The organism is Tunturiibacter lichenicola (assembly GCF_051013355.1).
Taxonomy (GTDB): domain Bacteria; phylum Acidobacteriota; class Terriglobia; order Terriglobales; family Acidobacteriaceae; genus Edaphobacter; species Edaphobacter lichenicola_F.
Window position 1 is genome coordinate 2,131,758 of record NZ_CP132944.1, and the last position, 56,189, is coordinate 2,187,946.

The window sequence follows — 56,189 nt, forward strand, 5'->3', positions numbered from 1 at the left end:
GGAGCGAGCATCGTAGAGATAACGCGTGCGCTCTGTGCGGAACTGCTATAGTTATTCACTTCAGTACGCACAGTCAGCGTGGCTCTCCCCGCTTGCACCTGACTCCGCACGAACGTCCCCCACTGCTTTACATGTACTGGGTGCGTCTTCACCAGCCAGACATGCCTGTAAATTCCGGCACCCTCGTAAAACCAGCCATCGCTCAACGTCGCATCCACGCGAACCAGCAGAACGTTCCTGCCACCCGGCCTCGCAAAGTCGGTCACATCGAAGCTGAACGGATCGTATCCGCCGCTATGGGTGCCGATGTAAAAACCGTTGCACACCACCATCGTCTCTCGATACGAACCGTCGAACTCGATCGTGATCCGTTTGTCAGCGTCTGCGGTCGGAAGGTCGAAGACCCGGCGATACCACCCAACACTCGTGGCGGGATAAGCACGCCCGAGCGGGTAGAACCCCTTGCTGGCCAGCGCCGGATCATTCTGAAAAGGCAGCTCGATAGCCCAGTCGTGGGGAAGATTCACACTTCGCCAATCACCATCGTCGAAGGCAATAGCTCCTGCGGGAAGGAAGTTCCCGGTCTTCTGAAAATTCCCTGCCCGCCCACTCCCGAATCCAAAGTCTTTGGATGCGTCGTCCGCATCTCCGAAGTGAAAGCGCCAGCCGAAATCCAGCAGAAGACGTTCGCGTCCAGCGCCAGAGGCAGCATTTTGACTTGAAGATTCGCGCATTGCCGTTGCTGGCGGCGGGCTCCAGACTTCCGCGGCAGCCTCGGTCGTGCCCAACGAACCTATCCCTTGGACTGCGGCCGCCGCAGGTACCAGCAGGCCAGTCTTCAACACATCGCGACGTGAAACCGTTTTCATTTTTGCCTCGCTACGAAACCCGTGAGCGCGACATATCGGCGCCCGTGTAAAAATCACTGTCGAGAGTTTTATCCGACATTCAAGCCACGCCAGTATAACCGTCCATCGATTTGCTCAGCGAGCCACCACAAAAACCGCTCAAAGCCACTCACCTGCTGCTGTCACCCAAAGATGCTATATCGTTCGGCCCTGTTCTCTCCTAGTCTGACGCCATCGATCTAGAAGGGTCCAAAAACATAAATGTCAAATCAACGTGTCAATGCCATATCTCCTTTGGCTCAGGAACCATCCCTCCAGCCGCGATCTTCCAATGCATCCAACCCAGCGTCCCTTGAGCTTTCAGTCCACGAGTTGGCGACGATCGGTAAATCGCTCCTGATTCGCGGAGAGATTACCGGCTCAGAATCTTTATCGATCGAAGGCAGAGTGGAAGGATCCATCAATCTCCCTGGCAATCGTGTCACAGTGCGGCGAAACGGTCAGGTTTCCGCTACGATTGCGGCCCGCGAGATAGTAGTGCTTGGCCACGTAGACGGGAGATGTGAGGCAAGTGACAACCTCGACATCGGAAGTGAAGGTTCTTTGAATGGAGATGTGGTCGTCTCGCGTATCTCCGTCGAGGACGGCGCAATCTTCACAGGCAGCATCGACATGCGGTAAGACTTTTCACCTGAAATTAGAACCCGAGTCTGTTCGCCATCGGCAACAGATCGGAACGTCCGAAGAAATTGTTTCGCTTGAATGCTGTGCGTGATGACAACATCTACGAGGGTCTTATGGATCAAGGGCTAATCGATGTATTTGAGCAGGCTCGCAAGATCGTCGCCGACGCAGATCGCAAGATCGCAGAAGAGGAAGAGCGGCGCAGGGAGATCGAGCGAGAGGGATTGCTGCTCCAGCTCGCTGCCCGCATTGAGGACTCGTTCGATTTCACGAGCAAGGAAAAGCTCGAGTTAGAACCGCGTCTGGATGTTCAGGACGGAATCGGAGTCATTGAGTTTGTGGTCAGAAGCCTGCGGGCTATCTTTGTGCTCCTTCCAACCGAGAACAATCTGTGGCAACTTTTGGTAATCGAAGATGGTGCCAAGCCCCAGATGCTGAGTGAGTTTCAAGGCGGACTGAAATCGGAACAGGCGTCCCGTCGTCTGTCGGCAGCACGTCTTGTAACGGCGATAGGGAATTGGGCCCAAAGCAGCAAGGGGCCGCAGACTATCTCGAACGTGAAGCGTCCACCTCGAATTCAAGACAGCGATGAACCAAAGTCGGCGGTCACCTACGGAACCATGGGAAAATTTCTGGGCTACTAGCACTCGCTCCGACAAGCCATCTTCACGGGACTGAAGACTGTGCGAGGAGTGGCTGTTCGCCGACTAACCTGGAGTTGGCAAGTTTACCGACGGGTCGACTCGAACTTCTCAGTAAGTACAACGCTGGCAATCGCTAACTCACAGCACAGCCTAGAGCCAATCATTTAGGCATGAATGAGAGCACTCCGAGTACGGCCCCGCCCAGTACCAGCAGCGCGGGGTTGACCTTGTACTTCAGCAGGATCAGCAGGACGCCAACCGCAATCGCGGCAGTTTCCACACCGAAGATCGCACCTTTTGCCATCGTGAAGGCGCCGGCCAACAGTAGACCGATCGAGACGGGCGCAAGTCCCTGTTGAATTGAAGTCCGCCACGGCCATCGCTCGAGCTTCTTCCACGCACGGCCGACAAGAAACGCGAGCAGCGCAGTCGGCCCGAAGAAGGCAAGCAGCACAGCAACAGCGCCGAGTACTCCACCCGCCCATTGTCCGATGACGACGATCATCATCATGTTGGGGCCGGGGGCCATCTGTCCCACGCTATAGATGTGGATCAACTGTGGAAAGGTCAGCCACTTGTGCACCTCGACGCTCAGCAGTTTCATCTCCGGAAACGCCGCCATGCCGCCACCGACGGTGAGCAGGGACAGATACGCAAACACACGAACCAAAGCTGGGATCTGGTTCATTGGGCCACACCCTCTTTCTGCTGTCTGCGCGGTCGATGGAAGAGAATCGCCAGCACTCCGACCACGATCAGCGTACGTGGCACAGACTGGTGCAGGCGATTGACGGCAATCACTGTCAGCGCGATAAAAATAAAGTCAAATTTGCCTGAGAGCGACTTCTGGCTGAGGCCTACAACGGTAGACAGGATGAGGCCAACCGCTGCCGCCGCCACACCTTTCAGCGCTGCCGTAATCCAGATGTGATCTCCGTGGATGCGGTAGAAGATGCCGACGATGAACATGAGCACTGCACCCGGCAGGCAGATGCCAAGGATCGCGGCGAGTGAACCCAGCGCGCCACGCAGCTTTTCTCCTACCAGAACGGCCATGTTCGTGGCGTTCAGGCCAGGAAGGCTCTGACTGATAGAAAGCATCTCGACGAATTCTTTGTCGTTAATCCAATGCTGCTTGGTTACGAGGCTGCCGCGGAGATAAGGCACGACACCGCCGAAGCTGGTGGCTCCGATGATCAGAAACTCGAGAAATATCTGGCCAATTGACACCTGAGCTACCACCGGAGCGACGCCGGACACAACTTCGACCGAGGGTGTGACAGACCCATCACTCATGGCTTTGGGGCTCGTTCCCCTTGAGCCGATAAACCATGCCCGTCTTGGTTACGCCGAGCGCAAGCCAATCCTCTACCTCTTTCTGCAGCGTTACATAAAACTGCGCGGCAAGCTTCTTCTGCTTTTCTGCTACGGCCTCTCTGCTATCAAACTTGACCTGGAAGGCGAACTCTCCCACCAGCGACTTGTGCTCGCCGCGTGTGCGCCACAGCGAGATATCGCATTTGGCAACCACGCCTTTCCCGAAGTCCAGTTGACCAAGCGCGAGCAGTACCTCCTCAACAATGCCTTCGTTCACCAGGCTTATCTTCTCGCTATCGGACTTCTTGATGACGGCGAGCGCCGGGAACACTCTCACGAGAGTGGCCATCGAGGTCTTGTCTGCGTCATGCATCTGGCTCAACCCGAACTGGCAGTTGTGCGAGTAGAGGATGCGATATCCGCCGACTTGGTCCTTCAAAGGAAGGGCCTCAGCTTTGAACTTGATAGCGTACTTGCCGGCGATCTTGGGCCGCACGTCAATCGCCGTCGCTTGCTCCTCCTCCGGGTGACGGAACTTGAAGACGATCTCCGGATCGCCCACCGGAAATCCATCTACGTAGGAGACGCGCCTGCGCAGGATGAACGCGTTGTTGTAGAGGCGGAAGTCAGGAGTGTCGCCGAAGATGATCTCCCGAACCACTGGTCTTAGCCCAGCTTCACGGTCCTCGATAAAGCCCACACCAACCTTCTTCGCCGTGCGCTGCACGATCTTGCCGAAGTCGCGAAATGCCTGCACGGAAGTGAAGCGGTCTGGCTTCAAGATGAGTTTGGCTTCGAGATATTGCACCCGATCAAGAGCTGTCCCATCGGCATACGTGTCCATTGCAGCAGTCGCAGCCGTGCCCGGTCCAGCGCTGACAATGGCTTTCTTGTTCTTAACCTTCTTGCCGTTCTGCTTCTCTTTCTTGCCGTTCTTCTTCTCTTTGCCTTTCGCCATGAACTCCCCCATAAACCCACTTCATCCTACAGTCGCAATGCAGGAATTAGGCGGGTGCCGGAGACTCTACCCTTGCATCGGGGGTCCAGGCAACTGGCAAAACTGCTAACGAACGAGCTAGCAATTTAGGAGGAGAAACGTTTTGTTGTAAATGTTGGGTGGACTCGTCATCTCGGGTCGGTCCGGAAAACACGAGTAGCGCGCAATCGGAAGCGAAGCGGCGTAAAACGCCATTTCGTACTGGACACCCAATTTCAAGCTGAATCTACAACGATATGCCGTACTGGAGTCAGAGTTATTGGATACCAGATGGAATTCTTCAGCGATAGGGGAGACCGGCTTCCCGGTAGGTAACCGTACGAGAACCCGGTTATACGGACGAGTGGTTCCGGTCAAGAAGATGCAACGACCAGCGAGCTTCTCGCAGGCAGTGAGGTTCGGACGTCAAATCGTGGACGGACGGAAGGATGCGGGACTGTGAATCCCAAAGTGTGGAGACGAACACGCTGACTTGGAGACGTACATGGAACAGCGCGACCAGGCTAGTGAGACAACTTCGGACTAACGCTAGAGTCCGGCAGTAGGTTCTGACCATAACGTTAGAGACGAGTAGACGCTTTCGAAGCTGTCTCCCTTTGATGATTTGAATGACGGTATTGGAGATCATGTACGCGCGGTCCGCGCTTAGTACCGGATTTTTCGCTTGAAACGCCTTTGAGAAGACCATGCGAATACTTCGCTTCGCGGATGCATCGCGGGAAAACTTAAGCGGAGCGGAGATAAGGGCGAGATAGGCCGGGTGTTTTGTGGTGGTGGATTCCAGCTGAGCAAGCAAACGGTCGGAGAATTGATCCGGGGGCATATCTTTTGCCTCGGCGATCAGCTCTGTCCAGTGAGATTGGCTCTGCTCGGCATATCGGAGGAAAAGAGCCTGTGCAACGGCAACCTTGTCCGGGTAATACCTGTAGAGGCCTCCAATGGAAGTGCCGGCGTTCTCGGCAATTGCCGTCATCGTTGCAGCTTCATAACCGCACTCTGCAAATACCGCCTCCGCGGCGTCTAAAAGACGTTCCAGTAGTAACGCTGATCGCTTCTGTTGGGGACGATTCCGCTCTATACTCGCCGAACGCGAAGGCATACTTGTATTTTAGCCTCTCCCTGCCACATTACCTGCCGACAACGACAGCCAACGGGATGACACCAAAACGCTTGCGGAAAGTAACCGTCATACTCAACAAGGTCAGGAGGCCGAACATGTGTTTTTCTCATCCCCAGCCGCCTGAAAATAGCGGCGCATCTGCTAACAATCGCACTGCTCGTTGCTGTGGCAGACCCCTCTGCACACAGCAAAGTCGCTCCTCAAATCACTCAAACTTGACATAAACATGTAATAGATCAAGGGTGCCCAGTGGCATATTGTCTTATTCATAAAGTCGAGTGTATCCTCGACTTTGCAGCTACGTTGAACCTCGTTGGCATCGCGTATGTGGAGCTGCCGCCCGGGCACTAACCAAAACCCCGGGTTCAGCCTAATCGACGAAACATGTTTGCAGGTTGAATCCGGGAAAAGCATTACTAGCCTAGAAACAAAGGCAAGGGTCAAACCGGCATTTGCAGGAAGGGAGAAGTTTGTCATGAAGCGGATCGTTGTTGGCATAAGCGGTGCCACTGGCGCGCCACTGTCAGTCAGGGTGCTTGAATTTCTCCGTGATCTGGATGTCGAGGTCCATCTCGTGGTGTCGCAATGGGCTCGTGCGACATTGCTGCTGGAGTGCGGAATTAAAGCCAAGGACTTAACGCGCTACGCGCACGAGATGCATGACGCATCCGACCAGGCAGCTACGATTTCGAGCGGATCCTTTCACACTGACGGCATGATCATTGTGCCGTGCAGCATGAAGACCGTCGCGGCAATCCGCTGCGGCTATGCTGACAACCTTATTGCCCGTGCAGCCGATGTCACCCTCAAAGAGCGACGACGTCTGGCCTTGGTCCCACGGGAGACCCCGCTGAGCCCGATCCATCTCGAAAACCTCCTGGAGCTTTCGCGCATCGGCACGACCATCTTTCCACCAACACCAGCTTTCTACAATCGGCCGGCCTCCATCGACGACGTGGTCGATCACCTGGCGGTCCGTATCCTCGATCAGTTTGGGCTCGATCACTCCGCTGCCCGTCGTTGGGAAGGAATGAAAGTCGGTAATGTCACCAATCACGAATTCGCAGACATAAAGTAGCGCCTCTTTTCGAACAAAGGAGAATGTTATGACAACACTTCGACATGCAATCAAAGTTGGGGCTTCTCGTGACGCAGCCTACCACGCATTCACTGACCTCGCCGGATTAGCCAGCTGGCAGCTGGGCCGCGTCCAGGGTGAGGTCCGTGTCGGCAAGACGCTCACCATAGATCGACACCCCGGTCTGCACTTCGGCTGGCGGACGGTTGAGCTCGATCCCGGCCATAAGATCGTACAGATTTGCGTCGAAGGCCCTGATTCCTCCGCCGGAAAGATCTTGACCATCACCTTCTCCAATGAAGCCGATAGCAAAACCCTTGTCGAACTGAGAGATGCAGGATGGCATGACAATGACCCGCATCTGCCGCTCTGCAACACCTATTGGGGCGAAGCGCTGACGCGGTTGCGTTTGTATCTGGAAATCGGCAAGCACTAAGCAAAATGAACAATGCAATCAGCAACCTATTTTCACTGTGGAGGTAAGTCCAACGCGGCCTACAAAGATCTTCGAAGTTTTCTGACACTCCTCGCCGAGAACAATCAGCTTTTGCGAATCAGCGAGCCGGTCTTACCTGAACCGGATATTGGAGCAGCCGCATCGGCTGCTAACAAGGGTCTCGGAGAGACCGCACCGGCATTGATTTTCGACAATATCAAGGGATATGGGAAGGCGCAGCTTGCCATTAACGTGCATGGCTCGTGGCCCAATATGGCACTCATGATGGGCCTGCCGAAAGATACGCCACCCAAGGCGCAGTTCCATGAGTTCTGCCGCCGTTATCAGAACTTTTCCAAAGGGGTTATCGAGGAGCGGAAGACGGCACCGTGGCAGGAAGTTCAAATAACGGAAAACATCAATCTTTTTGGGTTAATGCCGCATTTCAGGCTCAATCCTGGCGACGGCGGTCTCTATATCAACAAAGCCTCGGTCGTTTCGCGTCATCCAGATCATCCCGATGACAGGAATGTCGGCATGTATCGGTTGCAGGTGAAAGGCCCGACCCGGTTGAGTGCACAGTTTGTGCCTGAGCACGATATCGCGCTCCATTTTCAAGCTGCAGAACGTGAAAACAAGCCGCTCCCCATCGTGATCGCAGTGGGCAACGACCCAGTACTTAGCATCGTCGCATCCATGCCTCTGTTGTACGGTCAGTATGAGTTTCAGATGGCGAGTGCCCTGCACGAGGAGCCTTATCCAGTGGTAACGCTCGAAAATGGTCTCCAGGCTCCTTGGGGTGCCGAGTATATCCTCGAAGGCCATGTCATTCCTGGAGTCCGCGAACCTGACGGTCCCTACGGTGAATTTACGGGTCACCTGTCCGGGCTGCGAAACATGGTATCGGTCGAAATCACCAAAGTCTGGCATCGAAAGGACCCGATCTATGAATATACGTCGATCGGCATGCCTTGGACCGAGATCGACTACATGTTCCTCAATACCTGCCCGCCGCTTTACGTGCAGCTCAAGGAGAAATTTCCGGAGATACAAGCGGTCAATGCGCTTTATACGCATGGCCTTGTCGTCATCGTTTCTACGAAGACGCGGGTTGGTGGCTTCGGCAAGGCGGTCGGCATGTCCGTCCTGACAACGCCCCATGGTTTGGGTTATGCAAAGGTCGTCATTGTCGTCGATGACTTCGTCGATCCATTTAACCTGCCTCAAGTCATGTGGGCGATATCGACCAAGGTCAATCCGAAATACGACACAGTCGTCATACCGGACCTATCGGTTTTGCCTCTTGATCCGGGTTCGGAGCCTCCTGGGATCACCCACAAGATGATCATCGATGCCACGACCCCGGCGCCGCCTGAAAAGCATGGCGAATACTCGATGCAGGTCATGGATCCGCTGGAAGCAAAGGACTGGCTGCCGAAGCTGCAGGCTTTGATGAAGCACGCATGACGTTAGCAAAGACTAAGAGGAATCATCATGACAGATAAAAGCACTCTGATTTGCCCACGATGTGAGTCTACCTCGACAGGGGTTCGATTCGAGTCTCCTGTTGCAGGCGTATGGACGCTCTACGGATGTGACGACTGCCTGTTTACCTGGCGGTCGACTGAGCCGAAGACGATTACTGACCCGAAGCAGTACCCCGCACGGTTCAAGGTGAAGCTCGAAAAACTCAAAGACATTCCCGTGATGCCGGCTATCGCCCACCCGGATCGCTGAGTGGAAGGGGTCTGCCAATTCCAACTCACTCCGGTCAACCTGGAATGAGTTCGATCGGGATAAGCGCCGACATTTACACCAAGTAGAGCACCCGATAGCAATCGTCGGTGGGCTACTTCACGATCTCGTGAAGACCCGGTACTGCATCGCAACCTGATAGAACTCGAGAGCTAGGTTGAGGGTCTGACATCTGGCGTGTGGTCGGGCAATACAAGAATGTCAGCATCTTCGATGTTGCTGACCACGACACGCTCCACGACATCCTGACGGGGCTGCCGCTGTACCGCTTCATGGAAATCGAGGTGGTACCGCTGTGCCGCCATCCGTCGTCGATCCGGGATAACGACTCTTAAAGCTCCCCGATTCTAGGCTGTGTGTACTCCTACGACCGCGTCAGGCCGATCCGGCGCGGTCGTAGGCCCGTGGGCCTTCGCGAATCGGAGGCCATGGCAACGCATTCATTTTTAACGAACTGCAATGGAAAGGATCTGAACATGCGTATCGCTTCAATCGAGACGATCATTGTTGATCTTCCCACTCGCCGCCCGCATCACCTGGCAATGGCGACCATCAACAGCCAGGGAAGAGTCCTGGCCAGGATTCGCGACGAGAATGGAAATGAAGGGATCGGCGAAGCCCCTGTTATCCCACATTACGGGGCAGAGACCGTCGAAGGCATCAAATTGTTGATCGACGATTATCTGGGTCCGTCCGTCATCGGCCAGAATCCGGCAGCGTTGGAGGCCATCCTGTTAACAATGGACGACATAGTGAAGGATAACGCCTATGCGAAGGGCGTAGTCGAGATGTCCTGCGTCGATCTGACGGCCCGCAGCTTCGGCGTTTCCGCTGCTGCACTCTTCGGGGGCGCCGTGCGTGAACGAATCCCTACGCTATGGGTATTGGGAACCGGAGATGCAGAGAAGGACATCGCGGAGGCTGAGGAGAAAATGGCCGCTGGGCTCTACAAACTGTTTCTGGTCAAAATCGGCAAGGGCGACCCGCGCGATGACGTTGCCCGGGCTGCCGCAGTGAAGCAGGCGCTGGGCGACCGGGCGCGCGTACACGTCGACATCAATCAGAGTTGGAATGAGACCACGGCAGTTTGGTCGATTGAACGGTTGCAGGACGCTGGTATCGCCGTTATCGAACAGCCACTGCCTCGCGCGGATATCGAAGGGATGCGGCGGCTAAGCGAGCGCTTCGCCGTGCCGATCATGGCCGACGAGGCGGTGGACACCATAGACAGTGCAATGGCTTTTGCACGCAATCGCGCCGCCGCTGCATTCTCCCTCAAAGTCGTCAAGCATGGTGGTCTACTGCGCACCCGCAAGGTGGCCACAATTGCCGAGGCCGCCGGACTGTCGCTCTTTGGTGGCACCATGCTCGAGAGCAGTATTGGAACCGCCGCGTCAGCGCAGCTCTTCTCCACGATCTCGCGGCTCGATTGGGGTTGCCAGCTCTTCGCACCGGAATTGTTCAGCGATAGCCTCACAGTTGAGCAGCTTGTCTACCAGGATTTCCACCTTGTCGTCCCGTCCGGTCCTGGCTTCGGCATGACCATTGATCCCGACAAACTTGCTTTTTATCGGCGAGATGGGGGCCGGTACCGCCGCGCCATGTGAACAGTGGCGATGTATTCGCTCGCAGCCAGCCGCGTTGAGAGCGGAGGACTGTGCTGTCGTGTCCTGTTCGTTAGTTGAGACGCGTGCGTAGCCAATGAGCATGGTTGCTGCAACGTATCGCCAATGACTCTATCACCACATACCTTCGTGCGACTCAAAGTGCCGGGGTTTGAGCCTGTCCTGAGAACGTTGAGTAAACATTCAAGCCTGTTACAAAACTCTAAGCTCGGGCACAACTCATCACTGGCCCAATTTCCGAGTTCCCGTGATCGAAGAATTATCGGAAAGCGTTCCACGTTGTGGCCGACTCTGCGACAGCGCTCATTTTTAATCAAAATGCTCAGTGAAAGCGGCGTGCACAGCGGTTAGCTGAGGTGATCGCGCGGAAGAGTTCGATCGAAGATCGTTCCGACGAGAAGAACTACGCTTAGCACCCCCATGACCACGGCGAGGTTATGCAGACCGTGGTCGCTCGCGTGCCGACCGTACATGAGACCGAGAAGACTGGTCGAGGTAATCGCGCCGATATAAGTCGCCGTTCGTTGCAAACCGGAGGCAGTGCCGATCTCGTTCACCGGCGCCTGGATATAGACCGCTGCCTGGGTTGCGGTGGATGCTAGCCCAGTCGGCAGGCCGAAGAGCATGACGGCCGCAGCGATCATCCACACAGGCGTCTCGTGGTTGATCAGCAACAGACACAAGCAGCCGATCAGCGCTGCTGCCGTGCTCACGATGAAGGGGGTTCGGATTCCCTTGGTGCGCGCGCCCGCGAGCGACGCCACAACGGCCAGGACGGACATCGGCAATGTGACGAGGCCCGCTTTGGAACTACTGAAACCAGCTCCGGCTTCAAGCCATTGAGCAAAGCCGTAGAGGATGCAATAGACGATCAGCAGGATCGCGGCGATACGCACATAAGTCACGGTCAGAGGGCGGTTGCGGACCAGCATGCGCACATCGATGAATGGCTGCCTGCGGCGCAAGGAGTGGATGACCAGTGCAACACCGAAAACGGCGGCGATCGGCAATACCAACCACGCAGGGTGATTGAGATTCATGAGGAACAACATCAGGCTCAACAGAAAGGCCGCGAAGAGTGCGATGCCAATCAGATCGAGGTCCTCCAGCAGGAGCACAAAGCTGCCGGCGGGTTGCACATCTTTGGGAACCCACAATAGAACGAGAAGGATGGTGAGCAGCGAGAGGGGAAGGTTCACCGTGAAGATCGCGTGCCACCCGAAGTATCCGGTCAGAACTCCGCCAAGCACAGGCCCAATGGCAGTCGTCGCGGTCCCGGCAAACGACATAAAGCCCATGGCGACACGCGGCGGGTTCGAACCAATACGGTCAGCCTGCGTGCGGAAGATGCGCATCGCCGACGGATAGGCCCCCGAGGTTCCTATTCCGAGCAAAACACGGACAGCGATCAGCGCGCCCAATGACGGGGCGATTGCCCCGGCGATGCCAGCGACCGTTACGACACAGAGCGAGAAAAGATAGACTCGGCGCGGGCCAAACAGGTCCGCCAGGCGCCCCATCGTGGGCTGGGCAATGGCGCTGGTTAGATAGAGGCCCGCGATGAGCCATCCTGTCTGAGCCACGCTGGCATGATAGTCCCTCGCGATCGCTACCAGAGCCGTTGAAATCATCGTCGAATTGATCGGATTCAGCGTCGATCCGAGCGCGAGCGGCGTGACGAAACGAAAGCCGAAGTGTGCATGCTGCCTTGCAGAAGACTCCTTAGCCTGCTCGACGTCGGTAGGCATACGCAAATCGACGCTCACGAGTCCTCGAAACGCCGAATCAATCCGGCGATGAAAACGAGGGATACATGCACTCTTCTGACTTCACAGGCCACCTTAAGCAAGGGCGGAGATGACCTCATCGGTCTTCCTTACCCTCGCCAGACGTGGAAAGGTCTTCTCGAAGGCGAAGCGATGTTGATCAGCGTCTTGAGCAGAGCAGGCGTCCTCGACAACCACAAAGGCGAAGCCGAAGCCGGTGCCCTGGCGGACGGTGGATTCGACGCCGATGTTACTGGAGATGCCGGTGAGGACAACCGTGTCGACACCGCGGCTCTTGAGTTGTTGCTCGAGGTCTGTGCCGGCAAAGGCGCCCCAGTGGCGCTTCGTTATGAGGATGTCGTTGGGTTGGAAACCCGCGGAAGCGGCGATCTCCGACGCCACAGCGGGTATTGGCTTATCACCCATATTGTGCGGCTCGTCGACTGGAAACTTCAGCAAATCATTCAGGTCGACGCGAACATAAACAACCGGTGCGCCCTTAGCGCGGAAGGCTTCGGCGAGTTTTTTTGAGTTTTCAACGATCTGAGCGGCGGGATGGGGCGCAGTATTCATGCCGACGATAGCATTCTGGAGGTCGATGATGACGAGAGCGGTTTTTTTTGAGTCGAGATTCAATGAGTTCAATATGGCTCCAAAAATCGAGGAAATCCTCGATTTAATATTAAAATACGAGGGTGCCCTCGTATTGTCAAATTCTACCTCTGGGTGGAATCGCAACGGATGATTACTATCGCCGAACCAGGAAGATCTCGGCGCTCAACTGTTGGTCAACTTTAGCGGCACGCACTCGTCGCGCGCCGCTCATCTGCGACGGGAAGTTTAACGCTGAACTTGGCTCCATACTCTGGGTTGTTCTCAGCCATAATTGCCCGTCGTGCTCTTCGATAATGGATCGGGAAATGGCCATTCCAACGTAGTCACGTGCCTTCCTGTTTGTGAATGTAAGTTTTCCATCGGGTGCGTTCGAAAACAAGATTGAAGGAGCCGCGTCCATTCTCTTTGCATCTGCTGCTCAGATTGTTGGAGAGCGAGTGCCGCCGCTTGCTGGGCGGCCGTATCGAGCATGATTCCGTGAAACGCGAAGGTCTTTCCGTTGTCGTCGCGGATAGCGGCAACGCAGATGTGAAACCATCGGGATTGTCCGTCGGCCCACATAAAGAGACTGACGGTGTCTTATCCAACACTTTCTGTGAGCAATCGATTCCAAAGGCTTGAAGTTCCCTCAAAATCATCCGGGTGGATCACATCGACCCAACCCCTCTGCTGCATATCCTCAACCGTTCTTCCGCTGTATTCGATCCCTTTTTGATTGATGTAGACGATCGACCCGTCTGGTGCGGCCTTGAACAGAACCGCAGGGAGATTCCCGGCAAGAAGATTCAGTTGCAGCTCACACTCGTTGAGGGCGGTTTTCTTCGGTTCGAGGTCCGATGAGCTTAACGTAGCCTTTAAAATACGATGGTATCCTCGATTTTATGTGGATAAGATACGAGGATGACCTCAACTTCGTTAAATTCTATCCGGGTGAAGCCGCAGCAGGAGCGCGCAACACGGCGACTTGCGAATTTTCTGGATGCTGCAGAGGAACTCTTCGCAGAGATCGGCTATGAGGCCACGACTATGACTTCTATCGCCGAGCGTAGCGGTTCCGGCATTGGCACGCTTTATCACTATTTCCCAGACAAGCAATCCATGGCCTTCGCTCTTTTGAACCAATATGCACAGACGGTCGAAGCACATTGGAAGCCCTTGATCGAACAGGCGGAGACACTGTCCCACGCCGCGTTTGCGGAGACGTTCCTCGAACGCGTCACCGAATTCTTACGGGAGCGCCCCGCCTATCTGAAGTTGCTCGCCGCGCCGATCCGGTTTTCCCGTGACCCAACTGCACGCAGGGCTTTACGCGTCGCTATTGCGAACGCCTTTAGAGCGAAGGACACATCGCTCACCGGCGAAAAGGCCATGTTGGCCGCAAACATCACTCTCCAGATGGCCAAAGGCATGACAACGCTTTATGCGGAAGCAGGTCCGAAGGAGAAGCCTCTGATCATCGCAGAATATAAGAAGGTACTGACGCTATATCTGGGAAGCGTTTTGTCCAAGGACGAGCGGTCTTCAAAAGAGCGGCAACGGTAAGGCAGGCCGCTTCTTCGACACCGCACCGCAAGCGTTGAGGGCCAGCCTCCCCACTCGACTGAAAGCGAATCTTGCTGCATCCACCGGAGGGGCTGTTTACGCGGAGCCGGCTGGCAACGTGAAGTGGAACGTCGCGCCAAGCGCACCGTCGCCGTTAGCCCAGATCCGGCCGCCATGCGATTCTACGATCGACTTGCTGATTGCCAAGCCCATGCCGCTGCCTTGCGGCTTCGTCGTAAAGAATGCGTCGAATATCTGGTTGGCCTTGTCCATGGGTAGCCCGGGGCCTGTGTCATTTACAGAGATCTCTATCTGGCCGTTCTCACGCGATTGCGACTTCACCCTAAGCACGCCGCCCGTATCCTTCATCGCCTCGATACCATTGAGCATGAGGTTCATCAGTACCTGCTGAATTTGCACTCGATCCGCCACGGTCGTGGGAAGATCGTCGGCAAGGTCCGTACGAATCGAAACGGCATTCTCGTTGGCTTTGCCCCGCAGCAGCAGGACCACTTCGCCGATGACCGCATTTACCGCGACCAACTCTCGTTTGGGAGGGGTCTTTTTGTACAACGATCGCAGACGGCCGATAATCTCCGACGCAAGAATACCCGCTTCGATGATACTTCCGTTCCTTTGAGAGCTTCGGTCACTTCGGGCGGGTCGCGCTGAAGCCATCGCAAAGATGCCTTGGCATGAGCGGTTGTGACCCTAATGGGCTGTGCGAGTTCATGCGAGATGGAGGCGACCAGTTCTCCCATCGTGCTGACACGATTGGTGTGGGCAAGGTCTGCTTGTAGCTCTTCCGCACGCTTGCGATCTTGAATGTCGGCCGCCGCACCGTACCATTTCAGGACCTTTCCTCGCTTGTCCCGCAGCGGCACACCACGGTTCAAAAACCACCGATACTCCCGTTGGCGCGACGGACGCGCACCTCATCCTCGAACGGCTCGCCACTGGCGAAGCTCGCGCCCATTCGTCGTACACTTCGATCCAAATCCTCGGGATGAACAACATCTTTTCCGAGTTCCCCCACTGTTCCCAACCGCGACAGGCCGGTGTACTCAACCCAACGTCGATTCATAAATTGAACCATCCCGTCGGTTTCAGCGATCCACGCCATCGCCGGAATGGTCTCGATGGCTTCGCGAAGTTTTCGTTCCGCTTTCCGCAATTGATGCACTCGGAGTTGATACAGCCCCCAAAGGAATGCCAGAAACGCAGCCACGTATAACAAGCGGAACCAAGTCGTCTGGTACCAGGCAGGCGCGATCTTGAAGTCCAGATGCGCTCCATCTTCATTCCAGACTCCGTCGTTGTTGCAGGCGATTACTCGAAAACGGTACTTGCCTGGACCCAGCCTGTCATAGAAAGCTTCGCGACGAGTGCCCGCGTCCTGCCAGTCTTTATCTACGCCTTCCAGCCTGTACCGAAAATTCACCTTCTCCGGCACAGACAGGCTAAACGCCGAATAGCCAATTTGCAGATCGGTTGCACCTGGGGGCAGCACCAGATTCGTCAGCGAACCGGATTGTTTGCCATTCTCACAGACCGAATCAAAACCGGCGGAGGAATTGTATTCGTCGAGATGTGGGCAGGATCGACCCGCACGATTCCGCCCCACGCAAGAAACCAAAGTCCGCCGTCGGTTCCCTGAATCTCCTTTAAAAATGCTCCCGTAGCCGCGAATGGGCCGGGAAGCCCATCGAATGAGTCGAGCAGACGATACTTTACGCGATAGGAGGAGTTGTCCAGGGCATGCTGGACTTCCCAAGCCGGGATGTGAACGACACCCCTGCTTTCAGCCAGCCACAGCCTGCCATCGGGTGTCTCTTCAATGCCCATAACCGAACCAAATCTTTCGGCATCCGCAGGGGCGATCCGCCGGAAACCGTTCCCGTCGAAGAATGCAAGCCCCAGGACTCCGCCAACCCATATATGCCGTCCCCGGCCATTGATCGACCTTACGCTTCCCACGGGAGAAGCATCGGCAGGAAAAACTCTCTGTATCTTTCCTGGCCCAAGACAACCATTGGGCCGCCCTCGTATCCGAACCATGCGCGGCCCATCCAATCCGAGAAGGCTGTTCTGGGAGTCAATTTTGCAAATTCTGACGCGCCTTCCAGTTGCTGCCATTGTCCATTTTCCCGATAGAATGTGCCTTCTCTCAGGGCAGTCAGCCAGAGCGCGCCGGAGCGATCCTCCGTGGCCGCCATCCACTGACTTGTGTAGGTCCTGGGAAACGACGGAGGGAGCGCGATCCTGGTGTATCTTCCCGCGTCAAAGCGATAGATGGCATCCCAGCCTAGCCACCAAATTACGCCAGAGGGTCACGATACGCAGACAGGGCGTTGCCGGGCACCGGATCGCCAAGCTCAGCGCGTGTTCCGCGAACGTGCGTCACGAAACCCAGGTCTGCTACCAGGCGTCTCCGGCCTCTCCCGCAGCCAAAACAACATGCCAGTGCTTAAACTTAAGAGGGAGAATGACCGGGATTAGGTTCGTTTTGCGGAAGCGATCCAGACCGCTGGTGGTCCCGATCCAGATGTTTCCCTCCCGGTCTTGAAGAATGGCGCGGATATAATCGTCGCTTAATCCATCCTTCGCAGTGAACGACTCGACCGCGGTGCTCAATTCCTTGATATGGCCGCTCAGCAGTTCTGGAGCTGGAGCCCGGCGAAGCCCGTCGCCCTGGGTGGCGATCCACAAGGCGCCGTCGTTATCAAAAAGAATTGCCTGGGAACCGGCGTCGATTTCGGTTTTGTCAGTAGTCGAACGCTTATCTGATAGTGGGATGGGACGGACGGACCTCGACGATTCAGCCATCCACAATTTTCCGCTCACCGCTTGCGCAAATTGGTCTACCTCGCCGACTGGAATACCGGTCGAATGAAAACTCCGGGCCCCCGGTGGAAGAAAAACCAGCGTCTCCTCGGTCGCGACCCAAACAGTCCGTAAAGGCCGGAAGGAAGGCTTTTAATAAAAATATCCTTCTCTACTCCAGCCGCCTCTGCAATATGGTTTACGAGCGGATTATAGGGTTCCATCGAATCTATTTCCCGAACCCAATCGTCGGTTCCAAGCCACGCGCAAAGACTTCTGACAGAAATCCCGTTACCGGAGGCAATACTAAGCATCCAGGACGACAGAATCTCATCGTCAAGACGTCGCGGATGCCATGGCAAGAGATTTGACGCGTTCGTCATAACCCTCAATCTGGCTGGCCACGTACAACGCTATTTCGTACTGGTACAAATTAGCGTTGATCAGTACAAATTAGCGTTGATTTTGACAGCCAGCCCCGTAGACTCCGCCTGCTCCTGCGCGTGATAGCTACTCCGCACCAGAGGCCCACTCTCCACATGCCGGAAGCCCATCCCCATCGCCTCATGCTTCAGAAACGAGAACTCCTCCGGCGTGTAGTACCGCGCCATCGGCAGATGATCCCGCGAAGGCCGCAGATACTGCCCGATCGTCAGAATATCCACCTTCCGATCCGCCAGATCGCGAAATACGGCCAGCAGCTCGTGCATCTCTTCGCCCATCCCAACAATAATGCCTGTCTTGGTTACAATTTGGTCGCCATCACGATCTGAAAACATCTCCGCCGCAAGCTCCTTCGCATGCTGCAGAAACCGCAATGACTTCTCATATCGCCCACCCGACTTCGCCACGCGATACAGCCGCGGCACCGTCTCGATATTGTGATTCAGAATCTCCGGCCTCGCTGCCACCACCATCCGCAGCGCTTCCTCGTTTCCCTGAAAGTCCGGCGTCAACACCTCGACCCTGCACCCAGGAGCCTGCATCCGAACCTCTTCGATCACACTCACAAACGCCCGCGCCGCACCGACATTATCGTCATCGCGATTAACACTAGTAATCACAGCATGCGCCAGCCCAAGCTGCGCCACCGCATACGCCACCCGTCGCGGCTCATCAAAATCAATCGGCTCCGGCTTGCCCTTCGGCACCGCGCAAAACCCACATCGCCGCGTGCAGAGATTCCCCAGCATCATGAACGTCGCCGACTTCTGATTCCAGCACTCCCCGATATTCGGGCACTGCGCGCTCTCGCACACCGTATGCAGGTTCAGCTCCCGCGCCATCTTCTTCAGATTGTGAAAGGTCTCCCCCATCGGAGCCTTCGCCTTCAGCCACGCCGGTTTCGGCGCAGGCTTCCTCGGAGAAAGATCAATCTGCACAAGTTCAGCTGTAGAAATCATCCCTTTCATTGTATCGCCCACGCCCAAAACCGCGCCAAAACATCACTCGTCACTCTCCTGTGGCATAACCACATCTCTTGTGGCACACTTATGTGGCCGTCGCACAGGAGCCACCACAGGAGCTTCAATCATGCCGGAATCAAAACTCGACCTGCTCCAGGGCACTCTCGATCTCATGGTCCTCCAGACCCTCACCACCATGAGCACTCTTCACGGCTACGGCATCGCCCGCCGCATCGAGCAGGTCAGTGGCGACGAGCTCATCCTAAACCAAGGCACCATCTACGCCTCACTCGTCCGCCTCCAGCAGCGCGGCTGGATCTCCGCCGCCTGGGGAACCTCCGACAACAATCGCAAGGCCAAGTACTACTCCATCACCAAAGCCGGCCGCAGCCAGCTCGCAAAGGACGCCGCCTACTGGCACCGTCTCTCCAGCGTCATGGGCCGAGTCCTCACCATGTCATCCGAAGGAGAGGCCTGATGACCACCCTCCGCGAAGCATGGAACCGCATTCAGTCTTTCTTCCATAAACAGCAGCGCGATGCCGACCTCGACGCCGAGCTCCAAAGCCATCTCGAACTAGCCATCGAAGAAAACATGCAACAAGGCATGCCACCCGACGAAGCCCGTCGCAAAGCGCTCATCCGCTTCGGCGGCATCCCACAAGCGAAGGAGCAACAGCGCGAAGCCCGCGGCCTCCCATGGCTCGACATCCTCCTTCAAGACCTCCGCTTCACCTTCCGCACCCTTCGTCGCGATCCCACCTTCACCCTCATCGCCGTCATCATCCTCGGCCTCGGCATCGGCGCAAACGTCGTAGTCTTCAGCGTCGTCAACACAGTCCTCCTGCGACCCCTCCCCTTCCGCAACCCTGAGCAGTTAGTGCGCCTCGCCGGCTCAGGCGCACCAGGCGGAGAGTCCAGCGCAACCTACTCCGCCGACGCCATGCAGGAGTTCCAGCAACGCAACCGCTCCTTTCAGGAAGTCACCGGCTACTTCGCCTTCTCCTCCAGCGACAACTACAAACTCATCGGCAACGGCCAGCACCCGCCCGTCACCGGCCTCATGGTCGCCGACAACTTCTTCAAGACCCTCGCCATCCAGCCCACTCTCGGCCGTCTCTTCACACCCGAGGAGTGCCTGAAAAACAGCCGCCCCGTCACCCTCCTAAGCCACGCCTTCTGGAAGCGCCAGTTCCACGCCGATCCAAACATAGTCGGCCAGGCCGTCACCCTCGACAGCAAACCCGTCACCGTCGTCGGCGTCCTGCCCGACACCTTCGACTTCGGTGCCGTCTTCTCTCCGGGCGCCAGAATCGACATCTACACGCCCGCCATCATGGACGAGATCCGTCACTGGGGAAACACCATGGCACTCGTCGGCCGCCTCAAGCCCGGAGTCACCGTCGCGCAGGCGCAATCCGAAGCCGACCTCCTCTTCCCCAAACTCGACGCCGACGTCACCCATCCCGACTGGAAGCCTGAATACACCACCCGATTCTTCGCCCTCAAAGACTACGTCAGCGGCAAGCTCCGCCGTTCTCTCATCGTCCTATGGGCAGCAGTCGGCATGATCCTTCTCATCGTCTGCGTGAACCTCTCGAACCTTCTCCTCGCACGCGCCGCCGCACGCGGCAAAGAGTTCGCCCTCCGCAGCGCCCTCGGTGCAGGCCGCGCCCGCCTCATCCGCCAACTCCTCACCGAAAGCCTCGTCCTCTCCAGCGCAGGCGCTCTCCTCGGTCTCATCACCGCATCAGCGGTCGTCTCCTGGCTCGCCCATCAAGGCTCCATCGCACTTCCACTCTTCAACAGCATCCGCGTCGACGGCACCGCCCTCGCCTGGACCGTACTCATCGCAATACTCACCGCAGCCATCTTCGGCCTGGTCCCGAGCCTCAGGATGTCCAGCAACCATATTCAAGAGTCTCTCAAAGACGGCGGCCACGGAACCAGCGAGGGCCGTCAACACGAGCGCCTGCGTTCGATCCTCGTCATCTCCGAGGTCGCCCTCGCATGTGTTCTTCTCGTCGGCGCAGGTCTCCTCCTTCACAGCTTCCTTCGCGTCCTCGACATCGACTTAGGCTTCCAACCCAGCCGCGCCGCCGCCATTCAGGTCGACTACGACGACCTCGACAATCCCGACCTGCGAGCCGCAATCTGGCGCAACGTCATCACTCGCGTCAAAGCAATTCCCGGCGTCGAAGATGCAGGCATCTCCGACAACCTCCCACTCAGCCGCAATCGCAGCTGGGGCATCACTGCCAAGGGCAAGGAATTCCACAAGGGCGAGCTTCAGGACACCTTCGTCTACATCGTCTCGCCCGGCTACCTCAGATCCATCGGCATGCATCTCGTCAAAGGCCGCGACATCACCTGGGACGACTCCCACACCAGCCAAAAAGTAGTCATCATCAACGAGTCTGTCGCCAAAGGCCTCTGGCCCGGCGAAGATCCCATCGGCCGCACTGCAAAGATCGGCAAGGACGACGTCATAGTAGCTGGTGTCATCGCCGACGTCCGCGAGAGCAACGTAGAAGACACCGGAGGCTGGGAGATGTACCTCCCAACAACCCAGCAGGGACCTGACGGAGCGCAGCTTGTCGTTCGCACCAAACTACCGCCGGACGTCCTCGCCGCCAGTGTCATGAACACGCTCCGCGACATCAACCCCAGCCAGCCCGCAACCGAGTTCAAACCCCTTCAACTACTCGTCGAGCACGCCCTCTCGCCTCGCCGATTCTTCGTCATGCTCGTCTCTATCTTCGCAATCCTCGGCCTCATCCTCGCGGCCCTCGGCATCTACGGCGTCATCTCCTACTCCGTCACGCAAAAAACTCAGGAGATCGGCATCCGCATGGCCCTCGGCGCAACTCAATCGCGAGTGCAACTCGGCGTAGTCCTCAAAACCCTGACCCTCGCCATCATCGGCATCGCAATCGGCACCACAATATCCTTCGCCGCATCGCGCCTCATCGCCACGCTGCTCTTCGGCACCGAACCCACCGACCCCGCAGCATTCCTCGGCATGATTCTCTTACTAGGATTGGTCGCTCTACTAGCCGGCTACATCCCAGCCCGCAGAGCCTCTCGAATCGACCCCATAGTAGCCCTCCGCAACAACTAGAAGCCCTCCAACGCACCGCCAATCGCCGCTGCGTTGCTGCTGCTGTTGCCGTGCTGTTGCTATTGCTGTCGCCGTTGCTGCTGCCGTTGCTGTTGCTGTTGCTGTTGCTCGTTTTTTGGCTGTCATCCTGAGCGCAGCGAAGGACCCCCGCATTTGCTGTTGCATTTGCTGTTGCATTTGCTGTTGCTGTTGCATTTGCCGTTGCTGTTGCACCTGCACCTGCACCTGCACCTGCTATTGCATTTGTCGTTGCTAGTTTTCGGCCGTCATCCTGAGCACAGCGAAGGACCCCTGTCTTTGCATTTGCACTTCTCCATTTCGAATCCGAAGGAGATCAACCGCTTCGTGGAGTCGCTTCGAAGCACAGTTCACTGCGGGCGGGCTATATCACAGTCCACAACTTCGTAATACACAATCAGGATCGCCATACCACCAAAGTTGTACTAGGTAACCGCAGGAAAAGTATCGAACGGGTCATTACCCCGGCTATGCTCCTCGTAGCAAATCCTGCGACACCAACACGCGTCCAGGACAGCTGCACGTTTGAGAGACACGGAGGACAGCCTCATGGTGCGGACCTATACTGGATCACTCTCTGGATTGCTCGTCATAGCAATGTCATTCACCTCAACCGGGCGCACGCTCGCGCAGCAAAATAGCCTCACGCCCTCCTCAACTCCACAAGCCGCCCCTTCTTCTCAGTTTCAACCGGCGTCCCTTGCGAAGCAAAAGAAAGGCAAACAGCAGTACACAGGGCCAATGACACTGGTGGTATTGCCGCCAACCCCCATGCTCGATGAAGAGGGGAATCAGCGCCAGGATCCCGACGGCAAACTCATGTTCAACCCGCCTATCCGCCAGCAGCGCGACAAATTCGGACACCCCCTCTTCGACCTGCAGGGCAAACCCCTGATGCAGAGCAAAGACAACCTCGGATACGACGAAAACGGAAAGAAGCTTCACGCCTCCAAAGAGAAGCCGCCAAAGATCGTCTCCGTCTCCATCACGCGCGGCACACTCACCGTCGATGGCATGACAGGCAAAGCAGCGCTGAACTACGAGATCAAAGATCTCAAGTACGTCTACTTCTACCTTCCCGGCATCGGCACCACCGTCGTATCAAACGCACCATTCCCGGGGGCAGTCGAACAAAAGAAAGCCTTCGACGACAAGACCCTTACTGTAACCGTAGGTGAACATATTGTGCAGTTGTCCTCGGATCAGCGCTTGCTCGGCAAAACAGCCGAGTCTGCTTTCGTTCTGGTAGACAAGAGCTTTGCCGTGCCAACGAAGTTCCCTGTGATGGGTTACGGACCCATCCGTGTCGCTCCCTACGCATGGCCAGGCTCGAAGCAAAATGAGAACTTGCAGGGCGTAGCCGAAGCCCCTCCTCTGCCTGCTGATCTGCGGCCACAGCCGCTTCTCCAGCCATGCCCGGCCGGACAGATGCGAACGCCGGGTGCATCCATGCAGACAGGCGCACAGCATCCATGCGTACCCATAACGTCAGCTCAAGCCACCACCAGCGCCAATCGAGCGGCTGCCTTCATGGGAGGCGCGCAGGCACAGGAATAAAGCAGGCACAGCGATCGCTTACGCGCGCTCCTGACTACTCGCGGCTTCCGCTTTCTTTTCTTTAAGTATCTGCTTCGCGTAGTCACGAACCAGCGGGTCCTTGTCTTCCTGGGCTTCCTGCAAAACCGGCAGCAACTCACTCGAAGAGTTTGTATAAGCGCTGCGCACAAAAAGCTCTAACGTTTGAAGCCTGTACAAAGACCTTTGATCTCTCAGCTCTGCGTGCAGCACCTGCACAGCCTCAGCTACGTCATTTGTCGCGAGCGCGTCGAAAGCACTCTCCTGCACCACCGCATCGCCGTTCGTAATCAGCTCTCGCAGCGTCGCCCTGTCACCCTGCTTCGCAGCAAAATGAACTTTGGCCAGTTCGGCGTCTTCGCCCTGAAACGAAGAGACCTCAGCTTCCGACAGAACAGGATCTTCTGTGCTGTCGCGACGGATCAGCGCGCGTAGCGCTGTCTCCCGAACCAGCGGATCTTCATCATGCAGCGAATTCTGCAGGATCGAGACGGCAGTCGTGTGATCGATAGCGGGGGACGCATCTATCTCTTTCAACACCTCGGCCCTCGCCAATACCGTTCGATCGCTAAACTCCAGCAGTAGCTTATTCGCCACGACGGGCGCATCGACGTCAGCGGGAATTTCAGCAACCGCCTGCCGCGCTGAATCGTTATGCTGATTGGTCTCCACCACTGCTTGCGAACTCTGCGCTGCCGCGAGGACAGAACTGAGGGCAAAACAGCATCCCACCGGCGCGAGCTTTCGAAACCATCGAAGTTGACGAATCATAAATTCCCCTACCAGATGAGCTTGAGGTTCCCGGTTTGAGTGACGCTGTTGGCGTTGTGAATCAAGATCGTATCTGGGCTCGCGACCTGTACGTCGACCAGGTGATCGAAGTCCAGATACAGGATATGAGTCCCTGCTGCCCCACTAAATCCCTGCGTAATGGCGGCACCAGATGTGGATTCCAATCCGACCCACTCGATGAAGCTCGACTGAATGTGCAGGATCGTAGCCATGGCAACGCCGCGGTACCCAAGAGTCGTCTGGGCTCCAATAATAAACACGGCCTGATTCGTCACAGGGGTTATCGGTGCACTACTCGCACCGGGCGCCAAAGTGAAGGTGATGACGGAGGCATTTGGGACGCTGAGCGTCTGCGAGGCCTTTCCTACAATAGCCAACGTAAGCGTCGTAACGACTACTGCGAGAAACGAGCCTGCGTAGCGCCGAATAAATGAGCTTGCTTTCATTTTTTTTGCTCCTTGGCAGATCTCGGCTTACCAGATTAGCTTGACGCTACCGGTGTGGATTGTAGTGCCTCCGTTATGGATGACAAACTCGTCAGCACTGAGTACCTGGAGACCGACCTTGTTAGCGAAGTCGATCCAAATGATATGTGTCCCCACCGCAGTGCCTCCGGTGTGAACGATCGCGCCGCTTGTAGGCTCTATTCCTACCCATCTCATTCCTAAGGTGGGAACGTGAACCAGTGTGACCGTGCTGACACCGAAGTCGGTATTTGTTGTGTCCGATCCAATTACGATGACCGGTTGATTGGTGACAGGCGTGATGCCCGAACTCGTCGCACCCGGCGCAAGCGAGTAATTCACAACTGCGGAGTTAGGCGTTATCACTGTGATCGCAGCCTTCCCCACGACTTCCGTGAGGGCAGCCACAACCATAAGGGACACGGCGAAAAGGCCGAGGCGCTGCAGAATCTTCATGTGTCACATCCTTCTGTGATCGTTATTCGCGGCTGCGGGACACGTACTTGAGTAAAGTGCGCCGATAGTACAGAGCGAGGCCGATAGCTCCTGCAAGCGTAAGCAGGGCTGAGCACAACTGGATCGTTCGTTCCTTTGCTATCAGGGCCCGCGGATCAATCACCGATCCTTGACTCACAGCATCCTGGGGGATGACGAACGAATCATGGGAAATCCGCAGATGAGGCGAAAACAGCTGTAGTAGCAAGCCCGAGAAGAACACGGCCCAGATTACGAGGGGCACCAGGGGAGAGGGCCTGTTTCGATTGGGCGATCGATCACTCGACTCCATAAAATCTCCCAATGAAACGCGTTCGATAGAACTCAACACAAGTCCGCGCATTTTGGAAAGCCGTTTAGCAAAAAAGATTATCGACCCAAAATCCATTGAAGTCACGTCGACGCTTCGTGCCGGAATATTTCATCGACGGGACGCTCGACCTAATCGGTAATTGAAAGGGAAGCAGGACCGAGACTGCTTCATCGAGCGCAAAAAAAATTGTGGCTCTTCGGACGAACGCCGAACGAGCCACAACTGGATCTCATCTGATGATGATCTCAATCATCGGATACACCTGACGCGGCAAAAGCGGCAGATGCCTTCGCATACATCAACGCGCATAAATCATCGCGCCGCAGACTACCCCGCGATACCCATCCCCCGCATCGCCTCTTCACGCGCTTTGCGCAGTGTCTCCACCACATCTCCGGTCGGATAAAACTCCATCGCAATCACGCGGTTGTAATGCAGCTCCCCCAGCTTCCGAAAGACATTCCCATAGTTCACCTCGCCGGTCCCCGGCTCATGTCGTCCCGGTACATCGGCAATATGAATCAACCCAACTTCATCGATATTCTGCTCCAGCTTCTCGATCAGATTTCCATGTGTTCTCTGTTCGTGGTACAGGTCGTACAGCACCTTCACGTGCGGGATCCCCACGGCCTTCACAATCTCGAATCCTTCCGTCACAGTATCCAGATAGATCGGAGGATTCTCCAGCCGGTCGATCGGTTCGATCACTGCCATCAACCCCGCCGCCCCCAGAACATCCGCCGCACGCTTCAGCGCCTCAACCGAGGCTGCCTTCTGCGCTCCCGCCGCCGCACCTTCAACCCGCTTCCCTGACAAAAGAATGATCTGCCCACACCCAAGCCGCTGCACCGCCGGAATAAACCCCTTCAACTCGGCAAGAAACGCATCCTGACCCGATGGGTCCGCAAATCCCGCCTTCACCCCCGATGTAGCGTCCACGGTAATCTTCAGCGCCTGCATTCGCGCGAGAATACGTCGCCAGTCCTCATCCGACCACTTTCCAAACTCACCCACCAGCTCGACGTGATGGTACCCGGCCTCCGCAACGCGCTCTAGGTTCTCCTCGAAGCTACCCTGCTTATTCAGCGCCCACATCATCACGGAAAACTGCGGCCCCGACTTAGTCGTGCCAGCACTCAGCCCGGTCGCAGTTTGGGAACCAGCCACCTGCCCCATCAAACCACTCCCACTCGTCACCCGCGCCGCAACCGCCGCGGCCATCACGCGTCCAAAAGTCCGTCGACTTAACATGCGCCCCATCCTACCAAACGGAACGACGCCCCATCGTCCTTACCGAGCCCGCCTGGCAAAAATAAACGAAAATAATCTGTAAAAGTTGGCGTATTTTTCAGCGCTCAAAAACACGCCGCGAAACACCACGTTCCACCATGCAATGCACCACAAACTCACCACCAAAACACCACACAAAAACACCGGTTTTCCCAAAACCCCCTTCAAAAACACCAGCAAAACCGCAAAAAATCACCCGCCACCACCCCGCATTTTTTTCCGCTCCGCATGCGCAGTTTTTGTCGCGCAATAGACCACCCGTTCCACCTCCGCGACCACCCCACCCTCATCGTCCTTCACCTCCACCACAAACCGGGCATCGGTCCGCCCCTCCACCTCCAGCGCCCTCCGAATCTCCGCCAACCGCTCCTCGCTCAGCCGAAACTCCGCCCGAACCCGCCCCAATCCTGGCTTTTTGTACCGTATCGACGCCGCCTTATCCCAAACCACAACCTCCGGCCCCCCATCCGAAGAAAGATTTGTCGCCAGCATAATCATGTAAAACGGATCCGTCAGCGCAAACAGCGACCCGCCAAACTGAACCCCCATATAGTTCCGATTCCACGGCCGCAGCGGCATCTCCACATCAATCGCACGCAGATCCTTATCCAGCCGCGTCACCTTGATCCCCGTCCCAAACAACGGTGGCCACCACCCGATATGCCGCAGCCACCAGCTCATCGCAACCTGTCCCGAACTTCCGTCCTCACCAGATAAAGAAAGAAAACCAGCGCAAACAGCCCCTGCAGCAAGAACGGTCCAGCATGCGTCTTCTCAAACACAAACAGATTACCCAGGCTCAGCGTCAAACACCCGCCCAACACCAGCGCCCATCCCCACCGACGCAGCCGCAGCAACCCAAACACCCCCGCCGCCAGCAACGTACACAACCCCAGCACACCATACTTCCCGCCGCCAACGCCAAATCTGCCATTCAACGCAGCGAACGCATTCACCAGCGTCAGCACCAGCATGAACACACAAATTCCCGCGACACCCGGCAACATGCCGTGCGCCTTTGCCTCGAGCTTCTTTACCTCATTCGTCTCACTCATAACGTATGCAAATAAGCCAGCAGATCATCAAGATCCTGCGGGTCCAGCCTGTCTCCCTGCGCCGGCATCAGGTTGCGTCCATGCACAATCGTCGCCGTCACGCGTTCATCGTTAGCTGGCGCACCACTCGGCAGATACGGCTTCTTGTACATCCCAATCAACGCCGGCCCATGCAGCGTCGCATCCTTGCGGTCGTAGTGACAACTAGCGCAATGCGTCTGATACACCGCGTGCCCTCGCATCTGCTGCGCATTCAAGTCCGCAAGCGGCGTAGGCGGCGGCACCGACTTACATCCTGCCAACACGCACGCAACCAATAAAACAAAAAACTTCTTCATCCCGTCCATCTCACCTTATCCACGCAGGGACTCCGCCAGCAAGACAACTCCAATACCCGCGAGCCCCACGTAAACGTACCTCAAAAACGAATCTCCATGCAGACGATGGTTCACCACTCTGCCCAGCCACACCCCCGGCAGCAGAACCGGCAAACACATCAGGTAATAGTGTGTCACAGCGGGAACCCAAAGCCCCGCCAGCCAGTACCCCACCACGCCAATCAAACTCGCCGGCAGAAAATATGCCTGCAGCGTCGCACGAAAATGCTGTGCCGACCAGCGTCGCATCGCCCCATAGATCACCAGCGGAGGCCCATTCATTCCAAAGGCTCCCCCAATCACTCCCGCAGCAAATCCACACCCGAATAGCCACGCCCCACTATCGTTCTTCAGATCAGGTGGCTTTCGACCGAACAGAGAATAGATTGAAAAAGCAATGATCAAAACTGCGAGCACAATCTTCACAGCTTGCTGATGAGTGCTCGTCAGCAACAACAGCCCCACCGGTATGCCAAAGAGCGAACACACCACCAGCCAGCCAGCACTACGCACATGGATCTTCCGCCAGTCTTGCATCACCACCACTGCGGCGATCGTAATCGAGACCAGCACAGAGAGCGGCGTTGCAACTTTGAGCGGAATAAAAAGTGCAAGCAGTGGAACGGCAATTAGCGATTCGCCAAACCCAAATGCCGATCGAAACAGAGTGGCAAAAAAGATCACAATCAATACATGCAATGTGGTCGCGTCCATCAAATGCCACACACGTTGACGCTCTGCATCACCAGACAAGAACTACTCTGCATCTCTTCATTCTAAGTGTTCTAAGCCTGAATTACTCTCTTCCCACACATCTGCAAAGTCGCTAATTTGCCGCTGCAATCGCGGCAACAATCTTGTTCGTCACATCGCGATCCACATTCGTCTGCGGAAGATGATTCCCCACCATGATCGAAAAGATCACAGTGCGCCCGCTCGCACACTCCACATACCCACTCAGTGCTCGCGCCCCACCCAGCGTCCCCGTCTTCGCAAATACACGCCCCTTTAACGGCGCCGTAGTAAACCGTCCCTCAAGCGATCCATCCACCCCTCCCACCGGCAAACTGCTCTTCCAATCTGCAAACCATGGCTGCGTACTCGCATACTGCAACAACCGTGCACTCGCGCGAGGCGTAACAAGATCGTGTCCACTTAACCCCGATCCATCAAAGAAAACGAAATCATCCTTATCAAGCCCCGCATTCAGTAGGAACTGCCGCAACACCTTCGCCCCCTGAGCAACCGTTCCGTCCCGTCCTCGCGCCGCACCCAACTGACGCAGCAGCAACTCCGCGTGCAGATTCTGGCTCGTTTTATTCGTCACCACCACATCCTGCAGCAGCGGAGTCGACTGATGTGTCGCGACCGTTCTCTCTTCACCAGTCATTGCGGCATCAAACTCAGCATCGTCCGGCGGTTCAAGCCTCTGCTGCGGAGAGGTGTCTTTCGTCTCAGCATCGACAACCACGCCCGACTCACGATTAAAACTCTCAGCATCCAGCAACACCCGATGACGAGCCTTAGCCACACCACTCACAACGATCCCCCGAGCCTCCAGGATCCCTTTCAGCGCCATCGCCGCATACTCAGCTGGATCCTGAATCGCGACCTCCTCCACATCCGGCTTGCCATGCAGTCCAATCGTTCCATAGATCCGCAGCACCTTCGATCCCAGCGCCCGCTCGAACTGAATCGCGCTCCGACTCTTCGTCACACCCGTCGTAGCAGAGACCTCCAGCGTGTAATAAGGCACCGTCGGATCGATCACAACACTCACCGGCGCACCCACTGCACTACCAGGGCTCACCGTCACCCTAATCTGATTGTCATTAATCGTCAGCGCCGACACCGGCGCGCCATATCCCCAAACCACATCGTCAATCGCCCAGTCCTGCGCATAAGGCTCCCACGGAAATACCGTGTCATCCGCGATCACATCGCCCTTCACACTCTTCAACCCACTCGCCGCAACCTGATCCGCTATCTCTTCCAAATACCGCAACGGATCTGGCTCTTCAGTAGACCCCGCCTTCGATCCGTTTGATCCCTCCATTGGCGCCACATACGGCAGCACACGCCCCGACAGGTTCGCGTCGCCATTGCCGACCAAAACAAGATGCCCCGTCAGCGTCCCACCATCACCGAACACTCCACGCGCCAACAGATTCGTCGCATACGTCGCCTTTGGCCCCAACAACGCCATGGCCGCCGCCGTCGTAAACAACTTCGCATTGCTCGCCGGCTGAAACAGCTGCCCTTCATTCAACGAATAGATCGGTGCGCCATCCATCCCGATGACCGCAATCCCCCAGTGATCTCGAGCCACCGCAGGAGCTTCCAGCAGCGCTGCAATCGTCTTCGACAGCTCCGCGCAAGGTCCACTCCTGCCCGCCTTCAACACAACCGCACCATCGCATCCAGCGCTCTGCGTCTGCGCCCAATCGACTCGTCCGCAAACTGCCACAACAACCAGCATCCAGGCTGCACATCGCAAAAGCCGCATCATCCGCGCAGTCTAGCATCCCCCGATTACAAGCCCCTCGCTATCAGAAGCTATGTCCTGCCGACGGGGCCCACTGCCGGACACAGCTAGAATCACCACATGCCCTTCGTCCCCCGCACACATCACGACTGGCACCTCCGCACTCGCAACCTCGCCCTGGGCAAGCAAACCGTCGTCATAGGCATCCTCAACGTCACACCCGACTCCTTCTCCGACGGCGGTCTCTTCTACTCTCCCCGCCACGCACCCGAAAGAGCCCTCGAGCAGGCACTCAAAATGCTCGACGAAGGCGCAACGATCCTCGACATCGGCGGCGAATCCACCCGTCCCAACGCCAACCCCCTCACCCCCAACGAAGAGCAGTCCCGCATCCTCCCCGCAATCGAAGCCATCCTCAAAGCACAGCCCGAAACCATCCTCTCCGTCGACACCTTCCACGCCACCACCGCACGCCGCGCCATCGAAGCCGGAGCCGAGATCGTCAACGACGTCAGCGGCCACCTCTGGGACGAAGACATGTCCGCCACCTGCGCCCAACTCCACTGCGGAGCCATCCTCATGCACACCCGAGGCCGCCCCCAGGACTGGCCAACCCTCCCGCCACTCGCACCCGCGAAGGTCGTCTCCCTCGTCGTCACAGACCTATCCGAGCGCCTCGAAGCCGCCACCGCCGCCGGTATCCCACGCGACAAGATCGTCATCGATCCAGGCTTCGGCTTCGGCAAGCGCCTCGATGAAAACTACCCACTCCTCGCGCACCTATCCGAACTCCAGCAGTTCAACCTTCCAATTCTCGTCGGTATCTCCCGCAAAGGCTTCCTCGCCTACACCCTGGCACAATCACCCAGCCTGTCGATCCTTCTCGATGGAGCATCCCCCTCCATGGAAGACCGCCTCCACGCCACGACAGCCGCCAACGTAGCTGCCATCCTCGGCGGAGCCCACATCCTCCGCACCCACGACGTCCGCCCCGCCGTCGAAGCAGCCGCCATCGCGGACCAGATCCTGGGAGCGCTGTAAAAAAATCATCCCAAGCAGCATTCGGAACAAAGAAACCCAAGACAAGGTATACCCGTCACGAAGTGACCGCCCCACGCGAAGTGGGCCCGTCCGGCAGGACAACCGTCCTAAACCGGATTTCCCGACGAATCCGTAGTCCAACTCTCCGTCTGAAACGCAATGAAAATAGCGATCCACTCACCTTTCGAGGGCAGATTGATAAACAGCGCCCCATCCTGCCAGACGCCGTTATCCCCACTAAACCCGCCGCCCTTACCCCCCACAGGATTCCCCTGGTTCATATGAATATCGTGGATCCCATCCACCTTCCCGGAGTCAGCGAACGAGCTCCCAAACGCATAGATCACGCTCCCCTTATCCGCGATCGTCATGTTCAGCAGCGTTACCACCGCGTTCTGAAGCGCAGCTGCAGCCGCAGTCTCCCTCATCGACTCTTCGGAGCTAATCCCCTTCGAGCCCTTAGCAGGTGTCTTTGGCAGCAACGTCATTTGTTCCCGCGTGATCATCGGCTGACCTCCGATCTGCTCTCTCACGAAGTCCAGTGCCAGCCCGCCTGGCGCACTCTTCAGCGCCGTCATCCCCATCGGCAGCGCAGTCAGAGCGGCCAGGTCCGGCGGCGTAAACCCTTCCACAACCGCGTACAACACCTCCGACCCATCCACCGACTGAATATTCACCGCGACAGTAAACGGACCACCATTGGCCTGCATCGTGATCTGGTAATGCGCACTCGATCCCGTAACGACCTTACCCGCCGTCGGCCTTCCTGCCAGCACACTGTAATTCGTAATCGGCATAAAACCTCCTTCTTCTCCATATCGAAATTGCCGTGGACAACACGCACTTAGCGTTAATCTTCCCCATAAACCACATCGAGCAGATCCGCAGCCAGCCGATGAATTGGACGCAGCAACGGAATTCCAGCGAGCCTCAACACGACCAGAATTATTTTGAGTGTCTTCTCATACAGCAGCATCGTCCTCCTCTGATCTTCGCTCTTGTCATATACCCAGAACAGAATGAGGCCCATCTGGTACATCCAAAGCAGCCGCGGCAGATATGGTTTGATGTCGACCGGCAACTTCACTCCGGAGTTTGCGACCGCACGCTCGAAGAAACCAACGTCCTGCTCACGAATCGTCGAGGTCTCCCTACTGAACGGCGACAGCGGATGCTCTGGGTCCGAATGCGCTGACAGCGCGCCCAGTAGCTTCCGATTCGGCCCGAAACACTCAAACTTGGTCGAAATAATCGCCTGCAGCCTCGACTCCAGAGTCTTACTCTCGGTCAGAGACGCCTCGATCCGAGGTTGCATTTCGCTCTGCGAACGCTCATAGAACGCCATTACAATTGCGTCCTTCGACTCGAAGTAATAATAGGCCGCGCCTACTGCGACCTCTGCCGTCATGGCAATCTCGCGCATCGTGGCACGCTCGAAACCGCGCTCGCGGAAGACAACGAGCGCGGCCTCGAGGATGCGGGTGCGCGTCTCTTCGGACTTCTTGATCTTCGTCATCAGAGCTTACGCAATCCGCGGCGGGGGCGTTGAGCCCAAGCCGGCAGACCGACCCCTCATCTTTGCAAACACGAGAATATTGAAGAAGTGCATCGCTCCAAGGATAAGCAACACCACTCCTATCTTCACACTCTCCAGTTCGATCACCTGCCGGACATTGGAAAGCGGATCGGTCGTCTTCAACGCAAGTGCGATATAGCCGATATTGATAAGGTAGAACCCCACGACCAATAGCTGGTTCACAGAATCTGCAAGCGCTTCATTGCCATGAAACGCATCCACAAGAAAAACCCTGCCATTTTGGTGAAGTGTACGCGCCACCCAGATGGTAAGCGCAATGCTGATAGCGAGATAGCTGAGGTAGCAAGCTGCGACGATCATGATTCGACCCTCCCATATATTTATTTTGAACACGTTCAATTATGAGTTGTACGCTCCTCTCGCAGCCATGTAAAGACTTTTTTGAACACGTTCATAAATTTTAATTCGCGGGGCCTACCTTCTGAATAACCCACAGGTCCCCACCGATCCAGGTGCTATCCTTTGGCGAAGGAAAGTCGAATGTCCACCGCCCTTCTCGTCCTCAATCTCGTCGCTCTCCTCGCCGTCATCGTCCTCCTGTTACGCAAGAGTCAGGCGGCGCAGCAAGACCCTCGCCTCGCCCAAATTCCCGAGCAGCTCACCCGTCTCGACGCTAGAAACGAAGCCCTCGACGCCCATCTGCACAGCGGCCTGGCCGACATCCGCCGCGACCTCGCCGACGAAGCCCGTCGCACCCGCGAGGCAGGGGCCACCGACTTCGCCGCTCTCCGCAAAGAGATCACCGCCACCATCGCCGAACTCAGCGGCCTCCTGCAGAACGGCCTCAACGCCTTCCGCAGCGACAACAAGACCTCCGACGAGACCCTCCGCACCGCCGTCCAGCAAAACCTCGACTCCATCGCGCAGCGCCTCTCCTACTTCATCGCCGAGGTCAACCGCAACCAAATCGAGGCGCGCGAAGCTCTTCACAGTCGTCTCAACGAACTCTCCGGCGAAGCCAACGACCAGCAGGAAAAGCTCCGTTTCACCGTCGAAGAGCGACTGGAAAAGCTGAATACCACCAACGCCGCTAAGCTCGAAGAGATGCGCGTCACCGTCGACGAAAAACTCCACGCCACCCTCCAAACCCGCCTCACCGAATCCTTCGGTCAGGTCACAACCCATCTCGGCGAAGTGCAAAAGGGCCTCGGCGAGATGAAGGAGCTGGCGACCGGCGTAGGCGATCTAAAAAAAGTTCTCTCCAACGTAAAATCCCGCGGCGTCGTCGGCGAGTTCCAGCTCGGCCAGCAGCTTGAGCAGATGTTCTCTCCCGAGCAGTACATCAAGAACGCTCGCATCAAACCCAACACTCTGGAGTCCGTGGAATACGCGTTAAAATTCCCCTCCGGCGAGGGCCAGAGCGGTCCTGAGAGCTACACCCTCCTCGCCATCGACGCCAAATTCCCCAAAGAAGACTGGGAGCGCCTCGAACACGCCTACGAAACCGGTGAAGGCATCGAGGTAGCCGGAAAAGCCTTCGAGCGCTCCATCCGAGCCGAAGGCAAACGCATTTGCGACAAATATATTGACCCTCCCACCACAATGCCCCACGCCATTATGTTCCTCCCGACGGAGAGCCTCTACGCCGAAGTCGTCCGTCGCCCCGGCCTACAATCCGAAATCCAATCCAGTTGCCGCGTCACGATTGCCGGACCATCCACCTTTATGGCCATCCTCACCAGCTTCCAAATGGGCTTCCACACCCTCGCCATCCAGAAAAAGGGCGACGAGGTCTGGCGTGTTCTCTCCAGCGCCAAAAAAGAGTTCGAGAACTACGGCGGCCTGATGCAAAAAGTCGAAGATCAGGTCGGCACCGTTCAAAACACAATTCAAAAGCTCGGCGTCCGCACGCGGGCCATCAATAAAGCGCTCAAAAACGTCTCCAGCATCGACGCTGGCTCCCCCGTCTCCAACCTCATTGGCTTTGAAGACCTCGCAAGCGTTGCGCCCCTTCTGGCCGCCTCAAGTGACGAAGACTAAAAATCTCTTCTTAGAGCGTTCAACATCGACCCGCCCCTTTGCTTTACACTCACTGAGGCGCTCAGTATGCTTGATATTGGCCCTGTCGACATTTGACGACAAACGACATCAGATTTGATTCCAGAAGTAAAACAGGAGAACGAAATGGCAGCAGTAGACGAGAAGGTAAAGCAGATTATTGTCGAGCAGCTTCAGGTGGATGAAGCGGAAGTCACCCCCGGCGCAAGCTTCCAGGAAGATCTCGGCGCCGACTCCCTCGACGTCGTTGAGCTCGTCATGCAGTTCGAAGAGGCATTCGACATCCAGATCCCCGACGAGGATGCCGAGAAGATCAAGACCGTCAAAGATGCCGTCGACTATATCGAAAAGAACCAGAAGGCCAAGTAAACAATGGAGCAACGTCGCGTAGTTGTCACCGGCCTTGGCCTGATCTGCGGGGTCGGCAAAACCGCCCCTGAGCTTTGGGAAGGTCTCCTTGCCGGTCGTAGCGGTATGGCCGAGATCAAAGCATTCGATCTCACCGGCCATCCAGTCCGCTTCGCTGCAGAGGTCAAGGAATTTGACCCTCTGCTCTTCGTAGAAAAGAAAGAGGCCCGCAAGATGGGCCGCTTCATCCACTTCGCCCTGGCCGCATCGGCCGAGGCGATGGCCCACTCTGGCCTCCAGGTCACCGAAGAAAACCAGGACCGCGTCGGCGTCCACATCGGCTCCGGCATCGGCGGATTCGATGTCATCGAGCGCGAGCACGCCAATCTGCTCTCCGGCGGTCCCCGCAAGGTCTCGCCCTTCTTCATCCCTGGTTCGATCATCAACCTCGCCGCTGGCCACGTCTCCATCAAGTACGGCGCACGCGGACCCAACGAAGCCACCGCCACTGCCTGCACCACCTCGGCACACGCCATCGGCGACGCCTTCCGCCTCATTCAGCGCGGCGATGCCGACGTCATGATCGCCGGTGGTACAGAAGCCTCCATCACACCTCTGGGAGTTGCTGGCTTCGCCGCCATGCGCGCCCTCTCTACCCGCAACGAAGATCCCCAACACGCCAGCCGCCCCTTCGACAAGGATCGCGACGGCTTTGTGGTCGGCGAAGGCGCCGGCATCCTCATCCTCGAAGAGCTTGAGTTCGCCAAGGCCCGAGGTGCAAAGATCCTCGCTGAAGTCATCGGCTACGGACTCTCTGCCGATGCGTTTCACATGACCGGCATGGCTCCCGAAGGCGAAGGCTGCTACCGCTCCATGAAGCATGCCCTCAAGGTCGCCGGCATCTCACCCGACCAGATCGACTACGTCAACGCCCACGCCACCTCGACGCCCCTCGGCGACGCCCTTGAGTCCAAGGCCATCGAGAACGTATTCGGCGAGCGCGCCACCAATCACAAGCTTCTGGTCAGCTCCACAAAATCCATGACCGGCCACCTTCTCGGCGGCGCCGGCGGCCTTGAGGCAGGCATCACCATCCTGGCCATGCAGCACCAGATCGCGCCCCCAACGATGAACATCGTCGAGCTCGATCCTCAGTGCCGCTTGAACTACGTGCCCAACAAGCCGCTACCAGCCAAGATCGACTACGCCCTGTCGAACTCCTTCGGCTTCGGCGGAACCAACGGCTCGCTGGTCTTCAAACGCTGGACAGAATAGTCCCCATCAACCGAACTAAAAGAGGCCCGGCGAAAGTCGGGCCTCTTTTGCTTTTACGACACCAAACCAAGTGATCGTCATCCTGAGCTCAGCTAATAAATCTCAAAAACCTGTCACATTTTTTGTCACTAGGAAACGTGGCGCTAAGCCACCACGTTTACCATGCAAATCACCACAAACTCACCACCAAAATACCACGTTTGGGATACCGTTTTTCGCAAATACCCCTGCAAAGACGCCACTTCACCAGCGCCAGAAAAATCCGCTCTTCGACAGATATTTTTGCGGAATCGGATTCGTCGGCGACTCCAAATGATCCCTGTATTTGTCGCTATCTGAGCTCCACCGCCGACAAGATCAGCCGACCGCATATCCCCATCAGCGCCGCCAACAAAACCAACCCCAAGGTATAAAAGTAGACGGAGACCTTCATGAAGCTTCGCCTCACCCTCTGCCTCCTCGCCGCGACCCTCACCTCGCAAGCCGAAGTCTCTCTCCCAAAACTCTTCTCCAGCCACATGGTCCTTCAGTGCGACATGCCCATCCACGTCTGGGGCAGCGCAGCTCCCGGCGAGTCCATCACCGCCACCTTCCACGACCTCACCAACACCGCCACCACCGACGCCACCGGCCGCTGGAGCATCTTCCTTCCCGCCCAACCAGCCGGCGGCCCATACACCCTCACCGTTCGCGGCACCAATACCATCACATACGACGACGTCCTCCTCGGTGACCTCTGGTTTGCCTCTGGCCAATCCAATATGGAGATGCCTCTCGCCGGCTTCGGCCCCGACACCCTGGTCGAAGACAGCGACAAAGAGATCGCCTCCGCCAACTACCCCGACATCCGTCTCCTACTCGTCGAAAGAGATACTTCCGGCTATCCTCGAGAAGACATCAAGGCCACCACCGGCTGGGCCACCTGCACTCCCGCATCCGCAAAAGACTTCTCTGCCGTAGCCTACTTCTTCGCTCGCAACATCCAGAAGGCCCTCGCGGACAAAAAGCAGCACGTTCCCATCGGCCTCATCGACTCCACCTGGGGCGGTACTCCCGCCGAAGCCTGGACCAGCATGGACACCCTCGGAGCCAACGCCTCCCTCATGCCTGTCTTCGCCGCACAAGCCGAAAAAACCGATCAGGAATCCACCGAGATCCGCCTCGACGCCATCGACAAGCAGCTCCGCGCCGAAGGCAAGCCTACCACGCCCGACCGCAACTGGCATCCCAACCCCGACTCCTGGCGCCCCGCCGCTCTCTACAACGCGATGGTCGCTCCCTTCACCCCGCTACCCATCAAAGGCGTCATCTGGTACCAGGGCGAGACCAACTCCGCTCTCAACACCGTCGGTCTCTACGACAAACTCTTCCCCACACTCATTCAGGACTGGCGCCAACACTGGTCGCAAGGCAACTTCCCTTTTCTCTACGTCCAGATCTCCGCCTTCGCCAGCACGCAAAAAGAAAACTGGGGCGAACTCCGCGACGCCCAGCGTAAGACCCTATCCGTCATCAACACTGGCATGGCTGTCACCGTCGACATCGGCAATGAGCACAACGTCCACCCCGCCAACAAGCAAGCCGTAGGCGAGCGCCTCTCACTCATCGCCCGCCATCTCGTCTACGGCGAAGACATCGTCTCCTCCGGCCCTCTCGTCCGCCTCGCCTACCCCGACCACGAGGTCATGCACGTCTGGTTCGATAACGCCATCGGCCTCCACGCCAAAGAAGGATCACTCGAGGGCTTCGAAGTCGCCGGCCCCGACCACGTCTTCCTCACCGCCAGCGCCCACATCGATCACGCAGCAGGAGCCGACTCCATCACCGTCTCCAGCCCCTCAATCCCCAACCCACAGTACGTCCGTTACGCATGGGCCAACTTCCCCAGGGCGAATCTCTACAACCGCGCCAACCTACCCGCCTCCACCTTCACGACACTTGAGCCGCCAACCCAGCCCTAGCTGCTAGCCGCTGCCGTAACCACACTGAGGATCAGAAGCAGCACCCACCACCCAACCACAACAGCCGCAGCCTTTCCCCGACTCACCTTCGCGACGATCGACGTGCCAATCACCAGCAGTATTAAATTCCAGATCCCAATCACATCGAAGAAGCCAAGTGCAGCCTTCAGCCAAGGCGCCGAATCCGGCAGGTAGTACGCAATATTCGTACCCACCGGATTCTTCAGATTAAAGCTCTCCGCGTTCCCGCCAAAACAAACCGTAACTAACGTCAGCAACCCGCTCAAAAGCCGCGGCAGCGACGCATACATCCACACGCAGAACATCTCCCCAAACGTCGTCCGCGCACCCAGCCCAAAGTTGAAACTCCCCCAGTTCACCAACGCGCCTATCGCCGAGATGACCAGGATGATGATCGGCGTCGAATACGACACATACTTATACCCCGCCTCCATTACCTTCATCCTGGCCGCCCGCTGATCCGGCGGCAGGCTGGATATTTGCTCCTCCTGCTTCGGGCTGTCGTGAAGCACGTTCTCCACCACGCGATCGAACCCTACCTGCTTATCGATCGCATATGTCACGCCGAGCGACACCATCACCGCCAGCAAAAACGGCAGCCACCAGCTGGTACTCCGCAGGATATCCGTGAATGTCTTCGTCGGAGCGATGAACGTATCCACCACCCGCTCCACTTGGCTCAACCCCTGCTCCGTATGCTGCCCATCCACCGCCACAACGTCGTTCATAAACTCTCCCGCGCAGCTCTTCGACTCAATAGGTACTCATACAGTGCTCTGGGTGTTTTCGGCTAGCAGCCCGGCCACCAAACCACCCAAAAGCAATCTCCTCCAAAACAATACACCGCCGCACCGCGCAATTACATAGAGCGATGCTAAATCCCAAACCCGAGACGAATCACACATCACGACACGCTGAGACCTTCCCACAGTTCTTTTAGCTTCATCGCCATCGGCCGGGCAGCATAAGCATCCTCCACAACCTCGAACCGCTACGACGATTGGCCAAACTCCAGATTTATTCATGCGATTTGATTGCGTATTTAGCATCTGCTGGCCATCCAGATGGATCGGATAAACGCGGTATGTCTGAAGCCCAACCGCGAAGTCTGGGCCGCCGAAATTTTTTCGGCCAAAACCACCAGGTGCGGTCTCGACATGGACAGCAGAGCCTACTCCTCGTCGGAACAAGGAGATTCACTAATGAGTACGATCAAGACCAGCGAAGAAATAAACCTTCAACGTCGCCGCTTTTTCGGCACCGCTGCAATGACAGTTGCCGCAACGCATCTCGGCATGTTCGCCTCCGCAGAAGCGCAATCAGGCACAACAAACCCGGCAGCTGGACGCGGTACGCACACGTCGTTCGCACCTCTAAAGCAGATCGATGCCGGCGTCCTCAACATCGGCTACGCCGAAGCTGGCCCCGCCGATGGTCCAGCGGTGATTCTGCTGCATGGCTGGCCCTACGACATTTACAGCTATGTCGATGTCGCTCTTCTGTTGGCAGCGAAGGGATACCACGTGATCGTCCCCTACCTTCGCGGCTATGGCACAACGACCTTCCTCTCCAGCACAACCGTGCGAAACGGCCAGCAGTCCGCTGTCGCCTTCGACATCATCGCTCTGATGGATGCACTCAAGATCCAGAAAGCCACCGTCGCCGGCTTTGACTGGGGCGCGCGCACGGCAGCCATCATGGCCGCTCTGTGGCCGGAGCGCTGTAAAGCGCTTGTCTCCGTCAGCGGCTATCTCATCGGCAACCCCGCCGCAGCCAAGGTGACGCCGCTTCCACCAAAGCCTGCGTTCGCGTTTTGGTACCGGTACTATTTCGCTACCGATGTTGGCCGGGCCGGCTATGAGAAATACCTGCATGACTTCAATAAGCTCATCTGGCAGACCGCATCGCCGAAGTGGAACTTCGACGATGCCACGTACGACCGCAGTGCAGCGTCGTTCAACAACCCGGATCATGTTGACATTGTGATCCACAACTATCGCTGGGGGCTTGGTCTGACCGACGGCGAGCGAAAGTACGACGATCTGGAGAAGCGGTTGGCCGCGGGGCCAGTCATCACCATACCCACCATCACCATGGAAGGCGACTCCAACGGTGCGATCCACGCGGACAGCGCAGCCTATCGCAATAAGTTCTCGGGCAAGTATGAATACCGTCTCATCAGCGGCGGTGTCGGGCACAACCTGCCGCAGGAGGCTCCGCAAGCTTTCGCGCAAGCTGTCATCGATGTCGACGCCTTCTGACAGGATCAGACAAAAATGACGCCGAAAAAAAATGTGCTGAAAGAGGGAATAAAGACGCCAGAAAACTGTTCTTTCTAGCATTGATATCCCAAACCCAAGTGAGTACGAGACATGCCTGCTCTCCGTCATCCTGCCTTTAGCACCGACAAGCTCTGGACCATACTGCTCGTGAAAGCAGGTTTGGTGCTGTTCATACTTCTCTGACTAGAAACAGTAATTCGAATCGTCGACGAACCTTGGCAGCACATCACGAGCAATGTTTTCAACGGTTACCGCTGCTGAGTGACGGCAGCTCCAGCACTGTCACTCAGCAGCAAAGATTCCATATCCTGCACGGGGTGGCGTTTACAGTAACCCCCTCCCCCCCATACTTTCCTGTAAATATGTGATTTGATTCAACTTACAGTGAGCGCTTTTTCGTAAAAATATCATTCTAAAGGGGTTGCGCTCAAATATGTGCAGCGTAAGGATTTAGCGGCATTCCCACACGCTAAGACGAAAAACCTCGCCAGGAAAAGGCGAGGTCTTTTTCAATCTCTGTCTTAAGTATAATCTGGTGGACCAAACTCATACGCCACGCGGATATTGTTGCAAGGCAATAGTTTAGGCGGTTTTAGCCTTGACAATGTGTTTTTCGGCTGAAATCAAAGGTGTGGTCCGGTAAAAGAGTCTCTTCCCTCCTACTCGGTTTGGCCACTATGCCTGGTTACTCGACGACCACCAGCACATCACCCGCTCCGACCGTGTCCCCAACGTCCACCGCAACCTTTCCCACCCGTCCGGCCTTGGGCGATTTCAGCTCATTCTGCATCTTCATCGCCTCAATCACCACCACTGCCTCTCCTGCCTCCACCTCCTGCCCCACCTCGATCAGCACCAGCACCACGCGACCCGGCATTGGCGACTTCACTGGCCGCGGCCCATCCGTACCGGCTCCCGCACCGCGCCTGCCCTGCAGCGACCGAGGATCTTCCACCTCAAAGCCAAACCGCCGGCCATCAATCACCACGCCGTCGCCATCGAGCACGCAGCGGTATTGACGCCCTCCCACCAGTAGTGACAAAACCCCAGTCTGCAAGAACCGACCATCCACAGTCACAAATTGGCCATCGACCACGCATTCGATCACGCCGCCCCTGCCTACCTCAGGCGGCAGTTCCACGCGCCGTTTCTCTCCCTCAACCTCAAGCCAGACTGTCAAAGCCGCAAGCCCTCCCGCCGACCCGTCACGGCCCATCGGCTCTCCTCTACTCCGTCAGCCACAGCCACAACCTCACGCTTCGACGATGCCGCAAACAACGCCGCCGCCACGGCCGCAACATCCTTCGGCACCTGCTCCGTGATGCCGACAGGCTCACCCGCAAGCAGCCGCTCCAGATACCCCGTATCGATCCGCGCCGCGCGAAAGTCTTCATCCATCAAAATCCGCCGGAACAGTCCAATGTTCGTCTTGATCCCGCCGATCACATACTCATCAAGCGCCCGCAACATCCGATCGATCGCCATCTCACGCGTCTCAGCGAACGCCACCAGCTTCGACAGCATAGGATCGTAGTCGAGCGGCACATTCCACCCCTCGTAGACCGCGCAGTCCTCGCGGATTCCCGGCCCACTCGGCTGAATAAGCCGCGTGATCAGCCCGGGCGAAGGAAAGAAGTGGTTCTCAGGATCCTCTGCATAGATGCGGCACTCAATCGCATGACCACGCAGCTGCACCTGCTCCTGCGTCAGCGCCAGAGGCTCGCCCATTGCCACGCGAAGCTGCATCTGCACAAGGTCGAGACCCGTTACCATCTCGGTCACGGGATGTTCCACCTGCAGCCGCGTATTCATCTCCAGGAAGTAGAAGTTCTCCTCAGCATCGACCAGAAACTCCACGGTTCCAGCGTTCACATAACCGGCAGAGAGCGCCAGCTTCGCCGCTGCCTCGCCCATCCTGCGGCGCAACTCCGCGCCTACAACAGCCGACGGCGCCTCCTCGATGACCTTCTGATGTCTCCGCTGCACCGAGCACTCGCGTTCGCCCAGATAGATGCAGCCACCATGCTCGTCCGCGATCAACTGGATCTCGATGTGCCGCGGCCGCTCGATCAGCTTCTCCAGATAGACCTCACCCGACCCGAAGCTTCGCTCCGCCTCGCTGCTTGCCGCGGTAAATGCTGCTGCCAGATCCTCGACGCGCGAGACCGCCCGCATTCCCTTGCCGCCGCCGCCAGCCGCCGCCTTCAACATCACGGGATATCCAATCCCAGCAGCCACGTGGGTCGCCTCCGCGACGTCAGCCAACCCGGTCACACTTCCCGGAACCCGCGGCATGCTAGCCGCATCCGCTGCCTGCCGAGCCTTGGTCTTTGATCCCAGTACCCGCATCGCACTTGCCGGCGGCCCGATAAACGTCACACCCGCCGCGGCACAGGCCTCAGCAAACTCCGCATTCTCCGAGAGAAACCCGTAGCCGGGATGCACCGCATCCGCCCCAGCTCGCCGGGCCACATCCAGGATCAGATCGCCCAACAGATAGCTCTGCGAAGCCGGTGCTGGCCCTAGCCGGTACGCCTCGTCGGCATGCAAGACGTGCAGTGCACCTCGATCCACATCGGAGTAGACCGCGACGGTTGCAATCCCCATCTCCCGGCACGCCCGAATGACCCGCAGAGCAATCTCGCCGCGGTTCGCAATCAACACTTTTTTAATCGATCTTCGCAAGCGGCAATTTTACCCCACGCAACAATCAACATCCCATAAGGCAACGCGACACAAATGAAAGAGGCCTCCCATGACAGGAGGCCTCTTTCAAATGGTACGAGTGCGGCTACTGCATCGTTACGCCGCCCTGAGTTGCCTTTTCCTTCTTCTCTTCGTTGATCTTGCGAGCGCCCATCGCCTTCTGGATCCACGAATCCACCTGCGCCATATCTTCCTTGCGAGCCGGTTCATCCCCGCACGCGAGGTCAGCCTTCCGGCGATAGGTCAACTGAAGGTACTGCATCGCATCGTCGTACGTCGGATTCAGTTCGACAGCCTTATTCAGATACTGCAATCCTTCGTTCACGAGATCAGTATTCGCTGCCTGCAACTTCTGGCATGCGCCTTTGCTTTTCTTCGGGTTGCCATCACCAGCATCGGTCAATCCATCAGCAGCAAGGATTGTGATCGCATTCTTGTAGGCAAGCGTCCAATCCACGAAGCCGACGGTATAGTACGCCTCGGGGTCGTTAGGAGAAATCGCGATAACCTTCTTCTCGTATTCCTTCGCGACATCAAATTTCTTAATATTGCGATTGATGGAGGCGATCTGCTTCAACGCCGTCAGGTCGTTCGGATCCTTTTCCAGAACCGCGTTGAAGCCGTCCAACGCCTTCTGCGCAACCGCCAGGTTCTCCGGTGTATCCAGATTCGGAACAACTTGATAGGAATACGCCGTTGCTAGATACAGCTTGGCTACCTCGGATTTAGGGTCCAGGGCAATCGCGCTCTGGAAGTGGTTCGTCGCCTCTTCATATCGTGCATTCTTAAATGCCTGCACTCCCTTGGTCAACTGGTCCCGCGACTTGAGAACGTTGCAGCCAGTTGCAGTAAGAAGCAGCGCCAGCAGAGCGGCCGTAACCGGAATCCGTGCGGTGAATTTCATTGGGCGAATCGTCTCCTTCAGATTAGGCGCGAGTTTGTGTTGCACAGAAAATATGAAACTATCTGACCACGTTTCTCGGCTATCGATTGATTGTAATGGTATATCTCCCAACGTGACTAGGGGATCCATTCTTTCACCGATCTTTGGTTACTGCCAACCGATTTTTCATGATAGATACGATTCTGTTCAGATCGAAGCTCTATACGATACGATGCACCCTCGAGCCTCAAAGTCCACTCGGAGCACTAAACATTCGCCCTCATACAATACGCCCATCGCGCATTTTGACAATTCTGTCAGCATACGAGGCCGCATCCGCGTCGTGAGTGATCATCAGAATCGTCTGTCCGAGACGCCGGTTCAGGTCCTTCATCAGATTCAACACCGCGGCCGAGTTTTCGCTGTCCAGATTGCCGGTCGGCTCATCGGCCAGCAAAATTGCGGGCGAATTGACGATGCCTCGAGCAATCGCAACCCGCTGCTGCTGGCCTCCTGAGAGCGCACGAGGCTTGTGCTTCATCCTGTCGAGGATACCGAGGAGCTGCAAAATCTCCTGAAACGCCGAATCAAACGCCGTCTGGCGCCCGCCGATATATTGCACGATGCGGATATTGTCCTCGGCAGTCAGCGTCGGAAGCAGATTGTACTTTTGAAAGACAAACCCGACTGTGGTCTTCCGGAGGTTGGTTCGCTCCGTGTTGGTCATACCAGCCAGGTCGCGCCCGTTGATCTGAATACTTCCTGAGCTCATTGGCGTCAGCCCGCCAAGGATGTGAAAGAGCGTCGATTTTCCAGAGCCAGAGGCGCCGATGATCGCGACAAACTCGCCCTTCTTTACTTCAAGATCGACACCGCGCAGCGCATGGACCGCAACATCACCCACCTGGTACGTCTTGGTCAGACCACGAACTTCAATAATCACGGGCTCACTCATACGAAAGAGCCTCCGTGACATCCTGCTTGACCGCCTTGATGCCGGGAACGATCGCGCCGAGCAAGGCTCCCGCTACCGCAATGCCGGTCGCAATCGGCCACCAGCTATAGACCGTCTCCTGCACCAGGCTTGCGTGGACTGCGTGCTTCATGAGCCACTGCGTCCCGTAGGTCAACACAATGCCCAGGGCTGCTCCCAGCAACGCGAGCGCGAACGTCTCGCGAAACAGAATATTCAGAATCAGCCCCGAAGAACCGCCCACCGCCTTCAGTATCCCAATCTCTCGTGTTCGCTCCAGCACAGCCGTATACATCGCCATAAACACGGTAATGAAGCCAACGATGATGGAGATTCCAATGACGACATAGATAAAGTTCTTCAGCAGCCCAACGTTGTTGATCGAGAGCAGCGAGGTAAAGTACTCCATCGTAAAGATCTGATAGCCCGGATACTTGGCGCGCAACGCATCGACCTCCGCATCGGCCCGCTTGGGATCATCCAGCTTGACGTAAATCTGGCTCAGGTGCCCCGGGTTTCCTGTGTCGGTCTGCAGCGCATGCATCTTCACAGCAATTCGCGCCAGCTTCCCCGGCTCGAAGATGCCCGCGACCCTCCACTGATGATTGATCAGATCCACAGTGTCGCCAACGTGCCACTTCTTTTGCCTGGCGTAGACCTCATCGACGATCAGCTCGTCATCGTTGACCATCGGGCCGCCCTCGAGAAAATGAAAGCCGCCATTCAGCTTGGTGAATTGATCGAGGTCGAGGCCGGTCACCGAATCAAACCCGCCGCCAAGGGGAAGAACGACAGTCCCCATCGCAAACGCGACATGCGGTTCGTTCATCAGGATCGCCGGAATTTTTTCGCTCATCGGAGCGGTGCTCAGCCCGAGTGCCGAGGACCCAGGCGGACGGAAGACGATGTCGGCCCCGACGCCACGCGCTCGCTGCGCGCTCTCATCAAGAGTGCCGTAGCTGACCCCAACCAGCGTCAGGATCATCGTCACCTCGACAGCAATGGCAAGCACGCTGAGCAAGGTACGAATAGGCCTGTGGCCAAGATTGGCGAATATCAGTTTATTGAGCAAGCTTAGAAAGTCTAGCGTAAAACAGACGAGCGGAGCCACCCTGAGAGCGGACGAGGTAAGATTTCCTCCGCTCAAACACGGGCGCTCAACAAAGACTTGATCTCATCTTTTTAGAGCTGAATCCTGAACCCCTGGCGTCATCAGCCCGATGCCTTGTGCTCCAGCGGCCTGACCTGCATCGAGTACTCCCGCAATAATGCCGAAGTCCAAATCCGCATCCGCCTTCAAAAGCATCCGCCGGCCAGATCGCTGTGAGAGCAGATCGGACAGCCTCGGTCGAATTTCGGTCCTCTCCACAGACACACCATTAATGAAGTAGCGAATAGACGAAGAGCCTTGTTCAATCTGAACAAGAACAGGATTATCCAGATTTTCGTTCAACGTCCTCACGGGATCAGTAGAAGGGAGAGAGGTCTCTAAGCCGTGAGACGCAATCGGCACAATCACCATGAAGATGATCAGCATAACGAGCAAGACGTCGATCAGAGGCGTCACGTTGATTTCGGAAGAAAGACTAGAGCCTACGGACCCATTTGTTGAGAATGCCATCACAATCATCTCCCAATACAAGATTGGGCAAGCGAGCACTCGATCAACAACGACTACCTGCAGAAAGCTCCGGGCGGCTGATCTTATGGACCAGTCGCCCGTGCGAGAGCTTTCAAGAACTGAACTTACTGCCCGGCTTCGACCCGGGGCGTGATGAGACCGATGTTGTCAACTTGAGCCTGATGGCCAAAGTCGATGACCTCAGCGATCTTGCTGAAGTCCAGATCTTTGTCACCTTTGACGAACATCACCTTCTCCTGGCGTGTCGCAAAGATCTCCGCCAACTTGGGTTCAAGGTCGCTCTTGTTCATCGTGGTCTCGTTGATCTTGTAAGCGGGTGCGCCCGCTCCGTTCGACAGCACCTGAACCACGATCGTTCGATCATTGATCGGATCTTCATGGTGCTCCTTGGGCGGCTGAGGAACCAGCGTCTCCAACCCTCGAGGCGTCACCGGCACGATGACCATAAAGATGATCAACAGCACCAGAAGAACGTCGATAAGCGGGGTAACGTTGATCTCAGAGACCGCTCCGCCAGTATTTCCTCCACCCATTCCCATAGCAATTCTCCTCAGGTACTTCAGATACTCTCACCGCTCCAGTAAATACGAGTCCGGCGCTCTACGAAATCTCCAATCTACTTCTTCGCTGGTGCCGCACCCGAGTCGTCAGTTCTCTCGGTGAGCAGTCCAAGCTGGCTAACACCGGCCGAACGAATGCCATCAACCGCATCCATCACCTTGCCGTAGTTCGCCCGCGTATCGGCACGCATGAACACTTCTTTGCTGGTCTTGTTCTCCAGCTTCGCCGAAATCTTTGGTCCAAGATCGTCGATCGTCACCTGATCGCCGCCGAGGAAGGTCCTTCCATCGCGCGTCACTGCAACAACAACTGCATCTTCCTTGTTAGCGTCTTCCATGACTACCGCGGCATCCGCCTTCGGCAGATCAACGTTGACCTTGTTATTCAGCATGGGGGTAATGACCATGAAGATGATCAGCAAAACCAGCATCACGTCCACCATCGGCGTCACGTTGATGTTGGAATTTACCTTCTTGCCTTCATCCCGCTTATTGATACCCATAACGTATGCTCCGTCCGGTTTGCTGTATTTACTCTCCCTGCGATTCCGTTCAGCCTCCGGATGTCGTTCGCTGGCGACATCCGGAGGATCTGATCAGAGTTGTGATTCCCGCAGGGTAATGCTACTTCCTTGATGCTTCAGGACCAAAGCTTACCGATGGCTCTGCTTGATGAAGTAGTCAACCAGTTCGCTCGAGCTGTTATCCATCTCGACGTCAAACGCCTCAACCTTACCGGTAAAGTAGTTGAAGGTCATAACGGCAGGGATTGCAACGAGCAGACCGAAGGCGGTCGTTACGAGGGCCTCCGAGATACCGCCGGCAACTGCGCCGATACCAGACGTCTTCTGGGTTGCGATCTGTTGGAACGCGTTCAAAATACCGACTACAGTACCGAACAGGCCGATAAAGGGAGCCGTCGAACCGATCGTTGCAAGACCGCCCAGGCCGCGCTTCAGCTTGGCGTGAACAATAGCCTCAGAGCGCTCAAGCGCGCGCTTCGAGCTCTCAACCTGCTCGTCGGTGATCGTGCCGCCCGAACCGAAGCTGCGGAACTCCTGCAGACCAGCCGTAACAACTTCGGCAAGGTGCGACTTCTTGGAGCGGTCAGCAACCTTGATCGCCTCATCCAGACGGCCATCCTTCAACGCACCGGCGACCTTCGGCGCAAACTCACGGGACTGCTTACGGGCTGCAGAAAAATAAAGAGCGCGGTCGATGATCACAGCGAGCGACCAGATCGACATGATGAAGAGGAGGATGACGACGCAGCGCGCGAGCCAACCCATATTGCCCCAAAGACCCATGACACTGAAGCTGACCTGGGCTTCCTCGAAGTACATTGCGAGTGAGGCAGGGACGTGAGCGAATGTTGTTGCGAGATGAGCGAGAATCACTGGAATATTTCCTCCTGATAGAACTCTTAGAACTCTAACTTTCAAAATCTTGACCCGGGAATTCCCCAAAAGTTCGAAACCTCTGGGAGACCCGCGGGAGACGTCATCGCATGGTTAAGCCTTGGTCTAGCCGCCGCCAAAGTTGAAGTTCACGGTAATCTGTGTATCCACCTCGGTGGGTTCGCCGTTCAAGAGATACGGCTTGTAACGCCAGTTCTGAACAGCCTGCAACGCGGCGCTCTGCAGCATCTGCGGTCCGCTGACGACTGTCAACTTCTCAATCGTGCCTGTCTTCGAGATCACCGCCTGCAGAACCACCGCACCTGAGACGTGCGCTGCTCTTGCAATTGGAGGATAGACCGGCTTCGGCTGAGAGATCGCCAGACCGTTAATGACGCCGCTCGAGACACGCTGTGGGCCCTTCGGAGCTGCAACCTTAACGACCGGAGTAGGCGCAGTTCCAATGCCACCCATCACGCCGCCCGGGACGCCGCTTCCGCTACCCATTCCGGACATACCCGCAACTCCAGCCATCTGCGGCGGAGGTGCAGCGTCTTCCTTCAGCATCTTAATGTCTTTGGGAATCTTCGTAGGCGCATGCAAGCCCTGATCGATCTCGGACACCATCTTGATCGGCTTCACAATCTGAGCCGGTGGGGGTGGTGGAGGTGGGGGTGGGGGTGGAGGCGGCGCTGTAAGCATGGCGGTCATTGCCGTCTTCGGCAACGCCTCAGGATACAGCAGCGGAATAAGGATCATGGTTGCCAGGATCGCGCCATTGAAGATAAAGGTCCCAATCATCCAGTACTTGGACTTGGTCTTGATCTGGCCACCGGATTCCATCAACGAGGATTCGAACATATGCAGCCTCTTTACTGTGAAGAAGAGCTATTTTTCTTTAGACACCACGTCGCTTCAATTTGTTCCCGAGTTCATTCCAATCCATCGGCAAAATAGCCGAACCCTACACTTTGGCCCGCTTTCCTGCAGGCAATGTCACTGACTTGCCCCGCTTCACCCGCCAATCCTGGTACGCCACCAGCATCGGAGCCGCAACCGCAATCGACGAGTACGTTCCAATCAAAATTCCTACAACCAGTGCGAACGAGAACCCATGCAGAACCTCGCCGCCAAACAGATACAGCGAAAGCACGGTCAAAAACGTCAGTCCAGACGAGATCACCGTCCGGCTCAAAGTCTGATTGATGCTCCGATTAACGACATCATGCAGCGACTCCCGCCGCGACAACGCCAGATTCTCACGAATGCGGTCGAAGACGACGATCGTGTCGTTCATCGAATAACCAATCAACGTTAGGATGGCAGCGATAACGGTAAGGGTTATCTCCTGGTTCGTCAAACTGAACGCACCAACCGTAATCAGCGTGTCATGGAATACCGCCACAACCGCCGCAACACCATAGATAAGCTCAAACCGGAACCACAGATAGATCAGCATCCCGATCAGCGAGTAGAGCGTCGCCAGCCACGCCTGCTTCTGCAGCTGCTTTCCCGCCGTCGGCCCGACAATCTCTACCTGCTCGATCGTGAAGGCCGAGTCATGGTAGTTCGCATTCAAAGCGGTCTCGACGCTCTGACGGCCCGCGTCATGCGACTGGTCGGTCGCCGTCGACTCCGGCAGCGCAATGATCACCTTATTTGCAGCATGTCCGCTGGGATCACTGACCCGCTGAATCCGGGCATCATGGACGCCAGCGCGATCCATCGCCTGCCGGATATGATCCTCGTTTGGCGTCTGGTCGAAGGCTACACGAACCTGCGTTCCTCCCTTGAAGTCGACGCCTAGCGGAATGTGATGCCAGAACAGGATGCTCAGCACGCCTAAGACGGAGAAGATGAGAGAAAACCCAAGGAAGTACCACTTCTTCCCGAGCCAATCGATATTCGTTGTACGAAACAGTTCCAAGCTCACGCTCTTAAACCCTCAGCGGCAGCCCCGCAGGGCCCGCAATCTTTCGGAAAAACTAAATGGACAGCGCCGCGCCGCGTTCTTTCTTCTGCAGAATCGTGTCGAAGATCACACGCGAGACCAGAACCGCGGTAAAGATATTGGCAAACAGACCAAAAGCCAGTGTTACGGCAAACCCGCGCACCGGTCCTGAACCAAACAGGAACAGGATCATCGCCGACACGATCGTCGTCACGTGAGTATCCACGATGGTGACCCATGCATGCGCAAAGCCTTGCTGCACTGCTGTCGCCGCCGTCTTGCCAGCCCTCAGCTCTTCACGGATGCGCTCAAAGATCAGCACATTCGAGTCCACGCCCATACCGATCGTCAAAATCACACCGGCAATACCCGGCAGCGTCAGCGTAGATCCCGTGAAGCCCATGAAGCCCAGCAAAATCACCAGGTTCAAAATCAGAGCCAGGTCAGCATTGATCCCCGCGCCGCGATAGTAGATCAGCATGAAGATCATCACCGCCAGCATGCCTGCAATCGCCGCGACAATGCCCTGGTGAATCGAAGCGGCACCCAGGCTCGGTCCGACCGTCCGCGTCTCCAGATACGAGATTGAAGCCGGCAGCGCGCCCGTTCGCAGCATCAACGAAAGATCGTTCGCCTGCTGCTGCGTAAACGCACCGGTAATCTCGCCGCTATCGCGAATCGCCGACTGAATCCCCGCAACCTCGCGCACCTTGTTATCCAGCACAATCGCCATCGAGCCCGGCGTTGCGCTCGACGCCGTATGCGCCTCGGTGTACTTGTAGAACCGGTCGCCCGCTTCCGTCGTCAGATTGAACCGGATATTCGGCCGGCCGTTCTGATCCTGTCCCGGCTGCGCATCGCGGAAGTCCGTACCTTCCACTTCGCTCACTCGCTTCAACAACCAGATCTGATCCGGCGCACCCGCAGAGCCCGACCCATGCACCAGCTCGGAGTCAGCAGGAATCACCCCGCCATTGGCCTGCATCGCAGCCTGGTCGCTCTCGTAAGGCCCACCGGTAACGGCGTGAATCGACAGCTTGGCAGTCGACTGGATGATCTCTTCCACCCGGGCCGGATCATCAACGCCCGGCAACTCCACCAGAATCTGGTTCTCACCAAGCCCGTACTTCTGAATCACCGGCTCGCTGACGCCCAGCTTGTCGATGCGCTCGCGAATCGTCTCAATCGACGTATCCAGCGTCCGCGTCTCCAGGTCCCGAATCGCGCCCAGCTTCATCGTCAGCGTCGAGTTCCCATCGGCAGTCGTCACAACGTCATAGGTCGAGTAGTCACTGCCCTGCAACACACTACGCGCATCACTTAGCTTCGCCGCCGGAATCCCCGACACCACAATCGTCTGCGGCCGCGCCGGGTCCGTCTTGCCGACGGTCGCACCGACAACTCCCGCCTTCTGCAGGTCGCCCTCCAGCCGCGCTACGTCCCGGTCCGTGGCTGAAACAATCGCCTCAGCGACGTGAACCTCCAACACCAGGTGCGTGCCGCCTTTGAGGTCAAGCCCCAGGTGAATACGATCTTTGATCGACTGCGTGAGCCCGCCATGTGGAATGCCCACGATGCCGAAACAGAAGATCACCAGTACCGCAACGATGAATGCCGATTTCCCGGCCAGATTCTTGCCCATGATCTTTATTGAAGGGTGCAGCCGCGATGCCTTGCTTCAACCTCGCCGCCGTACTCCTCGCTTCTTCCTCATCCGTTTTTAACGGTTCAATCTCAACGTGCTCGCTTCAAAATCTGATACTGCTAAAACCTGATACTTCTGTTTTGAAATCTTCTTTAGGCGGCTTGTTCGTCCGTCGTAACTGCGGCAATCGCGCTCTTGACGAACTCCAGCTTCACGCCATCCGGCTGCACGCGCAATATAACCAGATCGTCTTTCACGGTCAGCACCGTCCCACGAATACCGCCGTTCGTGGTCACACGGTCGCCGGTCTTTAACTGACCCAGCATCTCCTGCCACTTTTTCTGCTTCCTCTGGTTCGGTGCAATCATCAAAAAGTAAAGCACCACGAAAAACAGGATCGGCAGCGCGAGACTGCCCAGATTACCCAGCCCGCCCACCGCACTCTGCAACCACATCGCAAACATCAATCAAAACTCCGTTCCCTACTCAATCTCTTCCAGCCGCGGCAATCTAAAAATGCCCCGCAGAAGCGCCAGAACAGACGCAACTTCGCTTCCAGCACAAAAGAGGGCCTAGCCCCTAAGCATCGCGTAACCGAACGGCAGTGTCAAGGCGCCGTCCCCGCCGAACCCTTGGGCGCACGCCGCTTCCAGGCCATTCTCAACGCCGCCTCAAGCACATCGGCGCTCACCGCGTCCAGCCGAACCCGGGTCATCCCCATCCGTCCCCATCCACCCGGAACCGGCGAAAACACATCAGGGGAGTCCTCCACCATCCCCGCCTGCTGCTCCGGCGTCAGCATCAGCACCCCGTACCCCTCCTTTTCAAACGCAAGAGTACAAAAGATCTTTCCCCCAACCCGAAAGTCCGGATGCCCTCCATGAGCGCCCTCCGAAGCTCCCGGCAGCTTCAAAGCCATTCGCCGATACTGAGCTCCCGTCATCCGCGACCTCCCTCAAAAAAACTCCCAGAAAATCTCCAGACAGACTACGCCAAATTTATCCGACATCTCGGCCAGCCCCAATCCAGCTCAACGCAATCTCATACACTGCTTGCAACACTCATCACTCTCTGCCAAAGCGAACCACCGAAACAACGAAGGAGCCAATCCGAAATGTCCCTCTCCGAAGACCTCGCCATCATCGCCCGACAGGAAGCTGAACTCCGCTTCACCAGCTTCGACTACGACACTGCCTGGCGTCTCGGTCTCAGCCTCCGCGATCTGGCCACCACTCGCAAGCACTCCATCGTCATCGACATCCGCCGCTTTGGCGATCCCTACCAGCCCCTCTTCTACACCGCCTTCGCCGGCACAACACCCGACAACCCCCGCTGGGTCCAGCGCAAATGCAACGTGGTCTCCCGCTTTCATCGCAGCTCCTACGCCATCGGCCTCTCACTCGAGCAGACCAACCGCACCTTCAACGACCGCTACAACCTTCCCGACGCCGACTACGCAGCCCACGGCGGCTGCTTCCCCATCCACATCGCCGGAACCGGCATCATCGGCAGCGTCACCGTCTCTGGCCTCGCTCAACGGGAAGACCACAATCTAGTCGTCGAAGCCCTCTGTCTCGAACTCAAACACGACATTGCCTCACTCCGTCTTCCCAACCCTTCCTAATCAAGTTCACAAAATTGGTTGCAGTCAATTAGGCCATCATTGAGCCGACTAGCTAATGGATAACTGATGGCACAATACAGTGCATTCACTGTGGCAGTGTAAAAATACACGGGTTTATATCGGCGTTGCTGCTGCTGGCAACGATATAAACAGGATCAGTGGAATCCCACACTCCACCTGTGTCAGAGTTTGTCAAAATATATTCCCTGTCCGACACCGGGGCCGCGTTTCCGCTTCCGAAGAATCCGTTACTCGCCTCCTTTAACGTCACCTGAGGAGCATTCGCTTTGAATGACCCTGCGCACTTCAGTCGTCCAGAGAAATTTAGCCGCCTGTTTGCCGATAAAACAATCGCATAGTAATAGGTGACGATAGGAGATCCGAAACGAATAGCCGGGGGTTTGGTTTCAGTCGCCACTTGGATGGCTACAGCCCCTATCTTTGTATTGATCAAGGGATTCATTTTTCCCAATGACACTACGCAATTATTGACTGCATTTTGCTGATTCATGTTTTGCTTACGTTGCTCGTCTACTGTTTGTCGTTGATTTAAATTTGATTGTTCTAGACCTCTCATATACGCGGCTTCAATCTGAGCATTGCTCTGGCATCTGCCGTAGTCGCTGGCAATAGAGGACTTCTCCTGGGCCATAACCTGAGAATTGCGGTGTTCATCTTGCCAAGCGCCATCGCAAGCGGCTACCAAACAAATGGCTCCAGCTACCCAAAACCATTTCGCAACTACTGGCTTTTTTTTCACGGCAGAAACCGTGGCAAGAATGAAAGACGCGATGCCACTCATAAGCGCCACCAAGTGAGCGCTAACATTTCCAAGAAACAGCAAGTGATTTCCCACGTACACCTCTGCGAGTATCCAGAAGCAAATGGTCTCACCGATGGCAGTACAGAGTCGATGTAGTTACTACTCGGTAACTATTTGATTTGGTGTGATTTTTCAACCTGACCACATGCCGCAAGCTAACGCCTATCAAAGCATTTTCGCGCCGTGATACCGTACCGGGATGCGTCTTTTAACTGCTCTTTTCACCGTCGCCATCGCGACCCCGTGCGTCCTCGCTCAGACCCCCGCAACATCCACCGCAACTCCAGCCTCCGTCTCGCCTGACACCCGCGCCGCCGTCAGCAAACTCATCGGCGAAGTCATGGTCAACGGCAAAGCCTACGACTACGACCGCCACCTCGCCGACAACATCGGCCCGCGCCTCACCGGCTCCGACAACTACGTCCACGCCGTCTCCTGGGCGCAAGACGAATTCAAATCCCTAGGCCTCAAAAACATCCACACCGAATCCTTCACCATGCCCACCCTATGGGAGCCCGAGACACCCGCCGTCGGCAACATCATCGAGCCGCGCAACCAGCCGCTCCACATCTTCTCCGCCGGATGGAGTCCATCCACCCCCGCCGAAGGCATCACCGGCAAAGTCGTCTACATCTCCCAGGTACTCCCCATCGAAAAGCTGCAAGCCGCAAAAGACAAGATCACCGGCAACATCGTCCTCTTTGATAGCGCTAGCTTCGGTGAGCATCCCGCCATCGGCGATGAACTCAAGGCGATCACCCTGCTCAACACCTTCGCACCCAAAGCTGTTCTCCTCACCGGCAGCGCCAACGGCACGCAAAA

General features: G+C 56.8%; 61 protein-coding genes and 1 pseudogene (2 of these 62 cut by a window edge). 20 read left to right on the forward strand and 42 right to left on the reverse strand.

Going from position 1 to position 56,189, the window contains the following annotated elements; translation table 11 throughout:
- Nucleotides 1–869 carry the 5' end (the start) of a beta-galactosidase GalA gene (galA, locus tag RBB82_RS09085; RefSeq protein WP_433974805.1) on the reverse strand. Its footprint begins 2,116 nt before the window's first position, so 869 of the gene's 2,985 nt are visible here — the first part of the coding sequence; it begins with the start codon at nucleotides 867–869; its stop codon lies off the left edge, out of view.
- A gap of 240 nt (nucleotides 870–1,109) precedes the next feature.
- Between galA and RBB82_RS09090 the strand changes: the two genes are divergently transcribed.
- Complete coding sequence (locus RBB82_RS09090; protein ID WP_433974806.1) at nucleotides 1,110–1,529, forward strand: bactofilin family protein; 420 nt, start codon at nucleotides 1,110–1,112, stop codon at nucleotides 1,527–1,529.
- A 116-nt stretch (nucleotides 1,530–1,645) separates the two neighbouring features.
- Entirely contained in the window at nucleotides 1,646–2,176 is a 531-nt protein-coding gene (locus RBB82_RS09095; RefSeq protein ID WP_433974807.1) for a hypothetical protein, read from the forward strand.
- A gap of 160 nt (nucleotides 2,177–2,336) precedes the next feature.
- On the opposite strand, the gene RBB82_RS09100 is transcribed toward RBB82_RS09095, so the two are convergent.
- From RBB82_RS09100 to RBB82_RS09115, 4 genes are all read right to left on the reverse strand, one after another.
- Nucleotides 2,337–2,864, reverse strand: a complete 528-nt coding sequence (locus RBB82_RS09100; RefSeq protein WP_433974808.1) for a chromate transporter — start codon at nucleotides 2,862–2,864, stop codon at nucleotides 2,337–2,339.
- Entirely contained in the window at nucleotides 2,861–3,472 is a 612-nt protein-coding gene (locus RBB82_RS09105) for a chromate transporter (protein ID WP_433974809.1), read from the reverse strand. The genes RBB82_RS09100 and RBB82_RS09105 overlap by 4 nt, the downstream gene beginning before the upstream one ends.
- The gene (locus tag RBB82_RS09110; RefSeq protein ID WP_433974810.1) at nucleotides 3,465–4,451 is read right to left on the reverse strand and encodes a hypothetical protein; all 987 of its coding nucleotides are present in this window, start codon (nucleotides 4,449–4,451) and stop codon (nucleotides 3,465–3,467) included. Before RBB82_RS09110 ends, RBB82_RS09105 begins: the two co-directional genes overlap by 8 nt.
- 370 nt (nucleotides 4,452–4,821) lie before the next feature.
- Entirely contained in the window at nucleotides 4,822–5,589 is a 768-nt protein-coding gene (locus RBB82_RS09115) for a TetR/AcrR family transcriptional regulator (protein ID WP_433974811.1), read from the reverse strand.
- A gap of 496 nt (nucleotides 5,590–6,085) precedes the next feature.
- Between RBB82_RS09115 and RBB82_RS09120 the strand changes: the two genes are divergently transcribed.
- From RBB82_RS09120 to RBB82_RS09145, 6 genes are all read left to right on the forward strand, one after another.
- Complete coding sequence (locus RBB82_RS09120) at nucleotides 6,086–6,688, forward strand: UbiX family flavin prenyltransferase (protein ID WP_433974812.1); 603 nt, start codon at nucleotides 6,086–6,088, stop codon at nucleotides 6,686–6,688.
- 28 nt (nucleotides 6,689–6,716) lie between these two features.
- A complete protein-coding gene (locus tag RBB82_RS09125) occupies nucleotides 6,717–7,124 on the forward strand; it encodes an SRPBCC family protein (protein ID WP_433974813.1) in 408 nt (135 codons plus the stop codon).
- A gap of 12 nt (nucleotides 7,125–7,136) precedes the next feature.
- Complete coding sequence (locus tag RBB82_RS09130; RefSeq protein ID WP_433974814.1) at nucleotides 7,137–8,591, forward strand: non-oxidative hydroxyarylic acid decarboxylases subunit C; 1,455 nt, start codon at nucleotides 7,137–7,139, stop codon at nucleotides 8,589–8,591.
- Between the two features lie 27 nt (nucleotides 8,592–8,618).
- Entirely contained in the window at nucleotides 8,619–8,861 is a 243-nt protein-coding gene (locus tag RBB82_RS09135; RefSeq protein ID WP_433974815.1) for a non-oxidative hydroxyarylic acid decarboxylases subunit D, read from the forward strand.
- 197 nt (nucleotides 8,862–9,058) lie between these two features.
- On the forward strand, nucleotides 9,059–9,214 hold the full coding sequence (locus tag RBB82_RS09140; RefSeq protein WP_433974816.1) for a muconolactone Delta-isomerase: 156 nt from the start codon (nucleotides 9,059–9,061) through the stop codon (nucleotides 9,212–9,214).
- 141 nt (nucleotides 9,215–9,355) lie between these two features.
- On the forward strand, nucleotides 9,356–10,486 hold the full coding sequence (locus RBB82_RS09145) for a muconate/chloromuconate family cycloisomerase (protein WP_433974817.1): 1,131 nt from the start codon (nucleotides 9,356–9,358) through the stop codon (nucleotides 10,484–10,486).
- 27 nt (nucleotides 10,487–10,513) lie between these two features.
- On the opposite strand, the pseudogene RBB82_RS09150 reads toward RBB82_RS09145, so the two are convergent.
- From RBB82_RS09150 to RBB82_RS09160, 3 genes and pseudogenes are all read right to left on the reverse strand, one after another.
- Nucleotides 10,514–10,588, reverse strand: a pseudogene (locus RBB82_RS09150) (hypothetical protein); the annotation flags it as partial.
- A gap of 263 nt (nucleotides 10,589–10,851) precedes the next feature.
- On the reverse strand, nucleotides 10,852–12,270 hold the full coding sequence (locus RBB82_RS09155; protein WP_433974818.1) for an MFS transporter: 1,419 nt from the start codon (nucleotides 12,268–12,270) through the stop codon (nucleotides 10,852–10,854).
- A gap of 75 nt (nucleotides 12,271–12,345) precedes the next feature.
- Nucleotides 12,346–12,915, reverse strand: coding sequence for a hydrolase (locus RBB82_RS09160; RefSeq protein ID WP_433974819.1), 570 nt, complete (start codon nucleotides 12,913–12,915; stop codon nucleotides 12,346–12,348).
- An 870-nt stretch (nucleotides 12,916–13,785) separates the two neighbouring features.
- Here RBB82_RS09160 and RBB82_RS09165 point away from each other — a divergent pair.
- On the forward strand, nucleotides 13,786–14,427 hold the full coding sequence (locus RBB82_RS09165; RefSeq protein ID WP_433974820.1) for a TetR/AcrR family transcriptional regulator: 642 nt from the start codon (nucleotides 13,786–13,788) through the stop codon (nucleotides 14,425–14,427).
- Nucleotides 14,428–14,523: 96 nt separating this feature from the next.
- Here RBB82_RS09165 and RBB82_RS09170 read toward each other — a convergent pair whose 3' ends face one another.
- The 6 genes from RBB82_RS09170 to lipA form a co-directional block, all read right to left on the reverse strand.
- Entirely contained in the window at nucleotides 14,524–15,105 is a 582-nt protein-coding gene (locus RBB82_RS09170; RefSeq protein WP_433974821.1) for a sensor histidine kinase, read from the reverse strand.
- 214 nt (nucleotides 15,106–15,319) lie between these two features.
- Complete coding sequence (locus RBB82_RS09175; RefSeq protein WP_433974822.1) at nucleotides 15,320–15,868, reverse strand: triple tyrosine motif-containing protein; 549 nt, start codon at nucleotides 15,866–15,868, stop codon at nucleotides 15,320–15,322.
- 77 nt (nucleotides 15,869–15,945) lie between these two features.
- A complete protein-coding gene (locus RBB82_RS09180; RefSeq protein ID WP_433974823.1) occupies nucleotides 15,946–16,485 on the reverse strand; it encodes a hypothetical protein in 540 nt (179 codons plus the stop codon).
- Nucleotides 16,486–16,845: 360 nt separating this feature from the next.
- Nucleotides 16,846–17,253: a two-component regulator propeller domain-containing protein gene (locus tag RBB82_RS09185; protein ID WP_433974824.1), complete on the reverse strand. Its 408-nt coding sequence runs from the start codon at nucleotides 17,251–17,253 to the stop codon at nucleotides 16,846–16,848.
- Nucleotides 17,254–17,288: 35 nt separating this feature from the next.
- The gene (locus RBB82_RS09190; protein ID WP_433974825.1) at nucleotides 17,289–17,633 is read right to left on the reverse strand and encodes a TniQ family protein; all 345 of its coding nucleotides are present in this window, start codon (nucleotides 17,631–17,633) and stop codon (nucleotides 17,289–17,291) included.
- Between the two features lie 60 nt (nucleotides 17,634–17,693).
- The gene (gene lipA / locus RBB82_RS09195) at nucleotides 17,694–18,653 is read right to left on the reverse strand and encodes a lipoyl synthase (protein WP_433974826.1); all 960 of its coding nucleotides are present in this window, start codon (nucleotides 18,651–18,653) and stop codon (nucleotides 17,694–17,696) included.
- Nucleotides 18,654–18,783: 130 nt separating this feature from the next.
- On the opposite strand from lipA, the gene RBB82_RS09200 reads away from it, so the two are divergent.
- From RBB82_RS09200 to RBB82_RS09210, 3 genes are all read left to right on the forward strand, one after another.
- Nucleotides 18,784–19,134 carry a PadR family transcriptional regulator gene (locus tag RBB82_RS09200; protein WP_433974827.1) on the forward strand — a complete coding sequence of 117 codons (351 nt, stop codon included), beginning with the start codon at nucleotides 18,784–18,786 and terminating at the stop codon, nucleotides 19,132–19,134.
- A complete protein-coding gene (locus RBB82_RS09205; protein WP_433974828.1) occupies nucleotides 19,134–21,776 on the forward strand; it encodes an ADOP family duplicated permease in 2,643 nt (880 codons plus the stop codon). The genes RBB82_RS09200 and RBB82_RS09205 overlap by 1 nt, the downstream gene beginning before the upstream one ends.
- A 567-nt stretch (nucleotides 21,777–22,343) precedes the next feature.
- Nucleotides 22,344–23,351, forward strand: coding sequence for a hypothetical protein (locus RBB82_RS09210; RefSeq protein WP_433974829.1), 1,008 nt, complete (start codon nucleotides 22,344–22,346; stop codon nucleotides 23,349–23,351).
- Nucleotides 23,352–23,369: 18 nt separating this feature from the next.
- Here the strand turns inward: RBB82_RS09210 and RBB82_RS09215 are convergent, their stop codons facing one another.
- The 9 genes from RBB82_RS09215 to dacB form a co-directional block, all read right to left on the reverse strand.
- Complete coding sequence (locus RBB82_RS09215) at nucleotides 23,370–24,140, reverse strand: HEAT repeat domain-containing protein (RefSeq protein WP_433974830.1); 771 nt, start codon at nucleotides 24,138–24,140, stop codon at nucleotides 23,370–23,372.
- Nucleotides 24,141–24,148: 8 nt separating this feature from the next.
- The gene (locus tag RBB82_RS09220) at nucleotides 24,149–24,607 is read right to left on the reverse strand and encodes a hypothetical protein (RefSeq protein ID WP_433974831.1); all 459 of its coding nucleotides are present in this window, start codon (nucleotides 24,605–24,607) and stop codon (nucleotides 24,149–24,151) included.
- Between the two features lie 27 nt (nucleotides 24,608–24,634).
- A complete protein-coding gene (locus tag RBB82_RS09225; protein WP_433974832.1) occupies nucleotides 24,635–25,081 on the reverse strand; it encodes a hypothetical protein in 447 nt (148 codons plus the stop codon).
- 679 nt (nucleotides 25,082–25,760) lie between these two features.
- Complete coding sequence (locus RBB82_RS09230; protein ID WP_433974833.1) at nucleotides 25,761–26,684, reverse strand: TIM barrel protein; 924 nt, start codon at nucleotides 26,682–26,684, stop codon at nucleotides 25,761–25,763.
- A 231-nt stretch (nucleotides 26,685–26,915) separates the two neighbouring features.
- Nucleotides 26,916–27,404 carry a DUF4442 domain-containing protein gene (locus RBB82_RS09235; protein ID WP_433974834.1) on the reverse strand — a complete coding sequence of 163 codons (489 nt, stop codon included), beginning with the start codon at nucleotides 27,402–27,404 and terminating at the stop codon, nucleotides 26,916–26,918.
- Nucleotides 27,401–27,778: a hypothetical protein gene (locus RBB82_RS09240; RefSeq protein ID WP_433974835.1), complete on the reverse strand. Its 378-nt coding sequence runs from the start codon at nucleotides 27,776–27,778 to the stop codon at nucleotides 27,401–27,403. Before RBB82_RS09240 ends, RBB82_RS09235 begins: the two co-directional genes overlap by 4 nt.
- A complete protein-coding gene (locus RBB82_RS09245; protein ID WP_433974836.1) occupies nucleotides 27,775–28,116 on the reverse strand; it encodes a c-type cytochrome in 342 nt (113 codons plus the stop codon). Before RBB82_RS09245 ends, RBB82_RS09240 begins: the two co-directional genes overlap by 4 nt.
- 15 nt (nucleotides 28,117–28,131) lie before the next feature.
- A complete protein-coding gene (locus RBB82_RS09250) occupies nucleotides 28,132–28,908 on the reverse strand; it encodes a sulfite exporter TauE/SafE family protein (RefSeq protein WP_433974837.1) in 777 nt (258 codons plus the stop codon).
- A 73-nt stretch (nucleotides 28,909–28,981) separates the two neighbouring features.
- Nucleotides 28,982–30,634, reverse strand: coding sequence for a D-alanyl-D-alanine carboxypeptidase/D-alanyl-D-alanine endopeptidase (gene dacB / locus RBB82_RS09255; RefSeq protein ID WP_433974838.1), 1,653 nt, complete (start codon nucleotides 30,632–30,634; stop codon nucleotides 28,982–28,984).
- Nucleotides 30,635–30,760: 126 nt separating this feature from the next.
- Here dacB and folP point away from each other — a divergent pair, with 126 nt between their 5' ends.
- On the forward strand, nucleotides 30,761–31,681 hold the full coding sequence (gene folP / locus RBB82_RS09260; RefSeq protein WP_433974839.1) for a dihydropteroate synthase: 921 nt from the start codon (nucleotides 30,761–30,763) through the stop codon (nucleotides 31,679–31,681).
- Nucleotides 31,682–31,788: 107 nt separating this feature from the next.
- Here folP and RBB82_RS09265 read toward each other — a convergent pair whose 3' ends face one another.
- Genes RBB82_RS09265 through RBB82_RS09275 form a run of 3 tightly spaced genes read right to left on the reverse strand, consistent with a single transcriptional unit; the run spans nucleotide 31,789 to nucleotide 33,578 of the window.
- Entirely contained in the window at nucleotides 31,789–32,478 is a 690-nt protein-coding gene (locus RBB82_RS09265) for a YukJ family protein (RefSeq protein WP_433974840.1), read from the reverse strand.
- A gap of 53 nt (nucleotides 32,479–32,531) precedes the next feature.
- Nucleotides 32,532–33,197 carry a TetR/AcrR family transcriptional regulator gene (locus RBB82_RS09270; RefSeq protein ID WP_433974841.1) on the reverse strand — a complete coding sequence of 222 codons (666 nt, stop codon included), beginning with the start codon at nucleotides 33,195–33,197 and terminating at the stop codon, nucleotides 32,532–32,534.
- Between the two features lie 6 nt (nucleotides 33,198–33,203).
- Entirely contained in the window at nucleotides 33,204–33,578 is a 375-nt protein-coding gene (locus RBB82_RS09275; RefSeq protein WP_433974842.1) for a hypothetical protein, read from the reverse strand.
- 180 nt (nucleotides 33,579–33,758) lie between these two features.
- On the opposite strand from RBB82_RS09275, the gene rmuC reads away from it, so the two are divergent.
- From rmuC to RBB82_RS09295, 4 genes are all read left to right on the forward strand, one after another.
- Nucleotides 33,759–35,258 carry a DNA recombination protein RmuC gene (gene rmuC, locus RBB82_RS09280; protein ID WP_433974843.1) on the forward strand — a complete coding sequence of 500 codons (1,500 nt, stop codon included), beginning with the start codon at nucleotides 33,759–33,761 and terminating at the stop codon, nucleotides 35,256–35,258.
- Between the two features lie 144 nt (nucleotides 35,259–35,402).
- Complete coding sequence (locus RBB82_RS09285; protein ID WP_179580522.1) at nucleotides 35,403–35,645, forward strand: acyl carrier protein; 243 nt, start codon at nucleotides 35,403–35,405, stop codon at nucleotides 35,643–35,645.
- Nucleotides 35,646–35,648: 3 nt separating this feature from the next.
- Complete coding sequence (gene fabF, locus RBB82_RS09290; RefSeq protein WP_433974844.1) at nucleotides 35,649–36,899, forward strand: beta-ketoacyl-ACP synthase II; 1,251 nt, start codon at nucleotides 35,649–35,651, stop codon at nucleotides 36,897–36,899.
- A gap of 431 nt (nucleotides 36,900–37,330) precedes the next feature.
- Entirely contained in the window at nucleotides 37,331–38,860 is a 1,530-nt protein-coding gene (locus RBB82_RS09295; RefSeq protein ID WP_433974845.1) for a sialate O-acetylesterase, read from the forward strand.
- Here the strand turns inward: RBB82_RS09295 and RBB82_RS09300 are convergent.
- Nucleotides 38,857–39,609 carry a Yip1 family protein gene (locus tag RBB82_RS09300; protein ID WP_433974846.1) on the reverse strand — a complete coding sequence of 251 codons (753 nt, stop codon included), beginning with the start codon at nucleotides 39,607–39,609 and terminating at the stop codon, nucleotides 38,857–38,859. The genes RBB82_RS09295 and RBB82_RS09300 overlap by 4 nt on opposite strands.
- 474 nt (nucleotides 39,610–40,083) lie before the next feature.
- Here RBB82_RS09300 and RBB82_RS09305 point away from each other — a divergent pair, with 474 nt between their 5' ends.
- Nucleotides 40,084–41,142 carry an alpha/beta fold hydrolase gene (locus RBB82_RS09305; protein ID WP_433974847.1) on the forward strand — a complete coding sequence of 353 codons (1,059 nt, stop codon included), beginning with the start codon at nucleotides 40,084–40,086 and terminating at the stop codon, nucleotides 41,140–41,142.
- Between the two features lie 706 nt (nucleotides 41,143–41,848).
- On the opposite strand, the gene RBB82_RS09310 is transcribed toward RBB82_RS09305, so the two are convergent.
- From RBB82_RS09310 to RBB82_RS09375, 14 genes are all read right to left on the reverse strand, one after another.
- The gene (locus RBB82_RS09310) at nucleotides 41,849–42,379 is read right to left on the reverse strand and encodes a biotin/lipoyl-containing protein (protein ID WP_433974848.1); all 531 of its coding nucleotides are present in this window, start codon (nucleotides 42,377–42,379) and stop codon (nucleotides 41,849–41,851) included.
- Nucleotides 42,340–43,827: an acetyl-CoA carboxylase biotin carboxylase subunit gene (locus RBB82_RS09315; RefSeq protein ID WP_433974849.1), complete on the reverse strand. Its 1,488-nt coding sequence runs from the start codon at nucleotides 43,825–43,827 to the stop codon at nucleotides 42,340–42,342. The genes RBB82_RS09310 and RBB82_RS09315 overlap by 40 nt, the downstream gene beginning before the upstream one ends.
- A 127-nt stretch (nucleotides 43,828–43,954) precedes the next feature.
- A complete protein-coding gene (locus RBB82_RS09320; protein WP_433974850.1) occupies nucleotides 43,955–44,773 on the reverse strand; it encodes a hypothetical protein in 819 nt (272 codons plus the stop codon).
- 259 nt (nucleotides 44,774–45,032) lie between these two features.
- Nucleotides 45,033–45,707, reverse strand: coding sequence for an ABC transporter ATP-binding protein (locus tag RBB82_RS09325; protein ID WP_433974851.1), 675 nt, complete (start codon nucleotides 45,705–45,707; stop codon nucleotides 45,033–45,035).
- A complete protein-coding gene (locus RBB82_RS09330) occupies nucleotides 45,700–46,836 on the reverse strand; it encodes an ABC transporter permease (protein ID WP_433975356.1) in 1,137 nt (378 codons plus the stop codon). Before RBB82_RS09330 ends, RBB82_RS09325 begins: the two co-directional genes overlap by 8 nt.
- A 63-nt stretch (nucleotides 46,837–46,899) precedes the next feature.
- The gene (locus tag RBB82_RS09335; protein ID WP_433974852.1) at nucleotides 46,900–47,346 is read right to left on the reverse strand and encodes an ExbD/TolR family protein; all 447 of its coding nucleotides are present in this window, start codon (nucleotides 47,344–47,346) and stop codon (nucleotides 46,900–46,902) included.
- A gap of 125 nt (nucleotides 47,347–47,471) precedes the next feature.
- Nucleotides 47,472–47,906: an ExbD/TolR family protein gene (locus RBB82_RS09340; RefSeq protein WP_433974853.1), complete on the reverse strand. Its 435-nt coding sequence runs from the start codon at nucleotides 47,904–47,906 to the stop codon at nucleotides 47,472–47,474.
- A 77-nt stretch (nucleotides 47,907–47,983) separates the two neighbouring features.
- Complete coding sequence (locus RBB82_RS09345; protein ID WP_433974854.1) at nucleotides 47,984–48,430, reverse strand: ExbD/TolR family protein; 447 nt, start codon at nucleotides 48,428–48,430, stop codon at nucleotides 47,984–47,986.
- A 150-nt stretch (nucleotides 48,431–48,580) separates the two neighbouring features.
- Nucleotides 48,581–49,324, reverse strand: a complete 744-nt coding sequence (locus RBB82_RS09350; protein ID WP_433974855.1) for a MotA/TolQ/ExbB proton channel family protein — start codon at nucleotides 49,322–49,324, stop codon at nucleotides 48,581–48,583.
- Nucleotides 49,325–49,450: 126 nt separating this feature from the next.
- Nucleotides 49,451–50,185: an energy transducer TonB gene (locus RBB82_RS09355; RefSeq protein ID WP_433974856.1), complete on the reverse strand. Its 735-nt coding sequence runs from the start codon at nucleotides 50,183–50,185 to the stop codon at nucleotides 49,451–49,453.
- Between the two features lie 103 nt (nucleotides 50,186–50,288).
- Nucleotides 50,289–51,251, reverse strand: a complete 963-nt coding sequence (secF, locus tag RBB82_RS09360) for a protein translocase subunit SecF (protein WP_433974857.1) — start codon at nucleotides 51,249–51,251, stop codon at nucleotides 50,289–50,291.
- Nucleotides 51,252–51,309: 58 nt separating this feature from the next.
- A complete protein-coding gene (gene secD / locus RBB82_RS09365) occupies nucleotides 51,310–52,917 on the reverse strand; it encodes a protein translocase subunit SecD (RefSeq protein ID WP_433974858.1) in 1,608 nt (535 codons plus the stop codon).
- 155 nt (nucleotides 52,918–53,072) lie between these two features.
- A complete protein-coding gene (gene yajC, locus RBB82_RS09370; protein WP_433974859.1) occupies nucleotides 53,073–53,384 on the reverse strand; it encodes a preprotein translocase subunit YajC in 312 nt (103 codons plus the stop codon).
- A gap of 143 nt (nucleotides 53,385–53,527) precedes the next feature.
- A complete protein-coding gene (locus RBB82_RS09375) occupies nucleotides 53,528–53,863 on the reverse strand; it encodes an MmcQ/YjbR family DNA-binding protein (RefSeq protein WP_433974860.1) in 336 nt (111 codons plus the stop codon).
- 171 nt (nucleotides 53,864–54,034) lie between these two features.
- On the opposite strand from RBB82_RS09375, the gene RBB82_RS09380 reads away from it, so the two are divergent.
- Nucleotides 54,035–54,544: a heme-degrading domain-containing protein gene (locus RBB82_RS09380; RefSeq protein ID WP_433974861.1), complete on the forward strand. Its 510-nt coding sequence runs from the start codon at nucleotides 54,035–54,037 to the stop codon at nucleotides 54,542–54,544.
- Nucleotides 54,545–54,629: 85 nt separating this feature from the next.
- On the opposite strand, the gene RBB82_RS09385 is transcribed toward RBB82_RS09380, so the two are convergent.
- On the reverse strand, nucleotides 54,630–55,400 hold the full coding sequence (locus RBB82_RS09385) for a hypothetical protein (RefSeq protein ID WP_433974862.1): 771 nt from the start codon (nucleotides 55,398–55,400) through the stop codon (nucleotides 54,630–54,632).
- Nucleotides 55,401–55,566: 166 nt separating this feature from the next.
- On the opposite strand from RBB82_RS09385, the gene RBB82_RS09390 reads away from it, so the two are divergent.
- Nucleotides 55,567–56,189: the 5' end (the start) of a M20/M25/M40 family metallo-hydrolase gene (locus tag RBB82_RS09390; protein WP_433974863.1), read on the forward strand. It continues 865 nt past the right edge of the window; 623 of the gene's 1,488 nt are visible here — the first part of the coding sequence; it begins with the start codon at nucleotides 55,567–55,569; its stop codon lies off the right edge, out of view.

Bases quoted from the DNA above. Each gene is read 5' to 3' on its own strand.
- RBB82_RS09165 (WP_433974820.1), top strand. From the start codon at position 13,786: ATGACCTCAACTTCGTTAAATTCTATCCGGGTGAAGCCGCAGCAGGAG.
- yajC (WP_433974859.1), bottom strand. From the start codon at position 53,384: ATGTTTGCGATGTGGTTGCAGAGTGCGGTGGGCGGGCTGGGTAATCTG.
- fabF (WP_433974844.1), top strand. From the start codon at position 35,649: ATGGAGCAACGTCGCGTAGTTGTCACCGGCCTTGGCCTGATCTGCGGG.
- RBB82_RS09335 (WP_433974852.1), bottom strand. From the start codon at position 47,346: ATGGCATTCTCAACAAATGGGTCCGTAGGCTCTAGTCTTTCTTCCGAA.
- RBB82_RS09275 (WP_433974842.1), bottom strand. From the start codon at position 33,578: ATGATCGTCGCAGCTTGCTACCTCAGCTATCTCGCTATCAGCATTGCG.
- RBB82_RS09270 (WP_433974841.1), bottom strand. From the start codon at position 33,197: ATGACGAAGATCAAGAAGTCCGAAGAGACGCGCACCCGCATCCTCGAG.
- RBB82_RS09170 (WP_433974821.1), bottom strand. From the start codon at position 15,105: ATGGCTTCAGCGCGACCCGCCCGAAGTGACCGAAGCTCTCAAAGGAAC.
- RBB82_RS09215 (WP_433974830.1), bottom strand. From the start codon at position 24,140: ATGATTCGTCAACTTCGATGGTTTCGAAAGCTCGCGCCGGTGGGATGC.
- RBB82_RS09120 (WP_433974812.1), top strand. From the start codon at position 6,086: ATGAAGCGGATCGTTGTTGGCATAAGCGGTGCCACTGGCGCGCCACTG.
- RBB82_RS09220 (WP_433974831.1), bottom strand. From the start codon at position 24,607: ATGAAAGCAAGCTCATTTATTCGGCGCTACGCAGGCTCGTTTCTCGCA.
- RBB82_RS09100 (WP_433974808.1), bottom strand. From the start codon at position 2,864: ATGAACCAGATCCCAGCTTTGGTTCGTGTGTTTGCGTATCTGTCCCTG.
- RBB82_RS09340 (WP_433974853.1), bottom strand. From the start codon at position 47,906: ATGGGAATGGGTGGAGGAAATACTGGCGGAGCGGTCTCTGAGATCAAC.
- secD (WP_433974858.1), bottom strand. From the start codon at position 52,917: ATGGGCAAGAATCTGGCCGGGAAATCGGCATTCATCGTTGCGGTACTG.
- RBB82_RS09190 (WP_433974825.1), bottom strand. From the start codon at position 17,633: ATGACGAACGCGTCAAATCTCTTGCCATGGCATCCGCGACGTCTTGAC.
- RBB82_RS09230 (WP_433974833.1), bottom strand. From the start codon at position 26,684: ATGTTAAGTCGACGGACTTTTGGACGCGTGATGGCCGCGGCGGTTGCG.
- RBB82_RS09310 (WP_433974848.1), bottom strand. From the start codon at position 42,379: ATGGGCCGTGACGGGTCGGCGGGAGGGCTTGCGGCTTTGACAGTCTGG.
- RBB82_RS09225 (WP_433974832.1), bottom strand. From the start codon at position 25,081: ATGAAGATTCTGCAGCGCCTCGGCCTTTTCGCCGTGTCCCTTATGGTT.
- RBB82_RS09375 (WP_433974860.1), bottom strand. From the start codon at position 53,863: ATGACGGGAGCTCAGTATCGGCGAATGGCTTTGAAGCTGCCGGGAGCT.
- dacB (WP_433974838.1), bottom strand. From the start codon at position 30,634: ATGCTGGTTGTTGTGGCAGTTTGCGGACGAGTCGATTGGGCGCAGACG.
- RBB82_RS09345 (WP_433974854.1), bottom strand. From the start codon at position 48,430: ATGGGTATCAATAAGCGGGATGAAGGCAAGAAGGTAAATTCCAACATC.
- RBB82_RS09110 (WP_433974810.1), bottom strand. From the start codon at position 4,451: ATGGCGAAAGGCAAAGAGAAGAAGAACGGCAAGAAAGAGAAGCAGAAC.
- folP (WP_433974839.1), top strand. From the start codon at position 30,761: ATGCCCTTCGTCCCCCGCACACATCACGACTGGCACCTCCGCACTCGC.
- RBB82_RS09380 (WP_433974861.1), top strand. From the start codon at position 54,035: ATGTCCCTCTCCGAAGACCTCGCCATCATCGCCCGACAGGAAGCTGAA.
- RBB82_RS09240 (WP_433974835.1), bottom strand. From the start codon at position 27,778: ATGAGTGAGACGAATGAGGTAAAGAAGCTCGAGGCAAAGGCGCACGGC.
- RBB82_RS09090 (WP_433974806.1), top strand. From the start codon at position 1,110: ATGTCAAATCAACGTGTCAATGCCATATCTCCTTTGGCTCAGGAACCA.
- RBB82_RS09295 (WP_433974845.1), top strand. From the start codon at position 37,331: ATGAAGCTTCGCCTCACCCTCTGCCTCCTCGCCGCGACCCTCACCTCG.
- RBB82_RS09105 (WP_433974809.1), bottom strand. From the start codon at position 3,472: ATGAGTGATGGGTCTGTCACACCCTCGGTCGAAGTTGTGTCCGGCGTC.
- RBB82_RS09125 (WP_433974813.1), top strand. From the start codon at position 6,717: ATGACAACACTTCGACATGCAATCAAAGTTGGGGCTTCTCGTGACGCA.
- RBB82_RS09320 (WP_433974850.1), bottom strand. From the start codon at position 44,773: ATGAAATTCACCGCACGGATTCCGGTTACGGCCGCTCTGCTGGCGCTG.
- RBB82_RS09235 (WP_433974834.1), bottom strand. From the start codon at position 27,404: ATGAGCTGGTGGCTGCGGCATATCGGGTGGTGGCCACCGTTGTTTGGG.
- RBB82_RS09205 (WP_433974828.1), top strand. From the start codon at position 19,134: ATGACCACCCTCCGCGAAGCATGGAACCGCATTCAGTCTTTCTTCCAT.
- RBB82_RS09185 (WP_433974824.1), bottom strand. From the start codon at position 17,253: ATGGCTGAATCGTCGAGGTCCGTCCGTCCCATCCCACTATCAGATAAG.
- RBB82_RS09285 (WP_179580522.1), top strand. From the start codon at position 35,403: ATGGCAGCAGTAGACGAGAAGGTAAAGCAGATTATTGTCGAGCAGCTT.
- RBB82_RS09095 (WP_433974807.1), top strand. From the start codon at position 1,646: ATGGATCAAGGGCTAATCGATGTATTTGAGCAGGCTCGCAAGATCGTC.
- RBB82_RS09300 (WP_433974846.1), bottom strand. From the start codon at position 39,609: ATGAACGACGTTGTGGCGGTGGATGGGCAGCATACGGAGCAGGGGTTG.
- RBB82_RS09265 (WP_433974840.1), bottom strand. From the start codon at position 32,478: ATGCCGATTACGAATTACAGTGTGCTGGCAGGAAGGCCGACGGCGGGT.
- RBB82_RS09130 (WP_433974814.1), top strand. From the start codon at position 7,137: ATGCAATCAGCAACCTATTTTCACTGTGGAGGTAAGTCCAACGCGGCC.
- RBB82_RS09305 (WP_433974847.1), top strand. From the start codon at position 40,084: ATGAGTACGATCAAGACCAGCGAAGAAATAAACCTTCAACGTCGCCGC.
- RBB82_RS09200 (WP_433974827.1), top strand. From the start codon at position 18,784: ATGCCGGAATCAAAACTCGACCTGCTCCAGGGCACTCTCGATCTCATG.
- RBB82_RS09135 (WP_433974815.1), top strand. From the start codon at position 8,619: ATGACAGATAAAAGCACTCTGATTTGCCCACGATGTGAGTCTACCTCG.
- lipA (WP_433974826.1), bottom strand. From the start codon at position 18,653: ATGATTTCTACAGCTGAACTTGTGCAGATTGATCTTTCTCCGAGGAAG.
- RBB82_RS09210 (WP_433974829.1), top strand. From the start codon at position 22,344: ATGGTGCGGACCTATACTGGATCACTCTCTGGATTGCTCGTCATAGCA.
- RBB82_RS09355 (WP_433974856.1), bottom strand. From the start codon at position 50,185: ATGTTCGAATCCTCGTTGATGGAATCCGGTGGCCAGATCAAGACCAAG.
- RBB82_RS09115 (WP_433974811.1), bottom strand. From the start codon at position 5,589: ATGCCTTCGCGTTCGGCGAGTATAGAGCGGAATCGTCCCCAACAGAAG.
- RBB82_RS09245 (WP_433974836.1), bottom strand. From the start codon at position 28,116: ATGAAGAAGTTTTTTGTTTTATTGGTTGCGTGCGTGTTGGCAGGATGT.
- RBB82_RS09325 (WP_433974851.1), bottom strand. From the start codon at position 45,707: ATGAGTGAGCCCGTGATTATTGAAGTTCGTGGTCTGACCAAGACGTAC.
- RBB82_RS09145 (WP_433974817.1), top strand. From the start codon at position 9,356: ATGCGTATCGCTTCAATCGAGACGATCATTGTTGATCTTCCCACTCGC.
- rmuC (WP_433974843.1), top strand. From the start codon at position 33,759: ATGTCCACCGCCCTTCTCGTCCTCAATCTCGTCGCTCTCCTCGCCGTC.
- RBB82_RS09180 (WP_433974823.1), bottom strand. From the start codon at position 16,485: ATGGTTCGGATACGAGGGCGGCCCAATGGTTGTCTTGGGCCAGGAAAG.